At 68.8% G+C, this 57,671-nt stretch carries 37 protein-coding genes, 1 tRNA gene and 4 riboswitches (2 of these 42 cut by a window edge); of the genes, 20 read left to right on the forward strand and 18 right to left on the reverse strand.

The annotated features are described in order from the left end of the window. Positions 1 to 209 carry the 3' end of a DUF998 domain-containing protein gene (locus ACFYYR_RS29185; RefSeq protein WP_388860015.1) on the forward strand. Its footprint begins 460 nt before the window's first position, so 209 of the gene's 669 nt are visible here — the last part of the coding sequence; its start codon lies beyond the left edge, outside the window; it ends in the stop codon at positions 207 to 209. A 41-nt stretch (positions 210 to 250) separates the two neighbouring features. On the opposite strand, the gene ppk2 is transcribed toward ACFYYR_RS29185, so the two are convergent. Beyond that, positions 251 to 1,036 (reverse strand): polyphosphate kinase 2, encoded by a 786-nt coding sequence (gene ppk2 / locus ACFYYR_RS29190; RefSeq protein WP_388860176.1) that lies wholly within the window; start codon positions 1,034 to 1,036, stop codon positions 251 to 253. Between the two features lie 360 nt (positions 1,037 to 1,396). On the opposite strand from ppk2, the gene ACFYYR_RS29195 reads away from it, so the two are divergent. After that, positions 1,397 to 3,265 carry a phospholipid carrier-dependent glycosyltransferase gene (locus ACFYYR_RS29195; RefSeq protein WP_388860018.1) on the forward strand — a complete coding sequence of 623 codons (1,869 nt, stop codon included), beginning with the start codon at positions 1,397 to 1,399 and terminating at the stop codon, positions 3,263 to 3,265. A gap of 168 nt (positions 3,266 to 3,433) precedes the next feature. Here the strand turns inward: ACFYYR_RS29195 and ACFYYR_RS29200 are convergent, their stop codons facing one another. Continuing rightward, on the reverse strand, positions 3,434 to 3,892 hold the full coding sequence (locus ACFYYR_RS29200) for a hypothetical protein (protein WP_388860021.1): 459 nt from the start codon (positions 3,890 to 3,892) through the stop codon (positions 3,434 to 3,436). 509 nt (positions 3,893 to 4,401) lie between these two features. Between ACFYYR_RS29200 and ACFYYR_RS29205 the strand changes: the two genes are divergently transcribed. Continuing rightward, positions 4,402 to 4,587 carry a hypothetical protein gene (locus ACFYYR_RS29205; RefSeq protein WP_388860024.1) on the forward strand — a complete coding sequence of 62 codons (186 nt, stop codon included), beginning with the start codon at positions 4,402 to 4,404 and terminating at the stop codon, positions 4,585 to 4,587. Positions 4,588 to 4,758: 171 nt separating this feature from the next. Here ACFYYR_RS29205 and ACFYYR_RS29210 read toward each other — a convergent pair whose 3' ends face one another. The 10 genes from ACFYYR_RS29210 to gcvP form a co-directional block, all read right to left on the reverse strand. Continuing rightward, the gene (locus ACFYYR_RS29210; RefSeq protein ID WP_388860027.1) at positions 4,759 to 5,208 is read right to left on the reverse strand and encodes a hypothetical protein; all 450 of its coding nucleotides are present in this window, start codon (positions 5,206 to 5,208) and stop codon (positions 4,759 to 4,761) included. A gap of 44 nt (positions 5,209 to 5,252) precedes the next feature. Further along, positions 5,253 to 12,194, reverse strand: a complete 6,942-nt coding sequence (locus tag ACFYYR_RS29215) for a polymorphic toxin-type HINT domain-containing protein (RefSeq protein WP_388860178.1) — start codon at positions 12,192 to 12,194, stop codon at positions 5,253 to 5,255. A gap of 144 nt (positions 12,195 to 12,338) precedes the next feature. Further along, positions 12,339 to 16,427: a LamG-like jellyroll fold domain-containing protein gene (locus ACFYYR_RS29220; RefSeq protein WP_388860181.1), complete on the reverse strand. Its 4,089-nt coding sequence runs from the start codon at positions 16,425 to 16,427 to the stop codon at positions 12,339 to 12,341. A gap of 397 nt (positions 16,428 to 16,824) precedes the next feature. Continuing rightward, positions 16,825 to 17,118, reverse strand: coding sequence for an FAD-dependent oxidoreductase (locus ACFYYR_RS29225; protein ID WP_388860030.1), 294 nt, complete (start codon positions 17,116 to 17,118; stop codon positions 16,825 to 16,827). Positions 17,119 to 17,265: 147 nt separating this feature from the next. Continuing rightward, positions 17,266 to 18,192: a formyltetrahydrofolate deformylase gene (purU, locus tag ACFYYR_RS29230; RefSeq protein ID WP_388860184.1), complete on the reverse strand. Its 927-nt coding sequence runs from the start codon at positions 18,190 to 18,192 to the stop codon at positions 17,266 to 17,268. Positions 18,193 to 18,208: 16 nt separating this feature from the next. Further along, complete coding sequence (gene lipA, locus ACFYYR_RS29235; RefSeq protein WP_388860033.1) at positions 18,209 to 19,144, reverse strand: lipoyl synthase; 936 nt, start codon at positions 19,142 to 19,144, stop codon at positions 18,209 to 18,211. A 1-nt stretch (position 19,145) separates the two neighbouring features. Beyond that, the gene (gene glyA, locus ACFYYR_RS29240) at positions 19,146 to 20,417 is read right to left on the reverse strand and encodes a serine hydroxymethyltransferase (protein WP_388860036.1); all 1,272 of its coding nucleotides are present in this window, start codon (positions 20,415 to 20,417) and stop codon (positions 19,146 to 19,148) included. A 1-nt stretch (position 20,418) separates the two neighbouring features. Continuing rightward, complete coding sequence (gcvH, locus tag ACFYYR_RS29245; RefSeq protein ID WP_388860039.1) at positions 20,419 to 20,793, reverse strand: glycine cleavage system protein GcvH; 375 nt, start codon at positions 20,791 to 20,793, stop codon at positions 20,419 to 20,421. A gap of 107 nt (positions 20,794 to 20,900) precedes the next feature. Then, positions 20,901 to 22,019 (reverse strand): glycine cleavage system aminomethyltransferase GcvT, encoded by a 1,119-nt coding sequence (gene gcvT, locus ACFYYR_RS29250; protein WP_388860042.1) that lies wholly within the window; start codon positions 22,017 to 22,019, stop codon positions 20,901 to 20,903. A 106-nt stretch (positions 22,020 to 22,125) separates the two neighbouring features. After that, entirely contained in the window at positions 22,126 to 24,984 is a 2,859-nt protein-coding gene (gene gcvP, locus ACFYYR_RS29255) for an aminomethyl-transferring glycine dehydrogenase (RefSeq protein WP_388860045.1), read from the reverse strand. 150 nt (positions 24,985 to 25,134) lie between these two features. Beyond that, a riboswitch (glycine riboswitch) is annotated at positions 25,135 to 25,229 on the reverse strand. A gap of 403 nt (positions 25,230 to 25,632) precedes the next feature. Beyond that, a riboswitch (glycine riboswitch) is annotated at positions 25,633 to 25,729 on the reverse strand. A gap of 242 nt (positions 25,730 to 25,971) precedes the next feature. After that, positions 25,972 to 26,068: riboswitch (glycine riboswitch) on the forward strand. Beyond that, positions 26,069 to 26,158: riboswitch (glycine riboswitch) on the forward strand. A 323-nt stretch (positions 26,159 to 26,481) separates the two neighbouring features. Here gcvP and cycA point away from each other — a divergent pair. After that, the gene (gene cycA, locus ACFYYR_RS29260) at positions 26,482 to 27,966 is read left to right on the forward strand and encodes a D-serine/D-alanine/glycine transporter (protein WP_388860048.1); all 1,485 of its coding nucleotides are present in this window, start codon (positions 26,482 to 26,484) and stop codon (positions 27,964 to 27,966) included. A gap of 168 nt (positions 27,967 to 28,134) precedes the next feature. On the opposite strand, the gene ACFYYR_RS29265 is transcribed toward cycA, so the two are convergent. Then, positions 28,135 to 28,431, reverse strand: coding sequence for a HEAT repeat domain-containing protein (locus tag ACFYYR_RS29265; RefSeq protein ID WP_388860051.1), 297 nt, complete (start codon positions 28,429 to 28,431; stop codon positions 28,135 to 28,137). Between the two features lie 506 nt (positions 28,432 to 28,937). Between ACFYYR_RS29265 and ACFYYR_RS29270 the strand changes: the two genes are divergently transcribed. The 11 genes from ACFYYR_RS29270 to ACFYYR_RS29320 all read left to right on the forward strand — a co-directional run bounded on the left by ACFYYR_RS29270 (position 28,938) and on the right by ACFYYR_RS29320 (position 42,606). After that, positions 28,938 to 30,170, forward strand: coding sequence for a cytochrome P450 (locus tag ACFYYR_RS29270; RefSeq protein ID WP_388860054.1), 1,233 nt, complete (start codon positions 28,938 to 28,940; stop codon positions 30,168 to 30,170). Positions 30,171 to 30,272: 102 nt separating this feature from the next. Next, positions 30,273 to 31,298 (forward strand): methyltransferase, encoded by a 1,026-nt coding sequence (locus tag ACFYYR_RS29275; RefSeq protein ID WP_388860057.1) that lies wholly within the window; start codon positions 30,273 to 30,275, stop codon positions 31,296 to 31,298. 67 nt (positions 31,299 to 31,365) lie between these two features. Next, on the forward strand, positions 31,366 to 33,072 hold the full coding sequence (locus ACFYYR_RS29280) for an NAD(P)/FAD-dependent oxidoreductase (protein ID WP_388860060.1): 1,707 nt from the start codon (positions 31,366 to 31,368) through the stop codon (positions 33,070 to 33,072). 119 nt (positions 33,073 to 33,191) lie between these two features. Continuing rightward, positions 33,192 to 34,295, forward strand: a complete 1,104-nt coding sequence (locus ACFYYR_RS29285) for a hypothetical protein (protein WP_388860063.1) — start codon at positions 33,192 to 33,194, stop codon at positions 34,293 to 34,295. Further along, positions 34,288 to 35,739: an acyl-CoA reductase gene (locus ACFYYR_RS29290; RefSeq protein WP_388860066.1), complete on the forward strand. Its 1,452-nt coding sequence runs from the start codon at positions 34,288 to 34,290 to the stop codon at positions 35,737 to 35,739. The genes ACFYYR_RS29285 and ACFYYR_RS29290 overlap by 8 nt, the downstream gene beginning before the upstream one ends. A gap of 9 nt (positions 35,740 to 35,748) precedes the next feature. Continuing rightward, positions 35,749 to 36,996, forward strand: a complete 1,248-nt coding sequence (locus ACFYYR_RS29295) for a LeuA family protein (RefSeq protein WP_388860069.1) — start codon at positions 35,749 to 35,751, stop codon at positions 36,994 to 36,996. Then, positions 36,993 to 38,267 (forward strand): aconitase/3-isopropylmalate dehydratase large subunit family protein, encoded by a 1,275-nt coding sequence (locus tag ACFYYR_RS29300; protein ID WP_388860072.1) that lies wholly within the window; start codon positions 36,993 to 36,995, stop codon positions 38,265 to 38,267. Before ACFYYR_RS29295 ends, ACFYYR_RS29300 begins: the two co-directional genes overlap by 4 nt. Next, entirely contained in the window at positions 38,264 to 38,770 is a 507-nt protein-coding gene (locus tag ACFYYR_RS29305) for a 3-isopropylmalate dehydratase (protein ID WP_388860075.1), read from the forward strand. The genes ACFYYR_RS29300 and ACFYYR_RS29305 overlap by 4 nt, the downstream gene beginning before the upstream one ends. Positions 38,771 to 38,772: 2 nt before the next feature. Next, positions 38,773 to 39,777 (forward strand): PotD/PotF family extracellular solute-binding protein, encoded by a 1,005-nt coding sequence (locus tag ACFYYR_RS29310; RefSeq protein WP_388860078.1) that lies wholly within the window; start codon positions 38,773 to 38,775, stop codon positions 39,775 to 39,777. Positions 39,778 to 39,857: 80 nt separating this feature from the next. After that, a complete protein-coding gene (locus ACFYYR_RS29315) occupies positions 39,858 to 41,147 on the forward strand; it encodes a cytochrome P450 (protein WP_388860081.1) in 1,290 nt (429 codons plus the stop codon). 166 nt (positions 41,148 to 41,313) lie between these two features. Continuing rightward, entirely contained in the window at positions 41,314 to 42,606 is a 1,293-nt protein-coding gene (locus ACFYYR_RS29320) for a cation:proton antiporter (protein WP_388860084.1), read from the forward strand. Positions 42,607 to 42,790: 184 nt separating this feature from the next. Here ACFYYR_RS29320 and ACFYYR_RS29325 read toward each other — a convergent pair whose 3' ends face one another. Next, positions 42,791 to 44,005, reverse strand: coding sequence for a helix-turn-helix domain-containing protein (locus tag ACFYYR_RS29325; RefSeq protein WP_388860087.1), 1,215 nt, complete (start codon positions 44,003 to 44,005; stop codon positions 42,791 to 42,793). A gap of 607 nt (positions 44,006 to 44,612) precedes the next feature. Between ACFYYR_RS29325 and ACFYYR_RS29330 the strand changes: the two genes are divergently transcribed. Then, complete coding sequence (locus ACFYYR_RS29330; RefSeq protein ID WP_388860090.1) at positions 44,613 to 46,679, forward strand: discoidin domain-containing protein; 2,067 nt, start codon at positions 44,613 to 44,615, stop codon at positions 46,677 to 46,679. Positions 46,680 to 47,627: 948 nt separating this feature from the next. Then, a complete protein-coding gene (locus ACFYYR_RS29335; RefSeq protein ID WP_388860093.1) occupies positions 47,628 to 49,127 on the forward strand; it encodes a hypothetical protein in 1,500 nt (499 codons plus the stop codon). A 962-nt stretch (positions 49,128 to 50,089) separates the two neighbouring features. On the opposite strand, the gene ACFYYR_RS29340 is transcribed toward ACFYYR_RS29335, so the two are convergent. The 4 genes from ACFYYR_RS29340 to ACFYYR_RS29355 all read right to left on the reverse strand — a co-directional run bounded on the left by ACFYYR_RS29340 (position 50,090) and on the right by ACFYYR_RS29355 (position 53,570). Further along, positions 50,090 to 50,163 (reverse strand) — tRNA-Pro (locus tag ACFYYR_RS29340). 453 nt (positions 50,164 to 50,616) lie between these two features. After that, complete coding sequence (locus ACFYYR_RS29345) at positions 50,617 to 51,030, reverse strand: MmcQ/YjbR family DNA-binding protein (RefSeq protein ID WP_388860096.1); 414 nt, start codon at positions 51,028 to 51,030, stop codon at positions 50,617 to 50,619. Between the two features lie 332 nt (positions 51,031 to 51,362). Next, positions 51,363 to 52,247 (reverse strand): alpha/beta fold hydrolase, encoded by an 885-nt coding sequence (locus tag ACFYYR_RS29350; RefSeq protein ID WP_388860186.1) that lies wholly within the window; start codon positions 52,245 to 52,247, stop codon positions 51,363 to 51,365. Positions 52,248 to 53,003: 756 nt separating this feature from the next. Beyond that, positions 53,004 to 53,570, reverse strand: coding sequence for a nucleoside deaminase (locus tag ACFYYR_RS29355; RefSeq protein ID WP_388860099.1), 567 nt, complete (start codon positions 53,568 to 53,570; stop codon positions 53,004 to 53,006). A gap of 153 nt (positions 53,571 to 53,723) precedes the next feature. On the opposite strand from ACFYYR_RS29355, the gene ACFYYR_RS29360 reads away from it, so the two are divergent. The 3 genes from ACFYYR_RS29360 to ACFYYR_RS29370 form a co-directional block, all read left to right on the forward strand. Continuing rightward, positions 53,724 to 54,701: an antibiotic biosynthesis monooxygenase gene (locus ACFYYR_RS29360; protein ID WP_388860102.1), complete on the forward strand. Its 978-nt coding sequence runs from the start codon at positions 53,724 to 53,726 to the stop codon at positions 54,699 to 54,701. A gap of 333 nt (positions 54,702 to 55,034) precedes the next feature. Next, positions 55,035 to 56,510 carry an FAD-binding oxidoreductase gene (locus ACFYYR_RS29365; protein WP_388860105.1) on the forward strand — a complete coding sequence of 492 codons (1,476 nt, stop codon included), beginning with the start codon at positions 55,035 to 55,037 and terminating at the stop codon, positions 56,508 to 56,510. A 203-nt stretch (positions 56,511 to 56,713) separates the two neighbouring features. Continuing rightward, positions 56,714 to 57,671, forward strand: partial view of a glycoside hydrolase family 2 TIM barrel-domain containing protein gene (locus ACFYYR_RS29370; protein ID WP_388860108.1) — the 5' portion only. 2,243 nt of this gene lie beyond the right edge of the window; the window shows 958 of its 3,201 coding nt (coding positions 1–958); its start codon is at positions 56,714 to 56,716; its stop codon lies off the right edge, out of view.

Below are 57,671 nucleotides of genomic sequence, written 5' to 3' on the forward strand. Positions count from 1 at the left end.
GCCCGGTGAGCCTGCTCGCCGGTGCGGTCGCCGTGATCTCGGCCGGCCTGTTCTTCGCACAGCAGGATCCCGGGATCGGCCTCGGGGGCATGGAAAGGGTGGCGGTGTTCACGCTCGACGCCTGGACGCTGGTCATGGCCGTGGCCATCCGGCGCAGCCGTGGGGACGCCACCGCGCCGCCCGCCCGGGGCACCGTCGCCCAGGCCTGAGCCGCGTCACCGTCACCCGTGCGGAACGCATCCCGGAGCGGTCAGCGCACGAGCCCCGCCGCGTGGTCCGGTACGTACGTCTGCAGGTCGCGCGGCGGACGCTGATATCCGGTGGACGGCGGACGCGGCGGCAGTTCCAGTGTCGCGCTCGGCACGGCCCGGTACGGCACGGTCGACAGCAGGTGGGCCATCATGTTGAGGCGTGCCCTGCGCTTGTCGTCGCTCTCCACGACGTACCAGGGGGCCTCGGCGATGTCGGTGTGCACGAACATGTCGTCCTTGGCCCGCGAGTACGCCTCCCACCGGGTGATGGACTCCAGGTCCATGGCGGAGAGCTTCCAGCGCCGCGCGGGATCCTTCAGCCGCCGCCGGAAGCGCTCCTCCTGCACCCTGTCGCTCACCGAGAACCAGTACTTGCGCAGCAGAATCCCGTCCTCGATCAGCATCCGTTCGAAGATGGGGCACTGCCGGAGGAAGAGCTGGTGCTCCTCGGGGGTGCAGAAGCCCATGACGTGCTCCACACCGGCGCGGTTGTACCAGCTGCGGTCGAACAGCACGATCTCCCCGGCCGCGGGCAGCTGTTCCACATACCGCTGGAAGTACCACTGCCCCCGCTCCCGCTCCGTGGGCCGGGGCAGCGCGACGATGCGGGCCACCCGGGGGTTGAGCTGCTCGGTGACCCGTTTGATGGTGCCGCCCTTCCCCGCCGCGTCCCGCCCCTCGAAGACGACGACCAGCCGGGCGCCCTCGGACCGCACCCACTCCTGAAGCATCACCAGCTCGGTCTGCAGCCGGAGCAGCTCGCGCTCGTAGACCGGGCGGGGCACCTTCGCCGGCGCGCTCCCCGGAGCCCCGGAATCCCCGCCGCGGGCGCGGCGCCCTTGGTCGTCACCGCCCGACTTCTCGCCCACTGTCCCGCCTCCCGAGGTCTGTCTGCTGCCTGAGGTCTACCCGCTGCCTGATCCGCCTGCTGCCTCAGGCCTGTCTTACGGCCTCAGGCCTGTCTGCTGCCCGAGGTCGCCCGTGCCGGTCGTTTCGCCGGCCCCTCGCGCGCGGCGCCCGGGCCGCACGCGCAGAGCAGCCGGACACCGCTGAACGATTCCGCACGGATCGTCCGTATCACAGGTCGTGCCGTCCGTTCCGGACGACACCCAGGGCGCTGCCGGACACACCGGGGTACGGGGACGATGACGCACGAACACCACACGGTCGTCGGTCCGCACACCCCTGAGCCCACCGCGAGCCCGGGACTGACCGGGCCGGGGACGCCGCCCGCGCCGTCCGCTCCTTCTCGTTCCGGCCCGGCGGTGTCCGTGGGGTGGACGGGCCTGCCGGATCTGCTGCGGCGGCACCGGCGCCGGCTGTTCGTCGTCGCGGTCGTCGCCCTGCTCACCCAGATGGCGGTCGCCATGGTGTCGACGGCCGTGGAGCAGACACCGACCATCGACGAACCGGTCTACGCGGGCACCGCCGCGGTCTACCTGCACCAGCACAGCCTGCGGTACAACCCCGAGCATCCGCCGCTGGGCAAACTGATCATCGCCTCCGGCCTGGCCTTCGGCGAGGCGCGGCTCGCCTCCGGCTTCACGGGGAACCAGACCGAGCTCGGACGACACCTGCTGTACGAGTCGGGCAACGACCCGCAGCACCTGTTGCTCCAGGCCCGCATGCCGGTGATCGTCACGACGCTGCTGTTCGGGCTGGTCGTGCTGGCCTTCGCCCGCGATCTCGCCGGCCCGGTGGGCGGACTGTGCGCGCTCGCCCTGTACGCCTTCTCCCCCGACGTCATCGCGCACGGCTCCCTGGCCACCCTCGACGTCCCGGCGGCCGGCTTCCTGCTGACGGCGGTGTGGTCGCTGTGGCGGGCGCGCCGGCACCGGCTCCCGCTCCATCTGGCGCTCGCGGGCGCGGCGCTGGGTGCGGCGCTGGCAACGAAGATGAGCACCTTGGCGGCGGTGCCGGTGCTACTCGTGCTGACCGTCGTCACGGTCCGGCACGCCCTCCGGAGGCGTCGCGAAGGTCAGCGTCCGCCGTCAGCGCCGCCGGGGGGCGTGCGGCATGGCGTACGAGGGGCCGTACGGGAGGCGCTACGGGATTCCGGACGAGAGGCCGGACGGGAGTCGGTACGGAAACTCGCGCTCGGTGCGGCAGCGGCGCTCGGGGTGGCCCTGGTCGCGGTCGCCGTGGTGTGGGCCGCCTACCTCGTAGTCGACCCGCGACTGCGCTGGGCACCCCCGGCGGACCTGCCCGTCATCCGGGGGCTGCGCGGGCTCGTCACCGGTCTGCTGCCGTTCCCCGAACCGTACCGGGACGGCATGCTCATCCAGTTCGGCTTCGAGTACGCGCACTGGAGCGGCTTCCTGTTCGGCCGGCACTACGACGGTTCGCTCTGGTACTACCTGCCGGCCGCGCTGCTGGTGAAGACACCGCTGGGCATGCTCGCGCTGTGGGCGGCCGGGTCCACCGCCTTGCTGACCATGCGGCGACTGCGGCCCGCGGCGCCGTACGTGCTCCTCCCCGCGGCCGTCCTGCTGGCCGCGGCCCTCCACTCCTCCCGCGACCTCGGCGTCCGGTACGCGGTCTTCCTGCCGATGCTGCTGGCGGTGGCGGCAGCGGCCGTATGCGCGTCACGACGCCGGTGGGCCCATGGCGCGGCGGCGGCACTGACCCTGTTCGTCGCGGTCAGCTCCCTGCGGACCTACCCGTACTACCTGCCGTACGCCAACGAGGCCTTCGGCGGCCCGGCCGGCACACACAGGCACCTGCACGACTCCAACGTCGACTGGGGCCAGGACCTGGGACGGCTGGCCGACCGCCTCCGGCACCGCTACCGGGGCGAGCGGATCTGGCTCGTCTACAAGGGCAGCGGCGTGCCGGCCTTCTACGGCATCCACGCGTCGAACCCGCTCAAAGCCCCCGCGAACAAGGTCCGCGGCCTGCTCGTGGTGTCGGACTCCTCGCTCGCCAAGGCCGAGGGCCGGCTGGCGCGGCTGATCGAGAGCAGCGAACGCGTGGACGACGTGGGCCACTCCATCACCATCTTCCGCCGGAGGTGACGCTGTCCCCCGACGTCCCCGATCAGGCGGCGGGGGACAGCGGGCGCAACGTTCGGGATGCGTCGACAGGGAGCACGGTCAGGCGGCGTGGTGGGCCGACTCTCGGTCAGGAAGTCTGGCCGGCAGAGGGCTTGCCGCCCTTGAGCGCCGCCGAAAGGAATCGCTGCGTCACATCGGCGGAATCTCGGTCGGCAGGTGCTGACCGTTCGGAGGGTAGAAGTCCACGACGCCGGCCGCCCCGTAGTTCGACCAGTAGCAGGTGGTCATGGGGACGGTGTCGGTGACGTTGCGTTGGCACTTCTGTAGCAGGGTGCGGCTGGTGACGGTGCGGGGCTTGCCGACGTAGTTGCGCCCGTAGCCCTCGAGGAGCCCCGTGGAGCGGTCGAAGATCCTGTCCAGCAGCACCTTGGGGTCGCGGACGCCCTCGTAGAGGTTCGTCCTGGCGGTGAACACGGGCACCGACGCCGACAGCGTTCCCCGGCGCAGCGTGTTCGGCGGACTGACGAAGCAGGAGATCTCCCCGGTGTCGCTGTCGGCCGCGACCTCCTTCAGATCGTCGTCGCCGGTGACCCGGACGTCGAGGTCGCTCCCGAAGTGGAAGTCCCCGTCGCCCTCATCGCACGTCATGCCTTCCATCATCGGCAAGGTGACCTCGGGATAGCGGACTCCCGTGTCGGCGGCGAAACTCTCCGGGCCGCGCGACGCCCCGGCCGGGATCCGCCGGCGCCACCGTCCGTCGCCTTCTCAGAGCCGCATCCCGCTACAACCGCCGCCACAGCCACCACGGCCGCCGCTGCCCGCCACCTGATCACGTCCGCCGACTCCCCCGAACTCGTTCGATGCACAGCATGTGGTTTTGTCCTACGGGGTGTTGTGGGCATCGGAGCGATGCAGCCTTCATCGGCACCCTCCGGCGATCCCACTCGTGCGGCGACCGAGGGCCGGCCGTTACTGGACAGCGGTACGACCGAGACGGCGGCTTCCTAACGTGTGCGGCCGGGCCCTGACCAGGCCCCGGCCAGACGCCACCCGCACCTTCACCGCGTTCCTCCGCGAGGCTGGCCTCCGCCGCATCCGCTTCCACGACCTCAGGCACTCCCGCCACTCTGCTCCTGGAACAGGGCGTCGAACTCATCGTGATCAAGGAACTCCTCGGCCACGCCCACATCGGCGTCACCGCCACCGTCTACGCCCTCGTCCGACTCCGCCTCCAGCGCGACGCCATCGACAGCCTCAGCACCGCGCTCGGCAGCCCGGAGACCGCCGAGACATCACGCTCCGGCGGCGGCGAACCGCCACCCTGCGCCGCCCTCATCCGCTGACGTTGCCGTCAATTACTGCCGTCACCCCATGCCGAAGCCCCGCCAGGACGCACCTGACGGGGCTTCAGGTCTGCAGACCTACACCCGTCGCGAAAGACCCGAATTCCAGCAGGGCGGAATTCGGAGAACACGAGGCTCGGCCCATTTTCACCAACGAAGGCTACTCGCCAATCAAGGCAACAGGCCGCCGTGACTTTCAGTGAAACTGCGAGAAACTTCCCGGATTTCAGGGTCGCCACTCTCGGCAGCTTTGCCAATCACGGCACTCAGAGCCTCCCACGCTTCAACCTCGGCCAGCACGTCAGCCAGCCTGAGATAGTCTTCGACTTCACCGTCGGATAGGCACTCTAGGGCCACCCGCGCGAATGTCGATGGATCAATTTCTTTTCGAGCTGCACGGATCGCCTCACGGGCAGGCAGCGCCCACCCAGTCGACAAGGAAAGGTCAACCAGCAGATCGAGCAGCTGCTGAACGTCTTCAGGGAAGAGTCGGAGGAATTCCAGTGAGGCAGACCGATCCCACGCCGAACCGCTTGAGAGTACCTTCGCCAGCAAGGCCACACGCGAGGGCAACTGGTTGACCTCGGCGCGACATCGAGCGACCTCTTGCTCGGCTGCCACCAAGGCACGCCACTCCTCCATCCCCAGGGCATCTCTTTCTGGACTCACAGCTTCTTTCCTATGTTCTGCCAGTTCATCCCTTGGATGAGCCCTACATACTCGTCGAACGACATGCGACGCGTTGGGTAGATGGTGTGGTGGCCAAGTGCGCGCGGACCTCCGACTCCTCTACCGTCGGCGATAACGCCCAAGCCGTCAGGAAGTGGACCCGTGGGGGTACGAACCTGCCCCTTCAGTCCGATACGGCTGGCGTTCTCCACCGAATCAAACGTCGAGAGCCCCTGCACATCCAGAGATTTCAGTTGCTCAGCAGTAGGCCCATTGACGAAGCCATCCGCATCCACATCGATATCTTTCCCCGGGCGAACCCTCGGTCCACCCACCGTGTACAGAGCACAGTTGCTGTTGTGAACGAGCACAGGTGTCTCGCCCGCCAGCACATAGTACGTGTGGAGGTCGGACACCGTGAGGTTGCGGACCGTGGCCTGCTGTGCCCATTTCCTGACCGCCGTGATCTGAACCCGGGTGCCCGCCGACGTGCGGAGCCACTGGCCGGTGCGGAGATCGCTGGCGTCGATCCAGGAGTGGAGTTCGGGGACCCAGAAGGGGTGCCCGTCGGTCGCCGTGACCGAGGCGGTCTTGCTGCCCTGGTCTCCGTCGAGGTCAAGAGTGAGTCTGACGAGGTGTTTGAGGCCCTTGCCCTTGATCTCGGCAGTGACCGTCTTGATGGTGGTCTTGCCGGTCTTGGGCTCGGTGGCGATGACCTTGTCACCGATCTCGACGTCCTCGATGGGTTTCGTCGTGCCGTCGGCCATCAGCACTTCGGTGTCCGGGCTGAAGCTGTTGCACGCCTTGAGGACCTTGAGACCCTTGAATGCGCGGGCCCACGGCAGGTCAAGGGCAGCTGTCCCGCAAGCCTTGGCGCTTTTTCCGCTGAGACAGCTCTTCCACGCATCGACGTCCGGGGCAACCAGGCTGATCGCGGCCGCGGTGACCAGCTTCTCGAAGTCGTTCTGCTCGTAGTTCACCAGTCCGATCGCCTCGGCGGCGGAGCAGAATCCCTTAGGCCGATGAACCGACGAGTAGCACTTCTCCTGCGCCCATCTATGGAGCTGCTCCTCGGTGTCGTAGCCAGGGAAGCGTTTCGCCAGTTCGCGGGCACCCGGGATCCTGATGCCCTCCAGCTGCAGCTCGCCCTTCTTCTGCGTGATGTTGATCGTCCGCCCGGGACGGTAGGAGCTGCCGCTGCCCGACCAGGATCGGGACGGGGAGTGGGACTGCGGGTAGAGGCGGCCGCCGGTGTCGTAGCAGCCTTCCGTGGTGCAGCCGGGGCCGTGACTCGCGGTCCATCTGTTGTTGTCGCCGTCGGCGCTGCAGCCGTCGCAGAAGAGTCCGGTGGGATCGGAGCCGGTGACCGGATTGTTGTTGGCGTAGGCGTAGCCGTTGATCTGCTGGGGGTCGGTCAGGTCCATGACCGAGTCGACGGACAGGAAGCGGCCGGTGGTGGGGTCGTATTCCCGGGCGCCCAGGTGGGTGAGGCCGGTGGCCTTGGTGTCATCGGTCCCGCCGACGAAGCCCTTGGTGCCCGGCCAGGCTTTCGGCTGCTCGCCGCGGAGTTCACCGAAGGGGAGGGTGCGGCGCTGAGTGAGCTTCTGGGAGGCGGCGTCGACGGCGAGTTGTCCTGTGCCGTGGTGGTCGGCGAGCGTGATGGAGACGCTGCCGTCGTCCTGCTGCACGGCCTGGTGGCCGCCGCCGAGATCGATGTAGCGGGTGGCTTTCGGTGTGGACGACCCCTTGGGCAGCGTGATCTCGGTGGCACCCAGGTAGAGGGTGGTTTCGGTGGGGGTGCGGCCGATGAGCCGGTTGCCGTCGGCGTCGTAGAGGTACTCGGAGACCTTGTCGGCTCCGCCCTCGACCGGTTCGGTCACCTTCGACAGGCGCCCCTCGGCGTCCCACTGAAGGGACTGGGTGTCGCCGGCGAGCCTCCGGGCCGTGGTGTTGCCACTCTCGTCGTAGCCGAAGGTGTCCTCGGCGGTTCCACTCGGCCCCGTGGCCTTGACGGAGGTCAGCGTGTGCGGCTGGGGGCTGCCCGGGGCGGGATAGCCATAGGTGCGCTTGGTGTTCTTGGCGGGATCGCCCGAGGGGTCGTGGAGCGTCTCGGTGCTGCGGTTGCCGACCTTGTCGTACGTGTAGGAGGACCAGTAGGCGGCCGGGCCGCCCAGTACGCCGCCGCTCGGGGTGGTGGCGCACTCCTTGCCGCCCTGAGTCCACGCTTCGGTCAGGCGCCGCAGATAGTCGTAGGTGAAGCACTGGTTGTCGATGCCGGAGCGGGATCCGTCCGCTATCGACAGCACATTGCCCATCTCGTCGTAGCGGTAGGTGCTGTGCTGGTCGACGCCCGCCACGTCCTGTCGGTCCACCCGCGCCGTGGCCAGGCGCTGCGTGCCCCATTCGTAGGTGTTGGTGGCCCAGGTCTTCTTGCCGCCGCCGCTGGAGAGTTCGTACTGCTGCGGTTTGCCGGTGAGGCTGTACAGGGTGCTGGACTTCACTCCCTGGCTGCCGTCGACGGCGACGGGGCGCAGGGTCGCGTCTTCGTAGGTGTAGGCCATGCTTGCCGCCGGCAGGGATCCTGCCTTGGGGTAGCCGACGCTTTCCACGGCGTCGAAGACCTTGTAGCCGGTCGCCGAGAGATAGGTGCCCTGGAGTGCGCCCTCGGAGGCGGGGATGGTGACCGAGGAGCGAAGCACACGGTAGAGGCGGTCGTAGGCCACCACCTTGGAGGTGTATGCCTGGCCGCCCTTGTAGCGGGTGGACTCGGCCAGCTGCCCCTTGGCCCCGCTGATCGTGTCGTACACCCACTTCGCACGCAGCTCACCACTCGGCGAGTCCTTGTGCAGCTCGGTACGTCGGCCGAGGCCGTCGTAGACGTAAGCGAGGGTGGTCTTGCGCCCGTCGGTGGTGGAGGTCAGCTGACCTCGGTCGTCGTAGGCGCTGCTGGTGGTTCCCTTGTCCGGGTCCTTTGCCTCGGTGAGCTGGCCGAGCAGGTCATAGCTGTATCGCCAGGTGTTCCTGGCGGGATCGGTGACCGTCTTCAGTTCGCCGCGCGGAGTGTAGGCGTAGGTGGTGGTGTCGAAGGCGGCGTCGGCTGTGCGCTGGTGGAGCTGGCGCAGTTCGGTGGTCTTGCCGCGGGCGTCGGTGAGCGTCGTAGTGGCTGTGCCGCCGACGGGTGGGATGACCGTAGTGCGGTCGCCGCCGTGGATGGTCTTGGTGACGCCCAGCACCGTACCGCCGTCGCCGTTTCCGGCAAGCTGCCGTGACTCGGTCTGTCGGCCCAGGCCGTCGTAGCTGTAGCGGTTCTGCGTCTCGAGGCTCAGCGCGTCTTCGGGCTTGAACAGAGTGCCGCTCGGCCTACCGTCGGCGTAATAGGCGGCGAAGTCCTTTTCTTTCAGACCGCGTTCGTCGTAGAAGACGTCGGTCAACAGCCGTCCGCCGCCCGGTCCGGGAGCTTGCGTCTGCCGTTCCCGCAGCAGTCCGTCATAGAGGGTGTAGGAGGTCTGCTGGGTGCCGTTGTTCCCCAGTGTCTTGGTGCCCACCGCCACCGGTTGCCGGTCGGTGACAGCGTAGGTGAATTCGTACGTGGGGGTCTGGCCGGTGAGCCGGTCGGCCAGCCACACCTTGGTGGAGCGTCCCAGGGCGTCGTAGGCGTAATGGGTGACCTTGCCGTTGGTGTCGGTCTGGCTCAGCGGCAGGCCGCGCAGCACGTCACGCGTGGTGGTCGTGGTCTGTGCGGTGGCCGCATCGCCGGTCTTTGCGGGCGGCGAGGTCACCTTGGCGCTGGTGGGAAACCCTGTGGCGGGGGTATAGGCGGTCGTGGTCGTGCGGCCGTCGGTCCGGGCGGTGCGCTTGAGAGCTCCGGATGCGGTGACGGTGACGTCGGCCGTCAGGTCGGTGCTGGTGAGCACCCGTCCGTAGGAGTCATAGGTGGAACCGGACTCCGTATAGGTGGCGGTGGTTCCGTCGTATTTCTTCAGCAGCGCGGTTGCGGTGGCGTCGCCGGTCGCGGGGGCGTCCCCGTAGGCACCGCCGTCGTAGGAGGTGCGCGCGTCGGAGATGACGTCGTCCGGTCGGGCAGCGGTCGTGTCACACGCTGTGGCGACGGCTTCCACCCGGGAGGGGAGGGTGAGGATGTTCTTGTCGGTGTTGGTGGCGTAGGTGGAACGGGTGCAGATGTTGTCCGCGGCGGTGTCGTTGTCTCCGAAGTCGTCGACCTGTTTGACCCGCCCGGCCACCGTGTCGAAGCTGGTGGCTGTTGAGGTGGTCCGCCATCTGGATCCGGCGCCGTCGTCCAGCGAGGTGAACGTCTTGGTGTGCCCGGTTCCGGTGAGGTTGGCTGTGACCGTGCCCCAGTCGCGGACCTTTTTCGCGGTCTCGTGGCGCCAGGGGCGGTTCACCGTCTTGGCCAGGGCCTTGCCGCCGGGTCCGGAGTAGCTGACTGTCTTGTAGGCGAAGCCGGCCGCCGACTCGTGGTCGGTGAGCGGGTCGCCTTCGTCGTCGCCGAGCGCGACGGTGACACTCTTGGTGCCGCCTCCGGTGTCCTTGCGGTCGCCGTCCATGCCGCGCAGGAAGTAGGTGTCCTGCTGCGACTTCATGGCGGCCGCCCCGCCCTGGCCGCCCGTCTGTACCCGGACGTGCCCGTAGCCGCGCCACTGCGACCAGGTCTTGAACTTCTCCTTCGTCAGTCCGTCGTCATCGTCGTAGTGCCAGGCGGCGCCGCCCTTGTAGTCGTAGGCGGTGACCTGATCGGGCGCTCCACCGGTGCGGTCGGTCGTGGTCACGGAGTCGACCACGTACTTGTTGAACCACTGCCGCTCAGGGTCGTCGCTCGTGCTGCCGCCGATGTACTGCGGGAAGCAGCGGGTGGTGTTCGTCTGCGGGGTCGGGAGGGTGTCCCAGTCGCAGGCCTCGGTGGAATAGTTGACGTCGATCTGTCCGCCGGATTCGTCGGCGACCGTGGACAGGCGGTCCTTGATGAACGGTGCGTAACCGTCGCCGGTCTTGTCCAGGCGGTTGGCCAGCTGGGTGTAGGCGAAGGTGGTCTTCGGCAGCGTGATGTCCGGTTTCTGGCTGCGGCCGGTGCGCTGAACGGACTCCAGTTCCAGCTGGTAGTCGGTGTCGGCCTTGCCCCAGCGGTGGCCGAACGCCCAACTGTCGACGTCCTGATAGGCGCCGCCGTCGAGGGCCTGTGTGGTGACCCGGGTCAGTCGCTTGCGGGTGAAGAACACCGGGGACAGCCGACCGTCGTCGCAGTCCTCGTCCGCCGTGCAGTTCAAATCCCAGGGAGTGTCGTACCAGTAGAAGGCGTCCTTGCTGATGGATGCGCAGTCGGTCTGCGCATCGGGCAGACAGCGCTCCCCACTCGTGAAGTCGACCTTCGCCAGCGCCTTGCTGCCGTACACCGAGGACGACTTCAGGCCGTATTCGATGCGGTCCAGGTCACCCCCGCGGACGTAGCGGGTGTTGTCCTTGGCCTTGAGGTTGCGGCCGTAGGAGTTCGCTTCCTTGTCGTAGTAGTAGGTGATGGCGTTGCCGTGAGGATCCACGACGTAGTCCAGATTCCATCGCCACGCCTGCTGGCACCACGATTCGGCGAAGGTCGCACCGTGACAGGGCTCGTCGGCACCGTTGCCGAACACCGGTACCGTCCACGCGGAATCAGTGGTCTCCTTGCCCTCGGTCCAGCCCGGCAGTCGGTTGTAGCCGAAGTAGTAGCGGACTCCGTCGGGTGTGGTGACCCGCCAGTACTCGTCCTTCCTGGCACCGTTGCCGCGCACGTTGTCGGCCGAACCGTAGAGGCGGTCGATCTTCGTGCCGTCATCGCTCTTCAGCTTCCAGGAGTCGGCGCCGCTGGGCACCAGCTCCCCGCCTTTGCCATTGAAGGAGATGAACGCGTTGTCATAGGACCAGCACAGGTCTCCCGGCTTGCCACCGTCCGCGTGCTTCACCCCGTCGTCCGCGCACGACTTGTAACTGCGCTCGATGTGGCCGGGCCACAGGTCGAAGCCGTCGCCCACCCAGGAGGACTGGTTGTTGGTGTTCGCGGAACGGCCGTCGACCGCGCCCGATGAGTAGGACACACCCACGCTCGGTGTCAGTCCGCCTGGCACATCCGGCACGGGCATGCCGTACGACCAGGTGAAGTCGCCGGTGTTCAGGTTCGTGTCCCATGCCGCGGAAGGCGACAGCGAGGTGGCCTTGAAGTTCCCCTTGTCGCCCTTCCCTTCCGCCACGGCTGCCAGCACCGTCGGTTCACCGGTGCGCAAGGACAGGTCGGGGGCGGTGAGGGTCCGCTTCTCGGTGTCGTTGACGACCTCAACAGGCTCGGGCGTACGGCATGACCGTTTGGCCGGCGAGGTCAGCACGCAAGCAGGCAGCTCGACCAAGGTCAACCGGGACGCGTAACCACCCCCGTAGGCTCCGGCGAAGGACGCATAGTCGACTCGGGCCCGCACCCGGCCCACCGTGGCGTTCTTCTTGCCGCTCCGCACCGTGTCCGACTGCAAGCTGAACAGCGGCCCGTCGACCCCGGCCTTCTCCGCTTCCTCGCGGCCCAGCAACCGGGCCGTGACCTCACCGCGGGCGCCCTTGCCGTGCCGCACTGCTGCGTCCAGGGCCAGCGGCAGGCCACGCACCGGCTTCGGTGCCGCTCCGGTCTTCGCGCCGGATGCGGGCAGCGTCACGACCGCTGACGCCGCCTTCGGCCAACTGGCTCGAGGCGCGACCTGTGGAGTACGGGGCCCCTTCATGACCGTGCGTGGCTTGACCTTGCCGATGGCGCCGGAAACCGGCTGCTCGGCCCGGGGACGGGCCGGCCGTCCCTTTCCGTCGTCCGCAGCGGCAGCGGGCTGTGCCACCGCCTGCAGCAAGGTCGCCACCATGACCACGGCCGAGGCCAGCGCGACACGAGGACGCAGCACTCGACCCCGCATGCTCGATCTGCCGTTCATCCCTGTCCTTCATCCCTCACTGTGTGCACCACCGGACGCAAACGCCGCGGGGTGAAGAGAAAGCCACTCCTGGGGAAGTGCCGGTGGCCGGGCAGCCGGAGATCATTCAGGCGCCCGGCACGAAGATCAGCTGCCGCCCGGCACATCCGTGGGCATGCCGGGCATCCCCGCCGCCAGCTGGGAGACCTGCGGATCCGTCAGCGCTCCTTGGAAGGCCCAGACGTCGGAGACGGCGCCCGGCCAGAACTCGCCCCAGGAAGAGCCGGCCTTGAGCCGTCCCAGTTGCAGGGGCTGTGTGCCCTTGAAGGACAGCACGTTCTCCGCCGTGGAGACCCGGTCGGCGCAGGCAGCGTCGTCCGGGGCACCGTCCTCATCGGTGTCCCCGCACGCCACCTCTTCCAGCTCTCCGTTGACGTAGAGCTTGAGTTCCTTGGCGAACCCGTCGTAGACCAGCGCCAGATGTGTCCAGTCGGTGGGGCCGTGGAACTGGCCGTTGTCGACCTGCGTGACCGGAGCGTCCTTCGTGTCCGCACCCGCCATGGAGAGCCGCCACCGTCCCGGATCCGTTTCCGGGGTCGCACTCGGCGCGTACCGCACCGCGAAGGCGGCCTGCTGTGCTCCGGGTGCGCTGAGCAGCGTCACACCGTTCTTCGGCACGGCCGCCGCTTGCGCCCACGCGGTAACGGTGAAGCTCGCGCTCGTATCCACCGGCACGGTGGAGGTCATGGCGTAGTCGTCGACGCCATCGAGCACCGCGCCGCCGTCGACCCAGCCCGGTCCGGTCCTGGCTCCGCTGTGGAGTGTCATGGCGTTGCCCGACGCTGACGCGTCCGGGGTGGTGAGCGGCGTGCCGGACGCCTTCTCGAACGTCCAGCGCCCCTTGACCAGTGCGCGCTGTCTGAAGAGCTGCTGCACCTCACCTGCCGAGACCGGACGGTCGAAGAGCCGGATGTCGTCGATGGTGCCCGGGAAGTGGTTGCCGACGTTTCCGTCGTAGGAGCTCGCGCCGATGTACAAGGCTCGGTCCGCGTAGAACGCCCCGGCCAGACGGGTGGACCCCGCCTTCGCACCGTTGACGTAGAGGGTGAGCGTGTCGGCAACGGTGTCGTGCACGCCGGTCAGGTGCACCCACTCCCCCGTACGCGCCTGGGTACCGTCCGGCTGCATCGCGCGGACGGGGTTCGCGTTCGTGGTGTCGGCGGAGTACTGGTTGACGGCCCACCGGTCGTACGTCTTGGAGTAGTACAGCTCGAAGCCCGGCGCGTGCTCACCGCTCTGGGCCGTGATCACCGCGGTATCGTCCGGCTTCCGGTCGAGCTTGGCCCACGCCGAGACGGTGAAGCTGCGGGAGGAATTGATGTGCGGGGCCCGCTCCTGGCCGACTCTCGCCAAACCGTCACTGCCGTTGAAGTGCGCCGCCTTGCCCGCCACCCCGGGGAGCCCGGTGGTCACGCCGCCCGCGTACGTCGCCGGGATCACTCCACCGTAGCCCTTGACGTCGGTGGCGCCGGGCTCCTCATCAAGGTGGAAGACGGCCACGGCCGGGCGGCCGGGGTCGCCCACGGTCTGCCGGGCGTACAGCTTGTCGACCTCGTCCTGAGCGACCGGCTTGTCGAAGATCTGTGTCTCGTCGATGGTGCCAGGGAAGAAGTCCTCCGGCTTTCCCTGGGAAGCGCCCGCGCCGATCTGCAGTCCCCTGCGGGCGTTCCAGCCGATGGTGTGGGAGGCGGAACCCACCAGCTTGTCGTCGACAAAGAGCTGGAGCTTGCCGTCCGCCCCGTCGTACGTACCGACGAGATGGGTCCACTCCCCTGCCCGCACACCGCCGGGCGCAGCAGCCATCGCGCGCACCACCGTGGCACCGGGCTTGTCGTCAGCGAAGGTGTTGAACACCCAGCGTTTGTAGGAGGCCGAGTAGTACAACTCGAAGCCGGCATTCTCGTTGCCGATCTGCGAGGCCACCATCGCCGTGTGGTCCGGCACCTGCGCGAGCTTCACCCAGGCGGAGACGGAGAACCCCCGGGTGTTGTCCACCACGGACAGGTCGGTGGAGGCGTAGCCGTCCGTGCCGTTCAAGGAGAGGCCCTTACCCGCCACGCCCTCCGCCCCGGTCTCGGTACCGCCGTGCAGGGCGAGCGGGCGTGGTGGTGTGGATCCCTCGGTCCGCGTCGCACCGGCCGGCTCGTCCAGTTGCCAGGTGGCGCGCTCGGGCTGGCCGGCCTTCACCCTGAACTGGTAGGTGCGGATTTCCGATCCGTTGCCCGCCTGGTCGAACGCTTGCGCCGTGACGAAGTTCAGCCCCGGTTTCGCCGGAAGAAGCTTGACCGCCCTGGAGGCTCCCCCGGATGTCGATATCTGATTCGCCGACACCGGGTCGCTGTTGACCCCCCATCGGTACCTGGTCACATCGGCCGAGGAGGTGTCGAAGGTGAAAGTGCCGTACTGCCCCACACCGTCGAGCCAAGGATCACCGGGGTCGTCAGGGTCGGACGACGGGTACTCCCCGGAGCCCACCGCGGGTGCCTTCGGCACCGAGGTGTCGCGGACGAAGTAGCAGCCGGTCGCATCCCCCGCGGTGGACCACGGGGAGTACTGGGCACCGTCGTAGGACCGGACGTACCAGTCGACGACCTTGTTCGCCGGGATCGAGGACGGCAGGGACACCGCGAAGTCCGATCCCGACTTCTTCAACGACGTCGGATCCGGCTTCCACCGGGCGACGGCGCCCTTGCCGTCACCGGTGTCCCAGGCGGCCTGGAACTGGACCGCGACTTTGTCGCCGTCGGGGTCGGTGATGTTGTTCGCGTGGATCTTTCCCAGGGTCCGCACACGCGGGGCGTCGCCGGGCCTCTTGCAGGTGCCTCCGTACTCCATGGTCAGCTGCGACATCCTGACCTGGCCCGGCGGACGGTTGTACTTCACCCGCAGAAACGCGTGGTCGGAGAAGCGCTTCCAGCCGTAGCGGTCACCCTCGCTCGACGCCCTGAGGCCGAACGTCATCGTCGGCCACTTCTTATTGGCGGCATGCTGCACCGCAGACTTCACCGAGAACTCCGCGTCCTTCGCCGAACACCCGTCAAAGCCGTGGGCGAACGACTCCGTGGTCAGGTGATCGACCCAGAAATCCGAGGAGTTCTGCGAGTTCCAGGTGGTGGACGACGAGATCCCCTTCGTACGCCACAGCTGCACACCACGTGCGTCGCACGAGGCCGACCAGGTGTTCCGCACCACGAACTCCGCGGACAGCACGGACTTTCCCGCGAACCTCGATGTCGGCACCTGGTAGAAGAGCCGCTTGGTGTCCTCGGGCTTGCAGTAGTACCAACCGCAGTACCCCATGCCGCCGTCGGAGTCCCCGTTGAACTTCCACTGCGGCGAGGAGGCCCAGTACTTCGACGCCATCGTCCACGCCGTCGCCTTCGGCGAATACCACTGCGGATCGATGAACACCGGATAGACGGTGTCCTTCCCCTTCAGCACACCGGCGTCGGGCCTGAGCACCATCTCGTTCTGAGTGCTGGGGACTTCGACCCCGACAGGGGCCAGCTTGCCCGACTCGCCCGCCCCGGGCTCCTCGTCCTGGGCCCCGGCAACACCACGGGCCGAGGCCTTCAGCGGCTCCCGGTCAGCCGGCCGAGCCTTCGGGGCACGCTTGTCCGTGCGTTCCGATGCGGCAGATCCTGGACTGGAGTCCCACATCACCGGCTGCGGCGCCTCGAACACGGTCCCGCCGGCGCCCTTGTCCTTCGCTTCGACACCACCGGAATCGGTCTTGCGGACATCGAGTTCTTCGGCATCGAGCTTCAGCCGTAACTCCGCCAGCGCCTTACTGGAGGCCGCCTCTGCCGACTTCACCACCAACAGCTGTGTGAAGCCGTCCTCCTGCGCTCCCATCCGCAGATCCACACCCGGCAACACATCCCGGTACGTGGCGGTGTCCCCCTGGAGCAGAGGAGCCGGCAACGCGGTGGGCCAGGACAGCGCCAGCTTGCGCCCGGCCTTCGTCATCCGGACCAAGGGCTTGTCGCCGCCACCGGAGAACGTCAGATCAACCGTCGTTGCCTTCGGGGCCACCAGCCCGCCATCGGTGGCGGCCAGGGCAGTGTCGATCGGCATCCACTTACCGTCGACGCGCGTCCGTACCGGCCGTAAGTGCTCTCTGGCCTCCAGCTTCCCGTCAGGAGTGGCGAAGACCTCACTGCTCTCCCCCCGCATCGAGGCGATCTCCACAGCCTCACCGTCCCGCTCGGCGAGAGCCCGCGCCTGCTCTTCGTCAGCGGCCGTCTTCTTGGCGTGCTTGACGGCCGCCTGACGGGGCGGCTCCTGTGCGACAGCGGACTGCACACCGTGCGACGGAAACACCCCCAGCGCCACCGCCGCAGCCAACACCACGCCGGGCACCCGAGCCCGCCGCCAACTCCCCCGAGGCATGCCTGACTCCCCCCACAGGGCCTCCTCAGACCCCATGATTATTTTGTGAACGATTCTGGATGAAATCGTGAAGATTACGCTACGCATCGATTCGCACACCCGTCCAGGATGCAGCGAAGGTACATAGAGGCGAATATGCCGCAAATACATCACCAGCATCACGTGATGTGCGCCACAGTGATCACTGGTCCGTCAGTGTGCGCACGATGCGGTCCTTGCGCTGGAGGACCGTCGAGTAGTCCAGCCGCACATCGTCGGCCAGGACACCGAACTCTCCGGCGCCGCGTACGGTCTCCAGGACCTCGGCGGAGCGCAGCATCGCCTTGGTCGGAATGCAGCCCCAGTTCAGGCACACACCGCCGGGGCGCTCCTTGTCCACCAGGGCGACTTTCTTGCCCAGTTGTGCGGCCCGGATGGCGGCGACGTAGCCGCCGGGGCCGCCACCGATGACGAGAACGTCGAAGTGCTGGTTCATGGTGTGCTCTTTCCGGTCTTCTCAAGGGAGTGGGGAGGAGGCAGGGCCGGGGAGCCCTGCTGGGGGCGCCCCCGACCGTTCGCCCTGTCACCGAAAGGACGGGCGGGCACGGCGTGGGTGTGGTGAAGCGCCGCGCCGGGTGCCGGTTCAGCGGAGGACGACGGTGCGGTCGCCGTTGAGCATCACGCGGTGCTCGGTGTGCCATGCGACCGCGCGGGCCAGCACCTGGGCCTCGACCTCCCGGCCGACGGTGGACAGGTGGTCCGGGTCGTGTGCGTGGTCGACGCGGATGACGTCCTGTTCGATGATCGGGCCCTCGTCGAGGTCCGGGGTGACGTAGTGCGCCGTGGCGCCGACCAGCTTCACGCCGCGCGCGTGGGCCTGGTGGTAGGGCTTGGCGCCCTTGAAGCCCGGCAGGAAGGAGTGGTGGATGTTGATGGCCCGGCCGTCGAGGTGTTTGCACAGGTCGCCGGAGAGGATCTGCATGTAGCGGGCCAGCACCACCAGGTCGACGTCCAGTTCGTCGGTCAGCTCCGTCAGCCGCGCCTCGGCGTCGTCCTTGGTCCGCGGTGTCACCGGGATGTGGTGGAAGGGGATGCCGTGGTACGCGGCGAGCGGTTCCATGTCGCGGTGGTTGGAGACGATCGCCGGGACGTCGATGTTCAGGGTGCCCGTGCCCGCGCGGAAGAGCAGGTCGTTCAGGCAGTGGCCGTACTGCGACACCATGATCAGCGTGCGGGTGGGAGTCGACGCGTGGTGCAGTTGCCAGCTGATGCCCCACGCCTCCGCCACCGGCCCGAACCCCGAACGCAGCTGTTCCAGCGTGGTGTTCGGATCGGAGACGTCGAAGTGCACGCGCATGAAGAAGCGGTCCTGCCGCCGGTCGTCGAACTGCCGGCTTTCGAGGATGTTGCCGGAGTGCCGGACGAGGAAGCCGCTGACGGCGTGGACGAGACCCGCCCGGCCGGGGCAGGAGAGAGTGAGGACGAAGTCGTGGTCGGGTTGCGGACGAGCGGGCTTGGGAGTCCGGGCCTCCGGGTACGACGACGTACCTCCGGAGGGGACCACCGTCATGGACACGAGTGGCTCCTCATTTCTCGCGTGCCTGCTGGTAGAGCCGGCCGGCGCGGTAGGAGGACCGGACCAGCGGCCCGGACAGCACTCCCGCGAAACCGATCTCCTCGGCCTCTTCCCGGAGTTCGACGAACTCCTCGGGGCGGACCCACCGGTCCACCGGGTGGTGCCGTGCCGAGGGGCGCAGGTACTGGGTGATGGTGATCAGGTCGCAGCCGGCGGCGTGCAGGTCGGACAGGGCGTTGGAGATCTCGGCGCGGGTCTCCCCCAGGCCCAGGATCAGGTTCGACTTGGTGACCAGGCCGAACTCCCGCGCGGCGGTGAGCACGGCGAGCGACCGGTCGTAGCGGAACGCGGGCCGGATCCGTTTGAAGATCCGTGGCACCGTCTCCACGTTGTGGGCCAGGACTTCCGGGCGGGACTCGAATACCTGGGTCAGCAGCGCGGCGTCACCGCCGAAGTCCGGGATGAGGTTCTCCACCCCGGTGCCCGGGTTCAGCGCGTGGATCTGCCGGACCGTCTCCGCGTACAGCCATGCGCCGCCGTCGGGCAGGTCGTCGCGGGCCACCCCGGTGATCGTGGCGTACCGCAGCTTCATCGAGGCGACCGACTCCGCCACCCGGCGCGGTTCCCCGCGGTCCAGCGCCTGTGGCCTGCCGGTGTCGATCTGGCAGAAGTCGCAGCGCCGGGTGCACTGGTCACCGCCGATGAGGAAGGTGGCCTCGCGGTCCTCCCAGCACTCGAAGATGTTCGGACAGCCGGCCTCCTGGCACACGGTGTGCAGCCCTTCGGCCTGCACCTGTGCGCGCAGCGCGGTGTACTGCGGCCCCATGCGCACCCGGGTTCTCATCCACTCGGGCTTGCGCTCGACCGGGGTCCGGCTGTTGCGCACCTCCAGCCGCAGCAGCTTGCGGCCGTCCGGCGAGGCGGTGGGGGTGAGGGCGTCGCTCATGTCACAGCTCCGGGTACAGCGGGTGGGCGTCGGCGAGCTCTGCCACCCGGGCCCGCAGCTCGGCGGCGAGGCCCGGGGTGTACGCCGGCTTGAGGGCCTCGGCGATGATGTCGGCGACCTCGGCGAACGCGGCCTCCTCGAAGCCGCGGGCTGCCAGTGCCGGTGTACCGATCCGCAGCCCCGAGGTCACCATCGGCGGGCGGGGGTCGTTCGGTACGGCGTTGCGGTTGACCGTGATGCCGATGTCGTGCAGGCGGTCCTCCGCCTGCTGCCCGTCGAGTTCCGAGTCCCGCAGGTCGACCAGGACCAGGTGGACGTCGGTGCCACCGGACAGCACGGACACACCCGCGTCCGCGACATCGGGAGCGCTCAGTCGTTCGGCGAGGATCCGGGCGCCCGCGAGGGTCCGCTCCTGACGCCGGCGGAAGGCCGGTTCGGCCGCCATCCTGAACGCGACCGCCTTCGCCGCGATCACATGCTCCAGCGGCCCGCCCTGCTGGCCGGGGAAGACCGCGCTGTTGACCTTCTTCGCCACGTCCTGACGGTTGGTCAGCAGCACTCCGCCGCGCGGCCCGCCGAGGGTCTTGTGGGTGGTCGTGGTGACCACGTCGGCGTACGGCACCGGGTTGGGGTGCAGGCCCGCGGCGACCAGACCGGCGAAGTGCGCCATGTCGACCATCAGGTACGCGCCCACCCGGTCCGCGATCCGCCGGAAGGCGGCGAAGTCCATCTGCCGGGGGTAGGCCGACCAGCCCGCGATGATGAGCTGCGGCCGGTGCTCCGTGGCCAGCCGCTCGACCTCGGCCAGGTCGACGCGGTTGTCCTCCGCGGAGACGTGGTAGGCGACGGTCCTGTAGAGCTTGCCGGAGAAGTTGATGCGCATGCCGTGGGTGAGGTGCCCGCCGTGCGCGAGGTCCAGGCCCAGGATGGTGTCTCCCGGCTGGATCAGCGCCGTCATCGCGGCGGCGTTCGCCTGGGCACCGGAGTGCGGCTGCACATTGGCGAAGGACGCGCCGAACAACGCCGTGATCCGGGCGATGGCGAGCCGCTCGATGACGTCGACGTGCTCGCATCCCCCGTAGTAGCGGCGGCCCGGGTAGCCCTCGGCGTACTTGTTGGTCAGGACCGAGCCCTGCGCCTCCATGACCGAGACCGGTGCGAAGTTCTCGCTGGCGATCATCTCCAGCGTGCTCTGCTGGCGCCGCAGCTCGGCGCGGACGGCGGTGTGGACCTCCGGGTCCAGGTCGGCGAGCCGACGGTCGAGGATCGACATGTCACGCTCCTTCCATGAGTGCCGCGTAGGCGGTGGCGTCCAGCAGGTCCGGCGTACCGGTGATCCGCATCCGGAACAGCCAGCCGGCTCCGAACGGGCCGGAGTTGACCAGGCCGGGGTCGGCCACGGCGGCTTCGTTGATCTCGACGACCTCGCCGTCCGCGGGAGCGAACAGGTCGCTGACGGACTTGGTCGACTCGATCTCGCCGCACGCCTCGCCGGCCGTGATCGTCGCGCCGACGGCGGGCAGGTCGAGGTGGACGACGTCGCCGAGCGCGTCGGAGGCGTGGGCGGTGACGCCGACGGTCGACACGTCGCCCTCGCTCGCGATCCACTCGTGGTCGCGGGTGTACATCAGGTCGGGTGGCAGGCTCATGGTCTGTTCTCCTGTGGTGGTGATCAGGCTGTGTGGTGGTGACCAGCTGTGTGGTGATCAGGCCGTGTGGTGACCAGGGCCGTGTGGTGACCAGGGCCGTGTGGTGATCAGGCCGGGCGGCGGTGGAAGGGCAGCTCGACGACGCGGGCGTGCTCGTGGCCGCCCCTGATGTCGACCAGCACCTCGGTGCCGGGAGCGCTGCGGTCGGTCTGCACGTAGGCCAGGGCCACGGGGTGCCCGAGGGTGGGCGACAGTGCGCCCGAGGTGACCTCGCCGATGTGCTCACCGGTGTCCGGGGCGAGGACGGCGCAGCCGGTGCGCGGAGCGCGTCGGCCGGTCGAGGCCAGCCCGACCAGCACGCGGGTCGGGCCCTGCTCGCGACGGGCGGCCAGAGCGGCCTCGCCGACGAACCCGCCGGGCTTCCCGAACGTCACGAGACCGCCCAGTCCCGCTTCGAACGGCGTGGCACGGGCGGTGAGTTCCCGCCCGCACGACGGTGTCCCGGCCTCCAGACGCAGCGTGTAACGGCTGGCCAGGCCGCAGGGGAGGAGTCCGTGCCCTGTGCCCGCCGCGCTGAGGGCACGCCAGAGGGCCTCGGCGTCCGCGGGGCGGCAACGGATCTCGAAGCCGTCCTCGCCGGTGCCGCCAGTGCCGCCAGTGCTGCCGGTGCGGGCGAGCAGCACCTCACGGTCGGCCAGGCGTGCCGGGGTGATGGCGTTGCACTCCAGCGACACCACGTCCCTGTCGGCCACTTCGCCGACGATCGCCGGGGACGCCGGGCCCTGGACCGCGATCAGGACCCGGTCTCCGGACGCGTCCCGGACCGTGACGGCGTAGCCGTCGACCCGGTCGCGCAGTTGGGAGAGCACGACCATCGCGTTTCCGGCGTTGGCAACGATGAGATAGCGCGTCTCGGCCGGGCGGTGGACGACGAGGCCGTCGAGGACTCCACCGGTCTCGTGGAGCAGCAGGGAGTGGTCAGCGCGGCCGACGGCGATCCTCGACGGCTGCCCGGTCAGGGCGTGGTCGAGGGCTCGCCCCGCCTCGGGGCCGGACACCTCGACCTCTCCCAGCTGGGTGAGGTCGAAGAGGCCGGCGGTGGTCCGTACGGCGAGGTGCTCGGCGCGCTCGGAGGTGTAGCGCAGGGGCATGGACCAGCCGGCGCAGTCGGTGAATGTCGCACCGAGTTCCGCGTGGAGGGCGTGCAGGGGTGTCTTCTTCGACATGGTGGTTCCTCTTCGGACCGTGACCGGCCGGGACGGGACGGGACCGTGACCGGTCGGGACGAGATTCGGACCGTGACCGGCCGGTTCAGGACTCGGGCGGTGACCGTCAGGACGCGAACGCTTCGGGAGGCGGGCAGGAGCAGACCAGGTTGCGGTCGCCGTGCGCCTGGTCGACCCGGCCGACCGGCGGCCAGTACTTGTCGGACGTGACGCCCGCCGGGAAGGCGGCCCGCTCGCGCGAGTAGGCGCGGGTCCACTCGCCGGCGATCGCGGCGGCGGTGTGCGGCGCCTGCCGCAGCGGGCTGTCCTCCAGGGACCAGACCCCCTGGTCCACCAGGTCGATCTCCGCGCGGATGGCGATCATCGCCTCGCAGAAGCGGTCCAGTTCGGCGAGGGTTTCGCTCTCCGTCGGCTCGACCATCAGCGTGCCGGGGACCGGGAAGCTCATCGTCGGCGCGTGGAAGCCGTGGTCGATGAGCCGCTTGGCGATGTCGTCGACCGTGACCCCCGTGGCGGCGGTGAGGGGGCGCACATCGAGGATGCACTCGTGCGCGACGAGGCCCGACTCCCCGGCGTAGAGCACGGGGAAGTGCGGCGCGAGGCGGCGGGCCACGTAGTTGGCGCTCAGCACGGCCGTCCGGGTGGCCTCGGTCAGCCCCTCCGCGCCCATCATCCGGATGTAGGCCCACGGGATCGGCAGGATGCCGGCGCTGCCGAACGGTGCGGCGCTCACCGCCCCGATCCCGTCGCGGCGCCCGGTGTCGGGGTGCAGCGGGTGGGTGGGCAGGTGCGGCGCGAGGTGTGCGGCCACCGCGACCGGGCCGACCCCCGGCCCGCCGCCACCGTGCGGGATGCAGAACGTCTTGTGCAGATTGAGGTGGGACACATCGCCACCGAAATCGCCGGGCCTGGCGACGCCGAGCAGCGCGTTGAGGTTGGCGCCGTCGACGTAGACCTGTCCGCCGTGCGCGTGCACCAGTTCGCAGAGCCGGGTGATGCCGTCCTCGTAGACGCCGTGCGTGGAGGGGTAAGTGACCATGATGGCGGCCAGGTCGTCGGAGTGCTGCGCGCACTTCGCCGCGAGGTCGTCGAGATCGACCGTGCCGTCGGGCCGCGACGCCACCACGACGACGCGCATCCCGGCCATGGCGGCTGAAGCGGCGTTGGTGCCGTGTGCGCTGGCCGGGATCAGGCACACATCGCGCCCGGCCCGGCCGTTGGCCTCGTGGTAGCGGCGGATCGCCAGCAGGCCGGCGAGCTCGCCCTGCGAGCCGGCGTTGGGCTGGACGGAGACCTTGGCGTACCCGGTGACCTCGGCCAGCCAGGTCTCCAGCTGTTCGACCAGGGCCAGGTACCCGGCGGCGTCGGTGAGGGGTGCGAAGGGGTGCAGGTCGGCGAAGCCCGGCCAACTGATGGGCTCCATCTCCGTGGTCGCGTTGAGCTTCATCGTGCAGGACCCGAGCGGGATCATCCCGCGGTCCAGCGCGACGTCACGGTCGGAGAGCTTCCGCAGATAGCGCAGCATCGCGGTCTCCGAGCGGTGCCGGTGGAAGACCGGGTGGGTGAGGAAGGGGGATGTGCGCCGCAGGTCCTCCGGAAGCGCCGTCGGAGCGTCGGCCACCGGCCCGTCCGCCTCGTCCCCCACCGCGCCGAAGGCGGCGAGTACGTGCCGGACATGGTCGCGCGAGGTGACCTCGGAGCAGGAGACGCCGACGTGGTCGCCGTCCACCAGCCGCAGGAGCAGCCCCTGGTCGTGCGCCGCCGCGACGATCTCCTCGGCGCGGCCGGGGACCCGCACGAGCAGGGTGTCGAAGAACTCCCGGTGCACCACCGTGATCCGGCTGTCCCGCAGACCCGCGGCGATGCGCGTGGCGTGCCGGTGCGTCCGTCGGGCGATCGCGGTCAGGCCGTCGGGGCCGTGGTACACGGCGTACATCGAGGCGACCACGGCGAGCAGGACCTGCGCCGTGCAGATGTTGGAGGTCGCCCTGTCGCGGCGGATGTGCTGCTCACGGGTCTGCAGCGCCAAGCGGTACGCCGGCCGGCCGGCGCTGTCCACCGAGACGCCCACGAGCCGGCCGGGCAGGTGGCGTTCGAGCCCTTCGCGGACCGCGATGTAGCCAGCGTGCGGCCCGCCGTAGAACAGCGGGACACCGAACCGCTGGGACGAGCCCACGACGATGTCGGCGCCGTACTCACCCGGCGGCACGAGCAGCGTGAGCGCCAGCAGGTCGGCGGCCACCGTGACCAGCGCCCCGCGCTCCCGCGCCGCGGCGGTCACCCGGCGCAGGTCGCGGACGGCTCCCGAGCAGCCGGGGTAGGACAGCACCACTCCGAAGAAGTCGTCCTCCGGCAGCGGTTCGGTGACGTCGATCCCGACGACCTCGACGCCGACCGCGGCGGCACGCGTGCGCAGGACGTCGAGGGTCTGCGGCAGGGTGTCGCGGTCGACCAGGACGCGCGGGCGGCCCTTGCCGGCGACGCGGCGCATGACCGTGACGGCCTCGGCGACCGCCGTGCCCTCGTCGAGCAGCGACGCGTTGGCGGTCGGCAGTCCGGTGAGGTCTCCGACCACGGTCTGGAAGTTGATCAGTGCTTCGAGCCGGCCCTGGCTGATCTCCGGCTGGTAGGGCGTGTAGGCGGTGTACCACGACGGGTCCTCCAGCACGTTGCGCCGGATCACCGCGGGTGTGGTGGTCGCGTGGTACCCCAGTCCGTTCATCGGGACGGCCACGGTGTTCCGGCCCGCGAGCTCCTGCAGTTCGGAGCGGGCCTCGTCCTCGGTGGCGGCTGGGGGCAGGTTCAGGTCGGTCGTGCTCCGGATGCCGCTCGGGACAGCGGCGTCGATGAGGGCGGCGAGCGTCGGGTAGCCGACTTCGGCCAGCATCTTGGTGCGGTCGGCGTCGTCGACACCGATGTGACGGGTGACGAACGCACCCGACGCGGAGGGCTCGGGAAAGGTCATGGTGGGAGGCTCCCTGTGGGGGCACCGCGATCGCGGTGCCGTGGACGGGCGGCCTCCCCGCTCTGTCATCGGTACCTGAGAGCTTCACCACCGGGTCCGGCGGTTTGCACCGTGGGCGCAGGACATGGCGTCCTGTCTTTCCAGAGTCGCCTCGCCGAAGCGGTAGTTGGGCCTGAGAGATTCTGGGGAGAGTTGCTCCTTCGGCGCCCCGCCAGGGTGGGCGAGGGCTCTCCCGCTTCGGTTCGAACAGCGCGATGTGGAGTTGTGCGCCCGGCGGTGAGGCCGGGAGGATGGCGGCGTCGGGGCGGTCAGCGCCCTGACGGCCCTGGTGACGGCCGGGTCACACCGGCCGTCGGACGGGCCCCACGGACAAGCTGGACCGGGCCGACGACGGCGTGCACGGTCAGGGGCGGGACCGGGCCGGACGCCACGGCCGCGGCAGTGACGCAGGTGATCCGGGTGTGGTCGTCGGCCGGAGCGGCGACAGGGATACGGCAGCCATGGAGACGTCCTCGGGTCGAGCACGGGCAGGAGCCCGTGCGGCGAGTGAGCCTCCCCCTCTGTCATGGGCCTGAGAGCTTCGCCGCGGGGATGTCCGCGGCTTGCACCGTGGGCGAGGCGCGTGAACGCCTGCTTTCCAGAGTCCGCCTCCGCCACGCGGTATCGAGGCCTGAGAGTTTCCGGGGAGGATTTGCTCCTTCGGCGCCACGTCATCGGATGACGTGAGCTCTCCCGCGCAGAATCGTCAGCGGTGTATGTGGTTGTCGGGTCTTTCCGGAGGCAACGTACGGGCACCGGAACACCGCCGTCAAGAGTCTGCTCGGTGGACGCGGCCGGTCACGGGACCGGCTCAGGATGTGCGCCCTGAGCTGCACAAACGCTGCTCGGCACGGGCGAGCGCCGGGCTACTCGGAAGTAGTGTCCAGCGTTCGGCCGGACCCTTGACCGGTCGCCGACGGGGACCTAGCCTCACCGCACATCGCCGTTCACCCCGGAGCGGGAGAGCACTGGATCAGCCAGATCCGGTCGCCGAAGGAGCAACACCTCCCCGGAATCTCTCAGGCATCCCTACCGCCCGGTCAGGCAACTCTGGAAAGCAGGCGCCGACGCGCCTCGCCGACGGTGCAAGCCGCGCTCAGCGCGGCGAAGCTCTCAGGCTCATGACAGAGGGGGAGGCTCACTCGGCCGCACGGGCCCCTGCCCGTGCTCGACTTTCGAGGAGCCCCTGATGGCTCTCCCGCCGCCTCTCCCCTGACCACCGCCCACCTGCCGGTTTCCGGGCTGATCGTCGGCCTGCTCCGTGGGCCGGTTCAGCCTCTGCGGGCCCGTTCCGCATCTGTGGCCCGTTCAGCGCACCGACACCGTTCCGGTCGGCTGCCGCAGGTCCGCGCGCAGCCCCACCCTGCCCGCTCGCCCCACCCTGTGGGCGCGTGGCCATGCTCCGAGACACCCCCTGCCCCGTGCCCGTACGGGGTGTGAGTTCCGCGAGGTTTGCCCATGCCTGACAGCAGTGACACCGGCTCGACCACCGGGCCGGCCCGGCCGGCAGCCGGACCGACGCCCTCGCCCGAGGGCGAACAGCACCTCTCCCGCCAACTGTCCAACCGGCACATCCAGCTCATCGCCATCGGCGGTGCGATCGGAACCGGCCTGTTCATGGGGTCGGGCAAGACGATCTCGCTGGCCGGCCCCTCGGTGATCTTCGTCTACATGATCATCGGCGTGATGCTCTTCTTCGTGATGCGGGCGATGGGCGAGCTGCTGCTCTCCAACCTGCGCTACAAGTCCTTCGCCGACTTCGCGGCCGACCTGCTGGGGCCGTGGGCGGGCTTCTTCACCGGCTGGACGTACTGGTTCTGCTGGATCGTCACCGGCATCGCCGACGTCATCGCCATCTCCGGGTATGTGTCCTACTGGTGGCACGACCTGGCGCTGTGGATACCGGCCCTGGCCGCCGTCATCCTGCTGATCGCCCTGAACCTTCCCACCGTGAAGGCGTTCGGCGAGACCGAGTTCTGGTTCGCGCTGATCAAGATCGTCGCGATCCTGGCGCTGATCGTCGTCGGGCTGGTCATGGTGTTCGGTCACTTCCAGGCTCCCGGCGGTGCCGCGGCAAGCTTCTCCAACCTCTGGAACGACGGCGGGTTCTTCCCCACCGGTCCCATGGGGTTCGTCGCGGGATTCCAGATCGCGACGTTCGCCTTCGTCGGCATCGAGCTGGTCGGCACCACCGCGGCCGAGGCGGAGAACCCGGAACGGAACCTGCCCAAGGCGATCAACTCGATTCCGGTGCGCGTGATGCTGTTCTACGTCGTCGCGCTGATCGTGATCATCTCGGTCACGCCCTGGCGCGAGATCAGCGCGGACCGCAGTCCGTTCGTCGTGATGTTCACCCTCGCCGGGCTGGGGATCGCCGCGTCGGTCATCAACTTCGTGGTGCTGACCTCGGCCGCGTCGTCCGCGAACTCGGGCATCTACTCCACCTCGCGGATGGTGTACGGGCTGGCCCGGGAGGGCGACGCCCCGGCGCGCTTCGGCCGGCTCACCGCCAGGAAGGTACCGGCCAACGCCCTGTTCCTCTCCGGAGTGTTCCTGCTCGCCGGTGTGGTCATGGTCGCCATGGACGACTCGATCATCGAGGCGTTCACCCTGGTGACCACCGTGTCCGCCGTGCTGTTCATCTTCGTCTGGTCGATCATCCTGATCAGCTACCTCGTGTACCGCAGGCGCCGTCCGCACCTGCACGAGGCGTCGGCGTTCAGGATGCCCGGCGGCATCGCCATGTGCTACGTCGTGCTCGCGTTCTTCGTGTTCCTCATCTGGGCGCTGACCCAGGAAGCCGACACGCTGCGGGCCCTGCTGGTGACACCGGTCTGGTTCGTCGTCCTCGGCATCGCGTGGGCGGGGATCCGCCGCCGCCCGGACCATGCGGCCCGTGCGGCGGCCTTCCGCTCCGAACTCCACGGTGCGCGGGAGGAGTGATACGGCCACCGGATCCGTCGACCGGCACCGACCGCGAGCGCTGCTCCCAGCAGAGGGGAACGGCGCTCGCGGTCGGTGCCGGTCGGAACGGCCCGCTCTCGGTGTGGTTGCCACTGCACGGCCCGCGCCGCCCGGCGGAGCCGGTGGCTCCGCCGGGCGGCGCGACGGTCACTGCGCGGTCGGCTCGGCGCAGATCCGCTGGAGTTCCCCGGCGGCCCACCGCACGGACTTGTCGTCGTCCTCCAGCAGCGGCAGCAGGACGGGCAGCGCCTCCTGAACCGCCTCGCGCTGCGCCCGGCCCCGGTCGCCCCGGGCGTCCGGGAGGTCGGCGATATCGGGCTCGTCAAGGACTCCCCGGTGTGATGCTTCCGACTCGGCGTCCGGGACACCTCCGCGACAACCCCGGTAACCGCCCGAGCCGTTGGGAGGCTTGGCCGCACCGCCCCGGAACGGTCTGCGGGGCACCCCGCGCAGGAGTCAGCAGCTGTGCGGGAACGGTGAGCCGGCAGGTTTCCTCCTATGCCCTTGCGGGCAGCGGTCGGGAATGATCAGCGATCGATGGTGCATGAAACTTCATCCGGAAGATCCCGCTACGGAAATGAAGGGTTGTCCAGCGTGTGATCATTGAGTACGGTCCTTGTGCGGGATTGCCATTGCGTAGCGAGGGGCCTGATCCCGCCTCTTCGCGGACCCGGCAGGGACATCTCAATACAACTCCTGTCACGGCGACGGGAACCATCCACGCCCTCTATACGTCCTCCCCTATGTCGGCTCCTGTCGCAACAGAAACGTCGCATGTTCCCGCTCGGGAACCGGAACGGGTAACTCCCGTGCGGGGTGCATGATGCGCCTGTTCACGGCTTCCAGGTATCGGTGGTGCAGCAGACGCGTAGAAGAAACTCTGTCCTGTGGTTCGAAGCGGGCGCGGTGAATGCCGTGGTCCCGTGTCGTCAGTGGAATCCGGGGGGTCCATGTCACACGTGCAACCTGCCACTCCTGACCTGCTGTCCGAAGAGTTCCAACGCTCCCCCTATCCGACTTTCGAATCCCTTCGCAGGAACTTCCCGCTCCTTTACGACGACCGGCTGGACGCCTGGATCATCAGCAGGTACGAGGATGTGACGCGTGCCTTCCGCGAAGCCGACGTCTTCTCCAGCCGGAGCTGGGACGATCAGTTACGGCCCCTCGTGCACCGCAGCCTCATGGCCATGGACGGAGAGGAACACGCACGCCACCGCCGGCTCATTTCACCGGCATTCCACCGGAAGCGGCTGACCGAGCGCATCTCGTCCTCTGTCGAGACATCCGCACGACAACTCGTTCAGGCCTTCGCAGCCGACGGTTCGGTCGACTTCGCGGAGCACTTCGCTCGACGCCTTCCCGTCAAGGTCATCATGCGGCTGATGGGGGTCTCCGAGGACCACGACGATTTCCGGCGGTGGTACCGCGCCATCGTGGACTACAGCGGCAACTTCGAACGGAACCCGGAGGTGTCACGCGCGGGCCTGGAGGCCGGTGCGGAGCTCGCGGAGTTCCTGGACGAGCAGATCCGGCGCCGCCGCGCCGACCCGGGCGACGACCTCATCTCGCTGCTGTGCACGAGCGAGGTCGACGGGGCCCGGATGGACGACGACATGATCAAGAGTTTCGGGCTCGTGCTCCTCGCGGCCGGCGGTGAGACCACCGAGAAGGCGCTGAACCTGACCGTCCGCCACCTGCTGCAGAACCGCCTCGGACAGGCGGTCTCCGCCGACGATTCGCTGATGGACAGAGCTCTTGCGGAGACCCTGAGACTCACTCCTCCCGTGCAGGTCATCACCCGCGAGACCCGCGCGGACGTCACCCTGTCCGGCGGCACCGTGCCGAAGGGAGCTCTGGTCTTCCTGCTCGTCGGGGCGGCGAACCGGGACCCGGCGCGATTCCGCTCGCCGGACACCTTCGACGTGTTCCGGGAAGACGCCGAGGCGGACCGGGCGTTCGCGGGCGCGGCCCAGCATCTGGCGTTCGGTTCCGGACGGCACTTCTGCATCGGCGCCTCCCTCGCCCACATGGAGATCACCACCGCTCTTCGGGTCCTGTTCCGGACGCTCCCCGAGCTGCGGCTCTCTCCCGGATTCGTCCCCCGGGACGTGGGCTTCGTCACGCGCGGCCCGCAGCAGGTCCTGATCGATTTCTCCCCTGTGCCCGCCGCGACCACGCGCTGAGACACCCCTGGCGTCGAGGCCCCCCGAGGGGGCGTCCACCGCACGAGGCCTTGCTCCCTCACCTGGGATCCGGTCCGTCACCCGACAGGAGTAGCCCCCGCCATGACCGAAGCCATGCCTTCACCAGCACCACTCTTCGAACTGTCAACGGGATACTGGGCGTTCAAAACGCTGGCAACCGCCTACGAACTGCACCTGTTCGCCCGGCTGTCCGGTACGCCTGGGATGACCTTTCAGGAGTTCGCCGAGTACTGCGACATCGATGAACGCCCGGCGCGCATGTTATTGACCGGCTGTGCGTCGCTCGGCCTCCTGGAGAAGACGGGGAATCTGTACCACAACAGTCCCCTGGCCGAGGCCTATCTGGTTCCCGGAAAGCCGCATCACTTCGGTGGGCTCATCACGATGCTCGACCGTCGCCTCTATGCGGCCTGGGGGCGGCTCACGGAGGCGGTGCGCGCCAATCGGCCCGTCACCTGGGACACCGACCACGACACATCCCTGTTCCAGAGCCGGAATCCTGACGTGGTCGACACGTTCTGGGAGTCCATGCACACCCTGTCCTCCTTCACCGGGGAGGCGCTGTCAGCTGCTGTCGACCTCAGCGGAAGCAGGAGCCTGCTCGATGTGGGCGGGGGGTCGGGCGCACTGGCCATCACGCTGTGCCGGGCCTTCCCCGACCTGCAGGCGAGCGTTTACGACTTGCCGTTCGTCACCGGCATCGCCCAGCACAAGGTCGAGGCTGCGGGCTTGACCGGGAGGATTTCCACCGTCGGCGGAGATTTCTTCCAGGACCCAGCCCTTCCCGAAGGTCATGACGTGCACACCTTCAGCAATGTCCTGCACGACTGGCGCGAGGACGACGCCAAGCTGCTGTTGCAGAAGTCCTTCGACGCCCTCGCGCCGGGCGGCCTCCTGGTCATCGCCGGATACTTCGTCAACGAGGAGCAGACAGGTCCTCCCCTGGCAGCGCTGATGGGGCTTGCCCAGCTCATCGAGACCGAGGGCCGCGCCTATACGGCCTCCGAATATTCCCGCTGGGCCGCTGAGGCCGGTTTCGTCGGGCCGCACACGGTTCCGGTGCAATCGGTCGGCGCAAACGCTGTGCTGACCGCGCGCAAACCGTAGGCCGGACACGATGGCACATGGCTGCCGCGATTCCCTCCCCCTTTTCCAGCGAAAGGCTGCAGGTCACGTGAGTACGGAACAACACCCCAACCGTGACGCGGGCACGGAGCTGACCACCGATGTCGTCGTCCTCGGCGGCGGCCTCGCCGGGCTCACCTGCGCGCTCCAGATCCTCCGGGAGCGCCCCCGCACCGGAGTCGTCATCGTCGAGCGTGCGACCTTCCCTCTCCCCGAGGCCGCGCACAAGGTGGGGGAATCGACCGTGGAGGCATCGGCCCACTATTTCGAGACCGTCCTGGGGCTCAAGGACCATCTCAAGTCCGCTCAGCTCCGCAAGGAGGGCCTGCGGTTCTTCGGCCCCCACGCGGGCAACGAGGACATCGTGCCCCGTCTCGAGGTCGGGATCTCCCGCTCGCTTCCCACGTGGACCTACCAGATCGACCGCGGGCGCTTCGAGAACGAACTCGCGGACCGCGTGCGCGCCGCGGGAGCCACGCTGCTCGAGGGCACGCGGATCGAGGACGTCGAGCTCGGCCGCGACGGTCATCGCGTCCTCCTGCAGGACTCCCGGCACCGGAGCGTTGTCGGCCGATGGGTCGTCGACGCCACCGGCCGACGTGGTCTCCTCAAGCAGAAGCTGGGGCTGCGGGAGACCGTCGACCACGACGTCAACGCCGTGTGGTTCCGCGTCGCCAAGAGGATCGACCTCGAGCAGTTCGACGGCGCGGTCGCGGCACCGACGGATCCTGAGGCCAGGAAGTCGTGGCTGGCCCGGGTCGAGGGCAACCGCTGGCAGAGCACCAACCACCTCATGGGCCCGGGCTACTGGACGTGGCTGATACCCCTCGCCTCCGGTTCCACGAGCGTGGGCATCGTGGCGGACGAGCGATTCGTGCCCTTTCAGACCATCAACAGGTTCGAACGGGCCCTGGCCTGGCTGCACGAGAACGAGCCGGAGGTGGCACGGGACGTGGCGGAGTCACAGGACCTGCTCCAGGACTTCCACGTGCTGCGGCACTTCGCTCACGGTGCGCAGCAGGTCTTCTCCGCCGAGCGCTGGTGTCTGGCCGGCGAGGCCGGCGTCTTCCTCGACCCCCTCTACTCGCCGGGCGGCGACTACATCGGCCTGGGCAACTCGTACATCACCGATCTGGTGGTGCGGGAGCTGGACGGGGAGGACATCGGACAGCGGGCCGAGAGCCATGACCGCGCCTATCTCGGCTCCTTCAAGGGAGCCTTGGCCACCTGGCAGCAGCAGTACGCCCTGATGGGCAACGCGCAGGTATGGGCGGCGAAAGTCGTCTGGGACACGTTGTCCTACTTCGGCGTGAACAGCCTGCTGTTCACCAGCGGAGCGATCCTCGATCCGGCCTTCATGGCATCGCTGGGGGCACCCTGGCAGCGGTACCAAGAGGTGGCCCAGCGCATGCAGCGGTTCTTCCGCGCATGGGCCGAGGTGGACGACGGGACCGTGGACGCCATGGCGTTCATCGACCTGAGCGCACCACTGTTCCACCGGCTCAATGTCGAGCTGCTCCTGCCCGACGACCCTTCGGATCTGCGGGAACGCTTTCACGAAAACTTCCGCACCCTGGAGCAGGTGACGGTGGAACTCATGCGGGGAGCGGCGCTGCGGCAGGGGCTCGAGCTTCGCCCGGAAGACATCGATCCGCTCTCCTTCGACCTCGGTTCAGCGCTGAGGACGGTTCCGCAGGACGTCCGGAACAGCAGGCGCTCGACGCGCCTGGTCGGAGTGGAACTCGCCGAGGAATGAGCGACGGCTCTCGTGCGGTGAGGCCCGGGCGCCGACTCGGCCCGCCTCATCGTGCGGGGTCTCGTCGCTGCACCAGTCATCGAGGATCTCGGTGACCGAACAAACGGGGGAGCACCACCGTGTCATGGCACAGCACAACAACGCGCATCTCCTATCACGATGCATTCGTCGACGAACTGTACGAGGACATCGGGCGGCTCATCAGCGGAGAATCCGCTGACGCACAGCAGGTGGAGTCCCGCCTTCGATTACTGGCGCGGACGAATTCCGCGGCAACCGCCGCCTACTGGAGTTCCCACCAGGAGGGGCTGGGGGTTCCGGACACCGCGTACAAGGCGAACCCGCCGTACCTCTTCCCCGACGAGGAGCCGGTGCGGATCTTTCGGACCAGCAACACCACGGGCACCGGAACAGGCCGGGTCGCGTACAGCCGGCGCGGCATGGAACTCATGGACATGTCCATCCTGGCGAACGCCGGGCGTCACATCATGCGGGGTCTGGACGAACCGGCCGTGATCCGACTGGTCCCGGCGGAGCAGGCGGCCCCCGGCATGATCATGGCCCACGGCATGGAACTGATCGCCCGCCGGTTCGGAGACCCGGAGCTCAGCGGCTGTGTGGTGGGGAGTCCCGGGGTGGACCGTCCCACCTTGCACGATCTCCTGGACCGCTCGGTGGCGGAGCAGCGGCCCGTCGTACTCATCGGTGCCACGTCGGTCTTCGTCAACCTCTGCCAGTCGATGCAGGAAGAACGGGGAAGGTCCTGGGTGCTGCCGTCCGGTTCACGTCTGGTGGACGCCGGCGGTCACAAGCGGAGCCGCCGGGTGACCGTTGACGAAATCCGGACGATGGCCGCCGAGGTGTTCGGCATCGACCCTGACGGCCACTCCAATCTGTTCGGTATGACGGAGCTGGCCAGTCAGCTCTACGACGGAGAGGACACGCCGGCCGGCCCCTCGGGCGAGCGGCCCAGGGCAGCCGAAGCGTTCGTGCGGGCACAGGTGCGCTCACCCGGCGACCTGTCGCTCCTCGAGAGCGGCGTCGGACTGCTGGAAGTGGTCGATCTGTGCGTGCTGGACCGCCCCTGCGCGGTACTCACCGGGGACTGGGGACTCGCGGGCCCGGGCGGGGCGGCCGTCATCGGCCGGGTGGCCCAGGGGCGTCCGCGCGGCTGCTCACTGGCGCTCGACGAGATCACCACGGAGCGGGGGACCCATGTCTGAGCAGCGCTGTGTCGCGTGGCTTCCGCGGTGGCTCGACGCCGGTGCCCTGGAGCGTGCCACCGTCGGCGACGACCTTCCCGGCCGGTACTACGGCCTGAGGCCCAAGGCCGGGGAGTGGCGGTCCCTGGGGGACGGGCTGCGCGCGGCGCACGAGTCCCTGCGGGCGCTGCCGGTCGCCCGGATCGTCGACGCCCTCGACGAGACGTGCTCCCGGTGGGCCGACCGCGCGTTCGGGCACCGGGTCCGGGCGCGAGAGGACATCGTCGCCGCCACCGGGTTCTCCCCCGAAGCCGTCGACCGGAGCCTCGACGTCGAACTCGGCAACTACCGTGCCGAGACGCTCCACAGCGTCCTGCGCCGCGAGCTGGGCGACCCCGGAGTCCTGGAGGGCTTCCGGGAGGACCCCGAGCTGGGCGGTCACACGCTCGCCCTGGGGCCCCGGGTGACCATGGCGGTGTGCAGCGGGAACGTCCCGGGGCTGCCGGCGCTGTCCATCGTGCGCGCGCTTCTCGTCAAGTCGGCGGTACTCCTCAAGGTGGCCGGCGGTGAGCCCTCGTTCGCCGTGCACTTCCTGCGCTCCCTCGCGGAGGTGAACCCCGTGCTGGCCGACGCCGTGGTCGTCACCTACTGGCCGAGTGACGACCGCACCGCCCTGCGGGACGCGACGGAACAGGCGGATGCCGTGATCGCCTACGGCAGCGACGAGGCGTGCGCGGCCGTCCGGGCCCAGGTGCAGCCGCACCAGCGCTACATCGAGCACGGGCACAAGGTCTCGGTGGGCGTCCTGACGCAGGCCTACCTCACCACCGTGGGACTGCGGGAAGTGGCCCGGCGGATCGCCGACGACGCATCCGCCTTCAACCAGCACGCCTGCATCGCTCCCCAGGCCTACCTGGTCGAACGCGGCGACTCCAGCCCGCGTGACGTCGCCGGAGCGATCGCGGACGCCATGGCCGAGTACGCGGCGGACTGCCCCCTGGGCTCCTTGCGGCCGGCGGACGCGGCGGCCTTGCAGATGCGCCGGGCGAGCATGGCCTGGACCGCGGCGAACACCCCGGAGGGCGGCTTCTGGCGTGCCCCCGGCCTCGACTGGACCGTCACCGTGGCCCCGGACCTGCTCTCGGTCCAGGGGTCGGGAAACCGCGTCGTCGGGGTGGTGCCGGTCGGCGGCACGGAGGACACCCTGCGCGCGCTGCGCCCGATCGCCTCCCGGCTGCAGAACGTCGGACTCGGTGCGACCGGCGACGCGTTCCGGACGCTGGCTTCGGCGCTCGGACGGCTGGGCGCCTGCCGGATCAGCGAACCCGGGCGGATGGCGAGTCCCAGCGTCGTCTGGAGGCACGACGGCATGCCCTGTCTGTCCCTGCTGCTGCGCTGGTGCGACATCGAGATGCACCAGGAAGCGCGGATATCTGCAACAGCCCCTCAGCAAAGGATGTTGTGACGAGAAATGATGGAAACAGCACGAGAGGCACAAGAGCTCCACCCCCACCTTCCGGCGTCGGTGGAGGTCATCGACTGCACCCTGCGCGACGGTGAACAGGCACCGGGCGTCTGGTTCACCACACAGGAAAAGCTGGATCTGGCCACGGCCTTATCGGATGCGGGCGTCTCGGCCCTCGACGCGGGATTCCCCGCTTCGTCCGGCAGCGAACTGGAAGCGATGCAGGCCATGCACGACCTGGGCCTGAGCGCGTCCATCGCGGCAACGGCCCGTCCCCTTCCCCAGGACGTCGCCGCTGCGGTGAAGGCGTACGCGGACGAGGTGTTCCTGTTCATGCCGACCAGCGACCTCCGGCTGAAGGAGACCCTGGGCATCACCCGCGACCAGGCCGCGGCCGTGTTCCGGTCGGGAGCGGAGGCCGCCGCCGCAGGCGGCCTGGGAGTCAACCTGGTCTTCGAGGACGCGACGCGCACCGACCCGCGGCAGTTGATCGACACGGCCGTCGAGCTCCGCCGGCACGTCCCGGTGCGCCGGCTGGTCCTGGCGGACACCACCGGGTGTGCCCACCCGGCCACCATGCAGCAGCTGATACACCGTGTCGACCACGCCCTGGACCACGAGATCACCCTCTGCACGCACAACCACAACGACTTCGGTCTGGCCACGGCGAACACCCTCGCGGCAGTCTCCGCGGGCGCGCGGGCGATCACCTGCACGGTCAACGGCCTGGGGGAACGCGCCGGGAACGCCGACCTCGCCGAGTGCGTGGCGGCCCTGACCCATCTGTACGGAGTCGAGCACGGCGTCGATCCGCTGGCCCTTCCCGCGCTGTCCGCCGACGTGGAGCGGGCGAGCGGCGTCGCCACCAGTCCGATCAAGCCGGTGACCGGGTTCAACGTCTTCCGGCACGAGTCGGGCGTACACGTCGACGGCATGCTCAAGGACAACCGCAGCTACGAGTTCCTGCCGGCCGCCTGGACGGGCCGGCGCAGCGAATACGTCCTCGGGAAGCACAGCGGCACGTCACTGGTACGCCACCTCTTCGCCTCCGCCGGCCTGCGGTGCGACGACGCACTGGTGGCCCGTGCGCTGGGCGAGGTCAGGGACGCGGTCGAGCGGCGGGACAAGGCCGCACACGGACAGGCTCACACCGACGTCCGGGCGACGTACCGCAGGCTGCTCTCGGGCTACGACCCGGCACGGCTGATCGAGCGATACCGCGATCAGCCGTCAACCGACAGGCAGGTGGAGCGATGAGCGGGCACGGCCGCACCATCAGCGACAAGATCATCGACGCGCACACCGTCGACCCCACCGACACCGGGCTGTACCGCGAAGTACGGGTCGACGCGCTGCTCGGCCACGATGCCACCATCGCGCTCCTGGTGGACGAGTTCAAGCGCCGCGGTCTGCAGATCTGGGACCGCGACCGAGTGATCTTCACCAACGACCACTTCTCCCCGCCGGCGACCATCGAGCGCGCGGACATCTCCAACAAGTTCCTGCGCTTCGCGCGGGAGGAGAACGTCACCCACCTCATGCTCGACCGGGGCATCTGCCACCAGTTGCTCGTGGAGAACCCACTGTGCACACCCGGCAGTCTGATCGTCGGAGCCGACAGCCACACCATCATGGCGGGCGGCATCGGTGCGTGCGCGACCGGTATGGGCTCCACCGACATCCTCTACACGCTGGCCACCGGCACGACCTGGATGCAGCGGCCCGCCACCGTACGCGTCCGGTTCCACGGCGCGCTCGGCCGGCACAGCAACGGCCGGGACATCATCCTGGAACTGCTCCGCCTGCTGGGGGAGAGCGGTGCGCAGTACCGTTCCCTGGAGTTCCACGACCTCGCGGACACTCCGCTCCGCCAGGACGACCGCTTCGCGATCTCCAACATGGCCGTGGAACTCGGTGCGAAGTTCGGCGTGTTCGTGCCCGACGAGGTGACGGCCGCCTACTGCACCGAGCGCGACGGTCACCGGCCCGAGCTCGTCGTACCGGATCCCGACGCGCGGTACGAGCGGACCGTGGACATCGATCTGTCCACGCTGGCCCCTCGGATTGCCAAGCCCTGGTCGCCGGGGAACGTGGTGCCGGTCCGGGACATCGAGACGAAACCCGTGTCCGTCGCCTTCCTGGGGTCCTGCTCCAGCGGCCGGCTCACCGACATCCGGGACGCGGCCGAGGAAGTCGAGGGCAGGACCGTGCACCCGAACGTCCGGTTCGTCGTCATACCCGCCTCGGTCCGGGTGTTCCAGCAGGCGCTGCAGGCCGGCTACGTCACGACGCTGACGAACGCGGGCGCCATCTTCAACCATGCGAGCTGCGGACCGTGCGGGGGGATCGACAAGGGCGTCCTGGGCGCCGACGACGTGTGCGTCTCCACGTCCAACCGCAACTTCCGTGGGCGGATGGGCCACTGGGAGAGCCGTACCTACCTGGCGAGTGCCCGCACCGTGGCGCGCGCGGCGCTCGCCGGGCACATCAGCCCCGATCTGTACGAGGCAGGGAGTCCCGGAGCATGACCACGATCAACGGCCGGGTGTGGCTGTTCGGCGACGACCTCAACACCGACGTCATCCACCCCCCGCAGTTCTTCAGCCTCGACGAGGAGAAGGTGAAACGGGGCCTCTTCCACGGCCTCGACCCCGACATCCAGCCCAGCCTCCGCCCCGGGGACGTCCTCGTCGGCGGCCGCAACTTCGGGTGCGGCTCCAGCCGTGAGACCTCGGTACGGTCGCTCAAGCTGAACGGGATCGGTGCCATCGTCGCGGTCGACTTCGCGAGGATCTTCTTCCGCAACTGCACGAACAACGGCATACCCTGCCTCACCTTCGCCCGCGCGCAGGACCTGGGAGTGCTGCGCGCGGGCATGCGGGTCGACGTCAGCCCCGGGCAGGCGCGGATGACGACCGACGGGGGGCAGGAGCTCCCGCTCGACCCGCCGGGCCCGTTCGTCCAGCGCATCTGGCGGGCCGGCGGCCTGCTGTCCCTGTTGCCCGGCCCGCGCTCCGAGCGGGGTGCGTGAACGTGCGCGCACCTTCCGACTCCCCTGCCGGTGTCCTGCGCGTCCACACCTGGGGCGGCCGGTGGGGCCGCGCACTGGACAGCGCCGTCTCCCGCCCCTTCGAGCAGGCCACCGGTGTACGGGTGCACCACGAGCCGCACGTCGGGCTCGCGCTGCCGCCCTCGCTCCTGCACGCCCTCGACACCGGGGAACGCCCGCCCGTCGACGTCGTCTGGTCGAACTCGGTCCCCGCGCTGAACGCCGCCCGGGCCGGCCACTGTCTGCCCCTGGACCCGACCCGCATGCCGGTCCTGGCCGACCTGCGCCGCCGGTCCCGCCCGGACGGTGACGCGGCGCAGTCCGTGGTCCACCCCTACGTCGTGTACTACGTGCTGGGGTACCACGAGGAAGCGTTTCCCGAGGGGCCGCCCCGTTCCTGGGACGTCCTCCTCGACGAACGGCACCGCGGAAGGATCGCGCTCTACCCGCACGGGAACGGCCTGCACGCCATAGCGCAGACGATGCAGGGCGGCCGCATCGAGCGCATCCCCTTCGAGATGGAGGCGTGCTGGAGCTTTCTGCGCCGCCTCCGGTCACAGATCTCCGAACTCGAGTACAGCATCGGCATGGAGGAGCGGCTGCGCGCTCGCCGCCTCGATCTGTGTTTCCGCGCCCTGCCGAACGTCCTCGCCTTCCGGACCGACCTGCCCGTCGGGTGGAGCGTGCCGAGCGAGGGAACCGCCGACACCACCGACGCCCTGTGGATCCCTCGTGGGGTACCGGACGCGGTGCGCGACCTCGCGATGCGGTACATCGCGTTCGCGCTGCGGCCGGACGTCCAGCAGGACTGGTGCCGGCAGCTCGGAGCGATGCCCGTACACCCGGCGGCCCAGGTGCCCACGATGCTGCGCCGCCCTGATCTGCCCGCACACGCCGACGATTTCCGCGGAATCCTCCACATCCCCGAGAGCGTCAAAGCGGAGTACCAGGACGTGTGGGAGAGGAAGTTCGCAGAAATCTTCGCCTGACGGCGACCGAGGCATCCCGCACCGCCACGAGAACACCCCGGCAGGGTGCCGAATCAGCTCACCGGAAAGAGAAAAGCACCATGTCAGAGACAAGGGGCCCCGCCACGGGCACCGACTCCCCGCCGCTGCCCGAAGGCTGCCCGTTCGGCCCGAACGGCACCGGTTTCCATCCTTTCGGAACCCCCGGCTTCGCCGACCTCTACCAGCAGTTGGAGACGGCACGGAACGCATCCCCCGTCTTCTACAGCGAGCCTTTCGGCATGTGGGTCGTCTCCCGATACGACGACATCCTGAAGATACTCAAGGACGCGGACCGCTTCTCCTCCTCCACCAGGCCGATCATCCTGTCGAGCTTCCCCGACGAGATCCGGGCCGCGCTGGAGAGGACACACACCTTCACGGCTCCCAATCTGGCCTTCGACGGCCGCCCCGCACACGATCGCCTGCGCGGCCCGGTGGCGAAGTACTTCTCGGCCAAGTCCATGATCCGTCGCGAAGCCCGCATACGCGAGATCATGACCCGCTGCTTCGAGGACATACCCGACGGCTCCCCCATCGACCTCGTCGAGTCGTTCGCCCGGCCGGTGGCCGGCCGCGTGATGATCGACCTCGCGGGCCTCCCCGCACAGGACCACGACAGGATCCTGCGCTATCACGAGGCGGTCAACGCATTCTTCTTCGGAAATCCGCCACTGGAGAAGCAGCCGGGCTACGTCGAGGACATCCGGGAACTCGAGGCGTACCTCGCCGACGTCATCGAACAGTGCCGGACGAGTCCGCGGGAGGGGCTGATCAGTCATCTCCTGGACCTCGTGGCAAAGGGCGAGGCCGACTACAGCACCACGGAACTCATCAGCCTGATCAGTTTCGACGTCCTCGCGGCAGGAATTCGCCCCGCCGGCTTCGTGATCGTCAACCTGTGCCGCGAACTCCTGCGGGACCCGCAGCACTGGGACAGCCTCCGCGCTGATCCGTCCCTGTTCGACAGCGCCTTCAACGAAGCGCTCCGGCGCTCCGGAATCGGGCTCGGCGTCTTCAGGAAGACCACCACCGACGTGGACGTGGCCGGCGTCCGCATACCCGAGGGTTCGGTGATCTGGGCCATGGTGGCGTCGGCGGACTACGACGACAGCCGGTTCCCGGACCCCGAGGTCTTCAACCCCCACCGGACGAACCTCGCGAGCAGCCTGCACTTCTCCCAAGGACTCCACTACTGCCTCGGCTCGTATCTCGCCCGGACCATCGCACGGGTCGGCATCGACCTGCTGATGCGGCATCACCCGAGGCTGCGCCTCGTACCGGACCAGGTGATCGAGTACGAAGCCAGCATCAACCTCATGATCCCGGCCGGACTCCTGGTGGAGAGCTGACCCCCTGGCGACGCCGGCGCGGCCCCCGTCGAGTCCCGGCCCCCGCCGAGTCCTGGCCGGAACGGCGGGGGCCGGGACGACGTGCGGCGCGACCGCGGGCGGGTGATCTGCGGCCCCTTCCGACCTGAACTCACCACCACCGACGTTCCCCGAACGAGGAGAGCCCGTGTCCCATGCCGCACAGATCAGCCGGCTGCTTCTCTGCCTGCCGGTCGTGATCCTGGCCTGCCGTGCCGGAGCCTTGATGCTGCGGCGCCTGGGTCAGCCTCCCGTCGTGGGGGAAATCGCCGCAGGCATCCTCCTGGGCCCCTCGCTCCTCGGTCAGCTGTGGCCGCAGGCCCAGGAGTACCTCTTCGCGCCGGAGATCCTGGACGACGTCGACTCCCTGGGGCAGTTGGGACTCCTTGCGTTCATGTTCCTGATCGGGCTGGAGCTCGACCTGGGGCACCTGCGGGGCAACGGTCGTGCCGCCGTGGCCGTCAGTCAGCTCAGCATCCTGCTGCCCCTGCTGCTCGGTGCCCTGCTGGCGCTGGGGATGTACGACTCACTGGCGCCTCCTGGAGTGAGCCGGGTCGCGTTCGTGCTCCTCGTCGCCGTCGCCCTGAGCATCACCGCCTTCCCGGTCCTCGCGCGGATCCTCACCGACTGCGAGCTCTACCACACGCCCCTGGGCAGCCTGGCCATGACCTGTGCCGCCATCACCGACATCACCGCATGGTGCCTCCTGGCCGTGGTCGTGGCCGTTGCCACCGGGGGCACACCCCTGGCTTCGCTCACGACGGTGGCCCTGGTGCTGGGCTACCTCGTGGTGATGACGCGAGGCGTGCGCCCGATCCTCGCCCGGGCCGGCCGGCTGAAGCCGGTCGCGGCAGGCAGCGAGCGGCACGAAGGCCTCGCCCTGGTGCTCCTGTTCAGCGGAACGTGCCTGTCCGCACTGGCCACCGACGCCATAGGGGTGCACGCGATCTTCGGTGCGTTCATGTTCGGCGTGGTCGTGCCACGCCGGACCGTGGTCGTCGAGAGGGCCGCGGCACGGCTGCGGTCCGTCACCGAGCCTCTGCTCCTGCCGTTGTTCTTCGTGTCGACGGGGCTCCACACCGACATCGGGATGCTGGCCACGGAGCCGGAGCAGTGGCTGTGGCTGGGCGCCCTGCTCGGGGTGGCCGTGATCGGCAAGTGGGGTGGCGGGGGTGTCGCAGCACGTCTGACCGGCAGGCCGTGGCGGGAGGCCCTGGCGCTCGGCGCCCTGATGAACTGCCGCGGCCTGACCGAGCTCATCGTGTTGAACATCGGCCTGAGCCTCGGCGTCATCGACGAGGAGCTGTTCACCATGCTGGTCCTCGTGGCCCTGGTCACCACCGCCGCCACCACCCCCGCACTCAGAGCCTTCGGCGCGGGCAGACACACGGCCCACCCGCGAACGGCAGGGCCGGCTACGGAGCCTGTGAGACACGCGTGAGCCGGCCAAGCCCCGACCGGTGAACACTGCCGAGCCGGGGCTTCTCCCGCATCTACAGCCGGTCCAGTATCCCTTCGCGCGGGCTCACCACGGTCAAACGCCCGGGGTACCGGGAGGTCCACTGCCCCGGCCCACTCTCCGGGCGCAACACCCACACCGCTCCGCCATGCACATCCGCTATTCGCTATTCGCTCACCCTCAGGCACTCCGCCAGCGGGCGCAGCCCCGGCGGGTGGTTGGGGAGCGTCCACAGGTCACGCACAATGGCCACGGCCAATGTGTGGTGCTGCATCCACGTCGGCGCCACCCGGCGCAGGGACTCCAGGGTCTTCACCGCTCCGGCTGCGTCCCCGATGTCCGTATGGGCTCGGGCCACGTCCAACAGCAGCCACGTCCGCCAGGACGGCGGGGTGTCCTTGCTCAGCCTCATCCCCTTGGCCAGTGCCAAGGCGTCCTGCGGATGCCCGTACTGGACTGCGAGCCGGACGCGTTCAATGCGGACCGACGACGGGCTGAAGACGCTGACCATACGGTTGTCGCTGCCGTCGGGCAGCTTGGAGACCCGGGCGGCTTCCTGCTCCGCCCTCGCCATCATCGCCGCCGCGCGCTCGTAGTCACCGCGCCGCGCGGCAGACGTGGCGGCACTCATGGTCAGCGCACCCCACACCTTCAGGCCGTCGGCCGTACCGGTACGGCCCGCGTTCGCCATGTCCTCGGCAGCACGGAGTGCGATGTTCAGTGCGTCTTCCAGGCGCCCCTGCCGCTGGTAGGTCCACGCTGTGGAGTTGACGATCATCGGCAGAAGCAGCGGATCGGAGGACTCTCCCGCAGCCTCTATGGCGCGCTCCAGGCTCGTCAGGGCAAGGTCCGTCTTGCCCATCCGCACGGCGACGTGTCCGGCGAGCTGAAGCGCCTTGCCCAGGGCTGCGAATCCGGCCCCGCGGTCGTCGTCGTGGTCCGAGACCGTGGCGGCGCGGGCGTCCGAGAGCAAGTCCGGCAGCGCCTTCATCACCGTGTCGAACTCGGCGGCGTGGTACTGCGTCCAGCCTTCCGCGATCTGCTCGCGCAGACGGTCCAGCGAGAAGTCCGGTCCTGGCGGCTCCAGGTCGGGCCCCCAGAGCACGGGCATGATGGCGCGGCGCACGGCCACGAAGCGTGGTCCGTCGTTCTCTCCTGTGGAGGAGACCGCAGGCGGGTCGCCCAGGAGCGTGGTCAGTTCCACGCCGAGACCGTTGGCCAGTGCGTGCAGCGTGGGAAGGCGTGCAGAGTGCTTCCGCCGCTGTTCGAGCTGGCGGATCACATCGACGGACACGTCGGAGCGCTCGGCCAGCTCTTCCTGCGTCAGGGAGGCCAGACGGCGCAAGCGGCGCAGGGTCCGCCCCAGGTCTTCGTTTGCCACGCTGCCACCGTACGCCCCGGGCTACTTCCGGAGCTCATGATGCCTGCCGCAGCTGTAGGCACACCACCACCGAGTACGACGCCCGCAGAGAGGGCTACGACGGGTGACTCACATACGACCCCCGGAAACTATGACGTGGCCAGTCCTGAAGCGCGTCGAGCACCCGTCCGAGCTGCTGCCATCGTCATCATCTTGCTGCTTCCGGGCCGGGCCTGGCCTGGGTGAGTGGTTGAACCGGCGCTGGTCTCGGGTTCTCGTGGGGAACAGCGGGAGCGCATCCGAGGCCGTTGTGGTGTTGGGTTACCGGAATCGCCAAGCGTCGGCGAACCTGATCAACCGATGCACTTGAACACGCCCCTGTGGAAAACGTGTTGAGTAGTGGTGGCGCAGTTCCCCGGGACCCGTTCGGCGTGACTGGTCAAGGCGCCCGTGGCCATGCGTGGATGGGCGGACATGTCGCGGTGGACCGTTCCGTAGGAGACGCTGCCACCGTGGCCAAGGACGCGTGAACTGCCGAACGTGAACGCTGCCAGGGGGTTGGCGTTGCGGGCTCGCGTCCCTACCGTAGAGCAAAATATGAGCAACGCTCACATCTAAGGATCCGGCGATGGTCATCGTTCAACCTCTGCGCCGCAGACTCAGATCGCTCGCGGTGGTGTCGCTGCTTCTGGCTGCGACCGCTCTGGTACTCGGTCCGGTGCCCAGCTCCGCGGCGGAGTCCAACTGGTGGGATCCGTCCGCGAGGCCCGCACCCGACTCGCAGATCAACGTCACGGGTGAACCCTTCAAGGGCACCGACACCCAGGGCCGCGTCAGGGGCTTCGTCGACGCCCACGACCACATCATGTCCAACGAGGGCTTCGGCGGCCGACTGATCTGTGGCAAGCCGTTCTCGGAGCAGGGCGTCACCGACGCGCTCAAGGACTGCCCCGAGCACTATCCCGACGGCTCGCTCGCCATCTTCGACATGATCACCAAGGGCGGCGACGGCAAGCACGACCCCAACGGGTGGCCCACCTTCAAGGACTGGCCCGCCCACGACTCAATGACCCACCAGCAGAACTACTACGCCTGGATCGAGCGGGCATGGCGCGGCGGTCAGCGGGTGCTGGTCAACGACCTGGTCACCAACGGCGTGATCTGCTCGGTCTACTTCTTCAAGGACCGCAGCTGCGACGAGATGACGGCCATTCGCCTCGAGGCGAAGAAGACGTACGACATGCAGGCCTTCGTCGACAAGATGTACGGCGGCCCGGGCAAGGGCTGGTTCCGGATCGTCACGAACAGCGCGCAGGCCCGAGAGGTCATCGAGCAGGGCAAGCTGGCCGTCGTCCTGGGCGTCGAGACCTCGGAGCCGTTCGGCTGCAAGCAGATCCTGGACGTCGCGCAGTGCAGCAAGGAGGACATCGACCGGGGCCTGGACGAGCTGAAGGAACTGGGCGTCAGCAGCATGTTCCTGTGCCACAAGTTCGACAACGCACTGTGCGGGGTGCGCTTCGACTCCGGCGCGCTCGGTACGGCCATCAACGTGGGCCAGTTCCTGTCGACCGGCACGTTCTGGAAGACGGAGACCTGCCGCGGCCCGCAGCACGACAACCCCATCGGCAACGCGGCGGCACCGGAGGCGGAGAAGCGGCTCCCGAAGGGCGCGGCCGTCCCCTCGTACGCCTCGGGCGCGCAGTGCAACACCCGCGGGCTGACCGACCTGGGCGCGTACGCGGTGCGCGGGATGATGAAGCGCAGCATGATGCTGGAGCTTGACCACATGAGCGTCAAGGCCGCTGACCAAGCCTTCGACATCCTCGAATCCGAGTCGTACCCCGGCGCCATCTCCTCGCACAGCTGGATGGACCTGGGCTGGACCGAACGCCTCTACAAGCTCGGCGGATTCGCCGCCCAGTACATGGGCGGCTCCGAGGCCTTCAGCGCGGAGGCCGAGCGCACGGCCGCGCTGCGCGAGAAGTACAACGTCGGCTACGGCTACGGCACCGACATGAACGGTGTCGGAGGCTGGCCGGCTCCACGGGGCGGGGACACCCCGAACCCGGTGAAGTACCCCTTCCGCAGCGCGGACGGCGGCTCGGTGATCGGCAAGCAGACCACCGGCGAACGCACGTGGGACTTCAACACCGACGGCGGCGCGCAGTACGGCATGGTCCCGGACTGGATAGAGGACATCCGGATCGTCGGCGGCCAGGGAGTCGTCGACGACCTCTTCTCGGGAGCCGAGTCCTACCTCCGCACCTGGGGGAACTCCGAGAAGTACCAGGACGGAAAGAACCTCGCCGCGGGCGCGGGCGCGACGGCGTCCTCATCGGAATGGTGGAACCCGTTCGTCAGCTTCAAGCCCGGGAAGGCGGTGGATGGCGACACGGGCACCCGCTGGGCCAGCGAGTGGAACGACGACCAGTGGCTGCGGATCGATCTCGGATCCGTGCAGCCGGTCAAGCGCGTCACCCTCGACTGGGAGGGGGCGTACGCGAAGTCGTACCGCGTCGAGGTGTCGGAGGACGGCACGAACTGGAAGACGGTGTGGTCCACAGCCTCCGGCGACGGCGGCCTGGACACGGCCCGTTTCGCCGGAGCTCAGGCGCGCTACGTACGCGTCAAGGGGCTGGAGCGCGGCACCCAGTGGGGCTACTCGCTTCGCGAGGTCGGCGTCTACGCCGGCTGAGGCACCGACGAGGCGGTGTCCACTCGGATGACCTTGTCTCGCAGACGCAAAACAGCCCGTTGACCAGGAAACTGTTCCTGGTCAACGGGCTGTTTCCGCACCGTCGGGACGACAGGATTTGAACCTGCGACCCCTTGGCCCCCAGCACATGGCGGTTGCGGCTTCCACAGGTCAGTGCGCACAGGAGGCGCGTCTCGACGTTCCGCTGGGCTGGGGTCGTACGGCTGCGCGCACAACGTATGGTCCCAAAGTGGTCCCAGGTACAGCTCACCTGATCACCTCGATGCGAACTACCGGGCGGGGCGGTCGCTGAGGGCTGCACGGTAGGTCAGTCGTGTCCGGACGGCCGATGTCGGTGGGCTGCGGTTGCTGAGGTTGCCGTACTTCGCTGCTGTACTGCGGGGCACCCTGACCACCGCCTTACCCGTTCGATCCGGCGGCCCAGGACCTGGTACTCAACACAGAGCCGCCTCATGCACCGGTGCCTCTCCGTCTGCCGCACTCTGCCGGTGTTCAGCCTTGTTGATGTCAAAGACTGATGTCAGCGAATCCCACCTGGTGCCCTGCCCCTCAGCACATTGCGGTTGGTGTTCCGCAGTTCGCAGAAGCGCGCTGCGTATGGAACCGTTTCGGCGAACCGGGACCGTTCAGCCGCGCGCGTATTTGTAGGTCCCCAATATGACCCCAGCTGCATCGGGAAAGCAGACGACGTGTACGCCACTAACGGCCTCCCGGCTGCTGAGTACCTCCTGAGACGTCGTGCAGAGCCAACTTGTGCCGAGCCACACCGGAGCCGGAAGCTCCTTGAATGCCGCTTCCATCTCAGGGACTTTCGCGTCCGAACTAGACCGCACGAGTGAGGGCGTGTTGCAAATAGCGCATGGATAGCCATGGTCAAGAGTTCACACGTGATAAGCCTGGAAGACACCAGAACAGATGGAGGACGCAATGGACAACGAACTCCTCACCGCGACAACTTTGGACCTTCTGAAAGATCTCCAGAAATGGCGAATTCGCGCAGTCGAGCGCGTCGATTTGTCCAGCGCCCTTTGGTCGGAACGGGATCGAGAGGTGCATGTCGAAACGCTTTCCCGACTCACCTGTATGCAGAGAATCATGGAAACGATCGACCCCAAGAATAAAGATGCCACCGTCGAATTGACCATCCCCCTTACCGACCTGCCAGCAGTTCCCATCATCGATCTAGATGTAAGGGTGGCCGGAGAGGAAGCTTATCGAATCCCCATCGAGGAGAGCGCGCAACTGCAGGCCAAATACATCGCACGCCTCGCAAGAGATGTCGACCACGACATCGAAGACCTTAACGACTTCCTGGCCGCGATCTTCTACTTCCCACACGACGCCTACCGACAGATCTGGCAAAGCTACAACCACTTGCGGCCGCAGTCATGGACCAACTGGATGCGACTGAAGTACGGAGAAGGAGATCCCGTGCGCGACTATCTCGAGTCGAACGTGGGACTCTCCTTCAAGTTCTCGGACGCCGACTATCGCGAATGGCTAGAAATCTCTCAAACAATTGGAAGCATTGCCGGGGAGTACGCATTTCACGATCATTTGAGCGGTCCGGCACATCCGCTTATCACGCTCCCGCACCTCGAAAGGGAGATGAGTAAGAGTCACCACACCGCGAGGGGCGAAGCATTGAATAAGGAAAAAGTCAGCGAATTACTGATTCGACTTTGTGATTTTTTGACCGAAGTTCACAAGCGCACCAACATGGCGTGCGAGAACCCAGACCTTCACCATCGGAACGCGCACAATAAATTGCTTACCACCTACTCAGGGTACGGTGGGCGCTGGATGGCGTTCGCTAGATGCCACGTCCCAGTAAACAAGCCCTTCATCATTCACACCAAAGCAAGAGTTCCGGTATATTTCACCAAAACGAGGGATAGAAGTTGCATTACGCATCACATCCGAAAAAGGGCCTGGCAAACGTTCGCGTTCGCGGACGCGAAAGCCAATCATCTCAGCATTAGCGTCAGCGACACAGCTACGCGCTTGGACACTCGCTGCACAGCGCTCGATGAACGGGGAAATCCGACTCCCATCGCCGACGATGAGCAGACCACCTTTGAACTCTACTTGAGGTACGACTCCAACGAAACTCGCAGCCAGCGGATCCTCGTAGGCACTCCCTTGCGGATCACGAGAATCAGCTCGGTTTTCCTGTGGCTGACGGTCCTTATCACAGCCCTGGGGCTTAGCGTTCTGTGCTGGCGCGTAGTCAATGGCAAGCTCTCCACCGAAGATACTGCCGTCATTCTCCTCCCAGTAACATTCGCCGCAGCTTTTCTGCTCGCCAGGGATACCTCCACCTTGAGTATGCGAATCCGGAGAATCCGTCAAGCGATTCTTATCGTGGAGCTATTTACTCTAATTTCTCTCGTCTTCGTTCTATATTTTGCCCACATGATTAGTTGAGCATTATCCCGCTGGCCACTGTCAGCACTGCCGTCAATGGCGCCCCCGGATTGCTGTGCAGGGTCCACGACCGCTCGCTCCAGACGGCGGTCAACTCTTCGAGTGACGCGTTGGCTCAGGCTCGACCTGCTGCTGACCCTGCTCCGGATCGCTGTGGCCCGGGGCTGTTGGCGTCAGCATTCTCCTCCGGTGATGCACGGCTCTGCCGTACTCGGCTTCCGCCGCACTCTGGGTTCACCCGTTGGCCTTTCCGTGCCACCCGTCAGCCACAGTGCTCCCGCGCTGTGACGAGCACGCACGCGTGTGCCTCCAACAGCCCAATCCGGTCTGACTCCGCTTCTCAGCTGCGGCAGCCGAAGGCGCCCTGGAGCGGTTTCCACCGACCGGCACCACCGACTACCCCACCCACCACGCACCCCAGCCATTCCGTCTCCCGCCTGCCCACCGGCATCGCATCACCGCCGCCGGCCGGCCGTACTCGGACGACCGGAGCTCCCGACCGCCGTGGTCCCGGTGACCGTTCGGCTCTGCCGAGTCCTTCGGCAGCGGAGACCGTGGGGCGCCGCGTCTGCTCTCGGCACTGGTGCGCTCTTAGGCAGGGCAAAGCGTGAAACGGGTCATCCCGTGGCTTCCCCGAAGGCGCGAGGCCGTGGGTGCGGCGCGGGCCGAAGGCATGGCGCCGCACCCACGAACCCCGGGTGGCCAGTTGACTGGCCGACTGGGTGTGACCCGTAGCGGTGGCTTTGAAAAAGCCATGGGCATGCGCACCAAGTGCAACGAAGGCAGGAACGCTCCCAGCCCCCACGAAGAACGTCGCCGCCCGAAGAGACCCGGCAGGACAGCCGAGACGAACCCCCGGACAACCCGGCGCGCACGTGGACCGGCAGTCACGCAGTTGGTCACGCACATGCAGCAGGGCCGGTATCCCGATGGGATACCGGCCCTGCTCTGCGTCTGCACCGTCGGGACGACAGGATTTGAACCTGCGACCCCTTGACCCCCAGTCAAGTGCGCTACCAAGCTGCGCCACGTCCCGGTGCCCGTGCGGCCTGGGGTTTCCCCCGGCCGACCGCGCACGAGAACAATACCGCACTTCACCGGGTGCTTGCTCACCCCAGGCTCGGACAGAACCGTCGGGCCGACCCAGGGCGGGAACATCGACGGCCGCGATCGGTTGAGAGTGGCCCTCTCGCCCTCCAGCTCCCCGCTCGCTCCACGCTCACCTGCGGGGATGACGAGTACGACACCCCCGGGCGACCCCGCCCCGGCACCTCCCGGGCGAATCCCAGTCGCCTCTCAGTAAGGCGCCCTCGATCCGGCCGGCCATGCGGCCCACCGACAGAGCGAAGCCAGGATCCGATTATTCGCAATTCACCCCAAAGCGGGCCGCCATGCGCAGCCGTTGCGGGGTCGACTTCGCCTGCGTACATCGAGGGTGAAGTCTCGGCCCTCTGGACGCGGCCATCCTTCACCCCCGCGACATGGTTCGTCACTCGCAGCGACCGGGCGTCCAGTCCGCACACCCCCGGGCTCTACCCCGCGCCGTCCCACCCTGGCCCGCGTCCCCACACATCGCGGACAGCCTGCGCGGAGCCGTCTGGCGCCAGGCGTCGAGGAGGATGGTGCGCAGCTCGGCGTCGCCTTCCACGGCTGCGAGGCGTACCCGGAGCCAGGCGAAGTGATCGTCGTGTCCGGGGCGCAGGAAGAACTTTTCGGGCTCCGACTCGATCAGCTGCGCACGGTCCTCGACCGGGCATTTCACCCCCATGGACGCCTCGTCGTCGGCGAGGGAGGCGAAGATCTTGCCCCGGACGCGGAAGGCCGACATGCCCCAGGCCGGCTTCTCCTCCGCCTCGGGCAGGGCCAGGGCGATGCGGCGGACGTCGGCGGCGGTGACCCCCATGGCGGTCCTCCTGGTCCTCCTGGTCCTCATGTCCCTGCCGCCCCTTCTCCGGGGCTGTCGCCCATTCTCCGCGGCCTCGCGCCCGGCCGCAGCCCTCCCGACGGTCCGCAGATCTCGTGCGAGGCCGCAGCTCCTCGCGAGGCGCCGGCGCCTCGACGTGCCGTCCGTCTCCCGACGGTCCGCAGGCTCCCGTACCCCTGGCGCCTCCGGCCCCGTCGCCCGCGCCCAAGCCCCCGGAGACGCGAGCTTCCGGACACCCAAGCCCCCGGACACCCGAGCACCCAAGACGGCCGGGCACCGGGAAACCGGCAGCCGGGCACCCGAGACAGCCGTCAGGCCGCGGGGACGTGCCCGTCCAGCCAGTTCAGCAGGTCGTGCTGCACCTCGTCGCGGTTCGTCTCGTTGAGGATCTCGTGGCGGGCGTTCGGGTAGGCGCGCCAGGTCAGGTCCTCCGTACCGAGGTAGCGGAAGTCCTCCAGCAGCTCGTAGACCAGGGTCAGCCCCTGGTGGCAGGGGTCCTCCGAGCCCACGGCGAGGTGGACCGGCAGCCGGGTCGGGATGCGGGCGAGGTTCCGCGGGTCGTTGATCTTGCGGACTGCCCGCACCCACTCCAGGGCGAGTCCCGCGCTGAACGCGAAGCCACAGCGCTCATCGGCGGCATACAGGTCCACCTCCGCCTCGTCGCGCGACAGCCATTCGAACCCGGTGCGGTGCGGGTACGGATCGTTGAACGCCGCGAAGAGGTCCGGGATGAAGCCGGAGGGCGCGCCGGCGCCACGGTCCGCGACCTCCCGCTCCAGCGCGGCGGCCGCACCCTCGGTCTCGGCACCGGGGAGGGAGCGGAAGACGCCGGACAGGATCAGGCCGTGCAGCTCGGTTCCGTACTCCTGGGCGCAGTCGCGGGCCAGCATGGCCCCGAGGCTGTGGCCGAGGAGGACGAGAGGCGCCCCGGTGTGTTCGGCTCGCGCCCGGTCGCCGACCGCTTTCAGGTCGGCGACGATCGCCGGCCAGGCGCCGTCGCCGGCGACGCCGTAGCCGCCGGTCGAGGCGGCCGTCGCGCCGTGCCCGCGGTGGTCGGACGCCACCACGGCGAAGCCGTGACCGGCGAGAAAGCGGGCGAACCGGTCGTAGCGCAGTCCGTGTTCGGCCGCCCCGTGCACGATCTGCACGACGGCCCGGGGGCGATCGCGCGCCGGCGTCCAGGTGTAGGCCGCCACGCGCGTACCGTCCGGGCGGTCGAGGTGGTCGGCGCGGTACGGGTGGGGCGGGCGAGCGGCACCGCCGTTGCCGTCACGGCCGCCCTCGTCGCCATGGCCGCTCTCGTCGCCATGGCTGCCGCGATGGTGGTCGCGGTTGCCGTCGGAGCTGCCCTGCTCGCAGCCGCCCCGGGCGAAGCTGCCCTGGTCGAAGCCGCCCAGTTCGGATCCGCCCGGATCGAAGCTGCCCGGATCGAAGCTGCCCTGGTCAGCAGTTCCCTGCTCGGTGTTGCTCGGGTCGGTGGTGCCCTCGTCGGTGCTTCCGTTGCTGGTGGCGTGCTGCGCCATGCGGCTCGCCTTTCCGTGTCGGGTGCATCGGGTCATCGGCTGGGACGGGGCCGCCGTAGCGGCGGTTTCCGGTCCCGCCATGACCGTCCCCCGGCACACAGACGTCATGCACGCCCCTCACCCATCGCCCCTCACAGGCCCGTGGGCGCGGCAAGCGGCCCCCGCCGCCCAACACCGCTTGCGATCGCCCACACAGTGAAGCGCCGAAGACGGCGAAGCGGCGAAGGCGCCGAAGACGGCGAACCACACTGCGGACATGGCCCCAAGCTCCGGCACCGGAGCACGCCGGACGGCCCGTGCGGTGGGCGCGGCCGAGACACATGTCCCGGTACCTCGACCGCGCCCGCCGCACGGGCCGTGACTGCGAGGGTGGGCGACGCCGCCCCAGCCGATCCCCCGCAGTGGCCGACTTGCCGTCAGTCCCGTGTGTCAGTACGGATGGTGGTTCGGCTTGTCCGCCCACGCCTGGTACGACTGGGCGCCCAGCTCCGGGTGGATCTGCTCGAGGGGCAGGCTGCGCTGCTCCGGAGGCTTGGCGAAGTCCTCGTACTGGAACGCGTCGTCGAAGCCGATCTCCTGGGTGGCCTTCCAGTCACAGCTGTAGTACACGGCGTCGAGCCGTGACCAGTAGATGGCGCTCATGCACATCGGGCAGGGCGCGCCGCTGGTGTAGATCAGGCAGCCCTGGAGCATACAGGCGCGTTCCGGTACGACGTCCTGGGAGCCCTCGGGGCGGGGAATCAACTGCAGCGTGTACTGGTTCTGGTGCTCCTCGGCGATGCTGGGCGCTTCCGGATTGAGGAGCTGCACCGCCTTGCGGATGGCTTCGACCTCGCCATGGGCGGTCGGATCGGCCGTCAGCAGGACGCGGTTCTGACCGCGGGCGATGATCTCGCCGTCCCGGGTGATCACTGAACCGAAGGGGCCGCCCCACCCCTTCTCCACGGACTCGGTCGCCAGTCGGACAGCTTCCGTCATGAACTCCTTGTGCCCCATCGCCGCACCTCCGCCGAGCCGTTCTCGTCAGGCCGAGCAGCTCTCGTCAATCGGTCAATCGGTCATCGGTCAATCGGTCAACCATCCACCGTCAACTGAGCATCATCAGACACCATTTGTCCGATATCCACCTTTCTGCCTAGACTACCCGGTATGAGTGTCGGTGCAAGCCGCAACCTCAGCGGCAACAGCGCGACCGTGGTGACCTCGCAGCGGGTCCGGGACGGCCATGACGACGCGTACCAGTCGTGGCAGGAGCGCATGAACCGGACCGTGCGGCACTTCGACGGCTTCGAGGGCACCGAGCTGTATCCGCCGGTCAACGGCGACGAGAACGAGTGGGTCGTCATCTTCCGCTTCTCCTCGATCGACCAGCTGACCGCCTGGCTGGAGTCGGGTGCGCGGCAGCAACTGCTGGACGAGGGACGCCCGCTGTTCGACGGCCCCGCCACCCAGGAGGTTCTGGCCGGCGGAACGCCCGCGGCGCCCGGCCAGGAAGCCGTGACCGCGGTCATCTCCCACGATGTGCGGCCCGGCCGGGAGCGGGATTTCGAGCAGTGGCAGAGCAAGATCCTCAAGGCGCAGGAGCGGCAACCCGGCTTCATGGGCTCGGAGTTGTTCCGGCCGTTGCAGGGCATTCAGGACCACTGGGTCGTGGCCTTCCGCTTCGACACCCGGGAACACCTCGACGCCTGGCTGGACTCCGAGGTCCGCGAAGAGCTGCTGAAGGAGGGGCGCAACTACTTCTCCTCCTACGACGTCCGCAAGATCGGCTCCGCGTTCAGCGGCTGGTTCCGCTTCGGCGACGGCGGAGACGAGGGCGTCCCCGCCAACTGGAAGCAGGCCATGGCCGTCGTCCTGGCCCTGTATCCCACGGTGACGGTGCTGAATCTGGCGGTGAACGACGAGCTCGGCGATGCGGGCGTTCCCGGCTACCTGAATCTCTTCATCGGGAACCTGCTCAGTGTCAGCGTCCTGACGTGGCTTCTCATGCCGCTGGTCAACCGCGGTCTCGCGTTCTGGCTGCAGCCGAGCCGGGCGAAGTCGGCCCGTACGCACATCCTGGGGGCGATCGTGGTCATCGTGTGCTGGGGCATTCTGCTCACGATCTTCGGCCTCACCCTGGACTGACGCCTCGGCCGGTTCACCCGGGCCCTTCGCCTCGGACGATCCACCCCATGCTGAAGCACCCGTCGGCCCCTCCCCGGCGGGTGCCTCAGCCGGTGCAACGGCCCCGGCCCCGGGCGGCACCCGCGGGGCCGGGGCCGGGGCCGGCCCCGGGCGGCACCCGCGCCCCGTGGGCGTGCCCGTGCATGAGCCACTAAGCTGGGAAATGCCCCACCTCATGGCGGTGCGGTCTCGGGCCGTACGGACTTTACGGACTCGGGCACTGCGCACTCGGGAAGTACGGTCTCGTGGTCCATCGCGGCACTCGGCTCCAGGGCCTTCCCCACGGAACGACCGGTGGAGACCGCTTGCGAGCACGCGTACAGCGGCAGCGAGGAGTGCACCATGCGCGAACACCCGCAGGCCCACGGTGTCGAGGGGCAGATCGTCCGGCGGGGAGACGCCGCGTACGAGTCCATCCGGACGAGCATGGTGTGGAACGGGCTCACGCCGGGGCGCCGCCCCGAGGTGATCGTCCGGGTCGCGTCGGAGCGTGACGTACCGGCGGCCGTCCGGACGGCCCGGGCGGAGGGGCTGCGGATCGCCGTGCGCGCGGGTGGCCACAACTGGTCCGGGACCTCCCTCCGTGACGGGGGGATGCTGCTCGATCTGTCGCGGCTGCGCCGGTTCGAGATCGACGCGGCGTCGGCCACCGCCACCGTGCAGCCGGCCGTCCGCGGGCAGGACCTGATGCCCGCCCTCGCCCGGGAGTCCCTCGCCTTCCCCGGCGGCCACTGCCCGTCCGTCGCCCTCGGCGGGTATCTGCTGAGCGGCGGCCTCGGCTGGAACTCCGCGGCCTGGGGACCGGCCTGTGCGAGCGTCCTGGAGATCGAGGCGGTGACCGCCGACGGCGAATTCCTGCGGTGCAGCGAGAAGGAGAACGCCGACCTGTTCTGGGCGGCCCGGGGTGCCGGGCCGGGCTTCTTCGCCGTCGTGACGGGATTCCGGATCGCGCTGTACCCGCTGCCCCGAGCCATCCGCACCACCACGCACGCCTTCCCGCTGGAGGACGTCGAGCGGGTGACGTCCTGGGTCACGGACACGGCCGAAGAGCTCGCCCCCACGGTCGAGTCGGTGCTCGTCCTGGCCACCGCGGCACCGGACATGACGAGCCGGTCGCCGCGGCCCAAGGTGGTCGTCGCCGGCGCCACGGTGTTCGCCGGTACGGACGAGGAGGCCGACGCGTCCCTCGCGCCGCTGCGGGACTGCCCGTTCGCGGACCGGGCGCTCTTCTCGGACACCGACCGGCCCACCTCCTTCGACGCGCTGTACGCCGATTCGGCGGCCGTCTGGCCCCCGGAACACCGCTACGCCGCCGACACCCTCTGGTCCGACGAGGACTTCACCACGCTGCTGGCCAAGCTCAGCGAACCGGCCGCCGCGAGCCCCTCCGACCAGTCACTGGTCCTCGCCCCCGTGCTGCCCGTCTCCACCGACGAGCGGCTGTTGCGCGACATGGCGTTCTCGGTGCTCGGCCGGAGTTACGTCGTGCCGTACGCGGTGTGGGACGACCCGGCGGAGGACGCCGTCCAGATGCGCTGGCTGCGCGAGGCCATGCACGCCGTGGAACCGTTCGGGACCGGGCACTACATCGCCGAGGCCGACCTCACGGCCGCCGCCTCCCGGGCCGAGCGGTCGTTCGCTCCGGCCGACTGGCAGCGTCTGCGGGCGCTGCGGGCCGCCTACGACCCGGACGGGGTCTTCCACTCGTATCTGACCCCGGAGGAGGGCGGCGCGTCGTATCCGGACCCGGAGGAGGGCGACGCGCTCTGACCCCTGCCGTGCGCCGGCCCGCCGGCCGCGGGGGCGCCCGGCAGGAACCCCCGCAGACACCCCCCGGCGGACACCCGGCAGAGATCCGCCGGACACCCCGGCCGGGCGAAATCCCCTTCGTCCACGCCGCGTTCCATTCTCCTGCGGCAGCGGCTGGTGCAGGGTGTGGTCCAGGACCGCACCGGTGCGTACCGAGGAGAAGCATGAGCGACGTCATGAGCACTCCCGATTCTCCCCTCCCGACCGACGGGGGCCGCCGGACCGGCGGAAGCCCCCGGAGCGACGGGAGCCCCCGGACCGACGAGCACCGTCCGACCGACGGAGACCTCGCGGGATCCACGAACCGGCCCACCGCCGGGCAGGGGCCGAGCCTCACCGACCGACCGGCCGCCGGCCGGCTCACCACCGACCAGCCGGCCAGTACCTCCCCCACCGGCCTCCCCTACTACGAGGACCCCTCCCCCGGCCACGGCACCCTCCCGCCCCGCGCCTGGTTCCCGGCCTCCGACGCGGCCCGGCTGAGTCTCGACGGCACCTGGCGCTTCCGGCTGTCGCCCACCGCGACCGCCGAGGACGCGTCGTTCGCCCGCCGCTCGTTCGACGCCTCCGGCTGGGACGAACTGCGCCTCCCCGCCCACTGGGTGCTCCACGGCCACGGCTCCCCCGCCTACACCAACACCGCGTATCCGTTCCCCGTCGACCCGCCCCACCTGCCGGCCGAGAACCCGACCGGCGACCACCGCTTCGTCTTCGACCTCCCCGAAGACTGGGACGGCGAGAGCGTCCTGCGCTTCGAGGGGGTCGAGTCCTGCGCCCGGGTCTGGCTCAACGGCGAGGAGCTGGGGGCCTTCAAGGGCAGCCGGCTGCCGCACGAGTTCTCTGTGGGGGCGCTGCTGCGGCCGCGGGGGAACGTGCTCGCGGTGCGGGTGCACCAGTGGTCTTCGGGCAGCTATCTGGAGGACCAGGACCAGTGGTGGCTCCCCGGCATCTTCCGTGAGGTGACGCTGCTGCACCGGCCTCCGGGCGCGGTCCGGGACTTCTTCGTCCACGCGTCGTACGACCACCGGGACGGTACGGGCACCCTGCGGGTGGACGCCGAGCCGGGCGACGCCCGGATCACCGTGCCCGAGCTGGGGCTCGACCTGGCGGCGGGCGAGGCGG

It is taken from the genome of Streptomyces sp. NPDC001922 (genome assembly GCF_042891165.1).
GTDB lineage: Bacteria > Actinomycetota > Actinomycetes > Streptomycetales > Streptomycetaceae > Streptomyces.

Coding starts and splice junctions, on each gene's coding strand:
- ACFYYR_RS29290 (WP_388860066.1), top strand. CDS start 34,288: ATGTCTGAGCAGCGCTGTGTCGCGTGGCTTCCGCGGTGGCTCGACGCC.
- glyA (WP_388860036.1), bottom strand. CDS start 20,417: ATGTCGATCCTCGACCGTCGGCTCGCCGACCTGGACCCGGAGGTCCAC.
- ACFYYR_RS29270 (WP_388860054.1), top strand. CDS start 28,938: ATGTCACACGTGCAACCTGCCACTCCTGACCTGCTGTCCGAAGAGTTC.
- ACFYYR_RS29225 (WP_388860030.1), bottom strand. CDS start 17,118: ATGAACCAGCACTTCGACGTTCTCGTCATCGGTGGCGGCCCCGGCGGC.
- ACFYYR_RS29220 (WP_388860181.1), bottom strand. CDS start 16,427: ATGCGGGGGGAGAGCAGTGAGGTCTTCGCCACTCCTGACGGGAAGCTG.
- ACFYYR_RS29345 (WP_388860096.1), bottom strand. CDS start 51,030: ATGGGGGTCACCGCCGCCGACGTCCGCCGCATCGCCCTGGCCCTGCCC.
- purU (WP_388860184.1), bottom strand. CDS start 18,192: ATGACGGTGGTCCCCTCCGGAGGTACGTCGTCGTACCCGGAGGCCCGG.
- cycA (WP_388860048.1), top strand. CDS start 26,482: ATGCCTGACAGCAGTGACACCGGCTCGACCACCGGGCCGGCCCGGCCG.
- ACFYYR_RS29200 (WP_388860021.1), bottom strand. CDS start 3,892: ATGACGTGCGATGAGGGCGACGGGGACTTCCACTTCGGGAGCGACCTC.
- ACFYYR_RS29295 (WP_388860069.1), top strand. CDS start 35,749: ATGGAAACAGCACGAGAGGCACAAGAGCTCCACCCCCACCTTCCGGCG.
- ACFYYR_RS29360 (WP_388860102.1), top strand. CDS start 53,724: ATGAGTGTCGGTGCAAGCCGCAACCTCAGCGGCAACAGCGCGACCGTG.
- ACFYYR_RS29300 (WP_388860072.1), top strand. CDS start 36,993: ATGAGCGGGCACGGCCGCACCATCAGCGACAAGATCATCGACGCGCAC.
- ACFYYR_RS29330 (WP_388860090.1), top strand. CDS start 44,613: ATGGTCATCGTTCAACCTCTGCGCCGCAGACTCAGATCGCTCGCGGTG.
- lipA (WP_388860033.1), bottom strand. CDS start 19,144: ATGAGCGACGCCCTCACCCCCACCGCCTCGCCGGACGGCCGCAAGCTG.
- ACFYYR_RS29275 (WP_388860057.1), top strand. CDS start 30,273: ATGACCGAAGCCATGCCTTCACCAGCACCACTCTTCGAACTGTCAACG.
- ACFYYR_RS29315 (WP_388860081.1), top strand. CDS start 39,858: ATGTCAGAGACAAGGGGCCCCGCCACGGGCACCGACTCCCCGCCGCTG.
- gcvH (WP_388860039.1), bottom strand. CDS start 20,793: ATGAGCCTGCCACCCGACCTGATGTACACCCGCGACCACGAGTGGATC.
- ACFYYR_RS29215 (WP_388860178.1), bottom strand. CDS start 12,194: ATGCGGGGTCGAGTGCTGCGTCCTCGTGTCGCGCTGGCCTCGGCCGTG.
- ACFYYR_RS29195 (WP_388860018.1), top strand. CDS start 1,397: ATGACGCACGAACACCACACGGTCGTCGGTCCGCACACCCCTGAGCCC.
- gcvP (WP_388860045.1), bottom strand. CDS start 24,984: ATGACCTTTCCCGAGCCCTCCGCGTCGGGTGCGTTCGTCACCCGTCAC.
- ACFYYR_RS29305 (WP_388860075.1), top strand. CDS start 38,264: ATGACCACGATCAACGGCCGGGTGTGGCTGTTCGGCGACGACCTCAAC.
- ACFYYR_RS29355 (WP_388860099.1), bottom strand. CDS start 53,570: ATGGGGCACAAGGAGTTCATGACGGAAGCTGTCCGACTGGCGACCGAG.
- ACFYYR_RS29335 (WP_388860093.1), top strand. CDS start 47,628: ATGGACAACGAACTCCTCACCGCGACAACTTTGGACCTTCTGAAAGAT.
- gcvT (WP_388860042.1), bottom strand. CDS start 22,019: ATGTCGAAGAAGACACCCCTGCACGCCCTCCACGCGGAACTCGGTGCG.